This is a genomic window from Noviherbaspirillum malthae (assembly GCF_015352985.1).
GTDB lineage: Bacteria > Pseudomonadota > Gammaproteobacteria > Burkholderiales > Burkholderiaceae_D > Noviherbaspirillum > Noviherbaspirillum malthae.
In genome coordinates this window covers 1-56,846 of record NZ_JACYXF010000028.1, presented here as the reverse complement: position 1 = coordinate 56,846, position 56,846 = coordinate 1, and the positions used below count along the sequence as shown (strand labels likewise).

Here is a 56,846-nt window from a genome sequence, read left to right as displayed (position 1 = left end):
CGCCGGCACCATCCGCATGAGCGAACGGTGCCGGACTGGCGCATTGCCGCAATACAGGGCTACAAGAGGCTTAGCTCTTGGTTGGCGTGGTCTTCTTGCCGAAGTAGTGGTTGAAGGCCATGCGGCGCGGATTGTTGGTATCCATGTCCCATTTCACCGCGCGCTCGGCGAAGGTGCGCATCGATTTCTCGACTTCCTGGAACAGCGGATTGCCTTCGCGCTTCTTGGCAATGACTTCATCCCATACCTTCAGCTGCTCCTGCAGGAAGGCGTCGGGCGTCTTGTAGAACTTGACGTTGTCCTTGGTCTGCAGTGCGATGTAGTCCTGGGAATAGCGGTCTACCGCCTTCCACGACATGTCCGAGGAAGCGGCTTCGACCGCATTGTCGATGATCGCCTTGAGCTTGGCCGGCAGGGCGTTGTACTTGGTCTTGTTGAAGGTGATCTCGAACTGCTCGGAGCTTTGATGGAAGCTTTGCAGCATGCAGACCTTGGAGACATCCGGGAAGCCCAGCACCCGGTCCGACGAGGCGTTGTTGAACTCCGCGCCGTCGAGCAGGCCGCGGTCGAGCGCGGGCACGATCTCGCCGCCCGGCAGGGCATTGACCGCCGCGCCCATCGACGTGAAGAGGTCGATCGCCAGTCCGTTGGTGCGGTATTTCAATCCCTTGAAGTCTTCGCGCTTGGTCACCGGTTTCTTGAACCATCCCAGTGGCTGGGTCGGCATCGGGCCGGTCAGGAAGGACACGACGTTGGCGCCGATCGAGTCGTAGAGCTTGGCGAGCAGTTCCTTGCCACCGCCGTATTTGTGCCATGCCAGCACCATGTTGGCATCCATGCCGTAGGCCGGGCCCGAGGTCCACAATGCGATCGCCGCCTGCTTGCCGTAGTTGTAGCCCATCACGCCATGGCCGCCGTCGAGCGTCCCCTTGGACACGGCATCGAGCAGGCCGAAGGCCGGCACGACAGCGCCTGCAGGGAGTACCTCGATCTTGAGTTCGCCACCCGTCATGTCGTTGACCTTCTTGGCGAAGTCATTGGCATATTCGTGGAAGATATCCTTGCTTGGCCATGTGCTCTGGAAGCGGAACTGGGTGGGCGTCTGCGCGGTGGCGATCATGGGCATGGCTACCGCGGTCGTGCCCGCTGCAGCCTTGCCGAAAAAACGCCGACGTGAATTTGCCTGTGCTGCTTTTTCTGTCTTTTTACCGTTCTTCATGTTGTCTCCTCATTATTGGCGTGTCGAAACTTGTCTGTGGCGGTGTGTTTAGTACTTGTAGTAATGCACATGGACAAGCACGCCAAGATTGCGCCGCCTGCATGAATAGTCAAGCCGCATTGCAACATGAAAAAACGGATAGAATTTCCGGCTTCGCGCTTTTTCCTGGCTTGCACCTGCTCATTTGCCCTTGAGTGCCTCCATTTGTGCATCCGTTTCGTACTTTTTCACAATGCGGCTGGGCGAAACTTTCGTTCTGCCTTAGATCAACATCCCTGCGCAGCATCCATCCCAGAATGTTTCCAGGCAGAGCCCGCCGTGGCGCATATCGGTTTGTGCGACGCAGCATCCCTGCCAGCGCTGGATGATGCAGCTGCATGCAAGCAGCCACGCCGTCAATCTCATGAATACCCTTTCGGGAAGTGGACATGGCTTACCGCACCGGCATAGGCGCCGTCACCTACACGTTTGCCGATCTCGCCACGCTGCTGGCCAAGGCGAGTCCGGCGCGTTCCGGCGACCATCTTGCCGCACTGGCCGCGCAGTCTGACGAAGAAAGAATGGCGGCAAGGATGGCCCTGTCCGAGCTGCCGCTGCGGGCATTTCTTCAGGAAGCCCTGGTTCCCTATGAAAGCGATGAGGTGACGCGCCTGATCATCGACAGCCATGACAGCGCGGCATTTGCACCCGTCGCTCACCTGACGGTCGGCGAGTTCCGCGACTGGCTGCTGCATGAGACCACCGATGCCGGCACGCTGGCTGCCTGCGCGCCGGGCATCACGCCGGAGATGGCGGCTGCCGTCAGCAAGCTCATGCGCAATCAGGATCTGATCCTGGCGGCGCGCAAGTGTCATGTCGTGATCCGCTTTCGCACCACCATCGGCCTGCCCGGCCACCTCGCCGTGCGGCTGCAGCCCAACCATCCGACCGATGACCTGCAGGGCATCGGCGCCAGCATCCTGGATGGATTGATGTACGGAGCCGGCGATGCCGTGGTCGGCATCAATCCGGCAAGCGATGCGCTGGCGACGATGATGAATCTCTGGCGCATGATGGACGAGCTTCGCAGCCGCTTCCATATCCCGATGCAAAGCTGCGTGCTCACCCATGTCACCACCCAGATCAAGGCCATCGAGCAGGGCGCGCCGCTCGATCTGGTATTCCAGTCGGTGGCCGGCACCGAGAAGGCCAATGCCGGCTTCGGCATATCGCTGGCGCTGCTGCGCGAAGCGCGCGAGGCCGCATTGTCATTGAAGCGCGGTACGCTGGGCGACAACGTAATGTATCTGGAAACCGGCCAGGGCAGCGCCTTGTCCGCCGGCGCCCACCATGGCGTCGACCAGCAGACCTGCGAAGCGCGCGCCTATGCGGTGGCGCGCGAACTCAAGCCGCTGCTCACCAATAGCGTGGTCGGCTTCATCGGCCCCGAATACCTGTACGACGGCAAGCAGATCATCCGCGCCGGGCTGGAGGATCATTTCTGCGGCAAGCTGCTGGGGGTGCCGATGGGCTGCGACATCTGCTATACCAATCATGCCGAAGCGGACCAGGACGACATGGATACGCTGCTCACGCTGCTTGGCGCCGCCGGCGTGAACTTCATCATGGGCGTGCCGGGCGCGGACGACATCATGCTCAACTACCAGAGCACATCGTTTCACGACGCGCTGTATCTGCGGGAGGTGCTCGGGCTCAAGCGCGCGCCGGAATTCGAGGCCTGGCTGCAAGGTATCGGCATCACCGATGCGGCGGGCCGGCTGCGCGCGGTGGACGCACGGCATCCGCTGCTGCAGGGGAGCCTGGCATGACCAAGCCATCCGACCCGCTGATCCGCCGCGATCCCTGGCAGGCTTTGCGTTCCAGGACGCCGGCGCGCATTGCGCTTGGCCGCGCCGGCGGCAGCCTGCCCAGCGCAGAAGTGCTGCGGTTCGGACTGGCCCATGCGCAGGCGCGCGACGCGGTGCACTGCGCGCTCGACGAGGACGCGTTGGCGTGCGAACTGGGCGCGGCGGGCTTCCTGCATTACCGCGCGCGCAGCATGGCTTCCGACCGCGGCACCTATCTGAAGCGTCCGGACCTGGGGCGGCGCCTCAATGAGGACGACCGGCTTGCGCTGGAAAGTGCGCCGCCGGCGGCGGAACTTGCGATCGTCATTGCCGACGGCTTGTCGGCCATTGCGGTTCAGCGCCATGCCTTGCCGCTGCTGCAGGCGCTGCGCAGGCGCTTCGCCGCCGACTGGGCGCAGACACCCGTGGTCATCGCAAGGCAGGGGCGGGTTGCGCTCGGCGACGACATCGGCGAGGCGTTCCGCGCAACACTGGTCGCGGTGCTGATCGGCGAGCGTCCCGGCTTAAGCTCCCCCGACAGCCTCGGCGTCTATCTCACCTACGCACCCCGCCGCGGACGGATGGACAGCGAGCGCAATTGCCTTTCCAACATCCGTCCCGAGGGTCTCGGGTACGACGCCGCCGCCCACAAGCTGGCTTTTCTTCTGCAGGCAGCGCTGCGCCTGCGTCTCACCGGGATAAGCTTGAAGGAGGATGCGGCAACCGCTGTATTGCCAGAAGCACACCAGCTGGATGGCCGTGACGAGTAGAGATAGCCAGGTCTACCAGTCTTCCGAATGCCGCCGGGGCGTCATTGCTATACTTTGGCGGTTTCATGCACCTGCTCTGCACTGGTGCAATCAATCAAACCGGCATGGATCTTATGGCGCAATCGCAAGAAGAAACCGTGGGCGAGTCACCGGAAAAGGCATTCGGTCCCGAATACCGGTTCCAGGCGCTGTTCGATCAGACGCCCACCAGCATACAACTGCTGGACGCCAGCGGCAGGACGATCCAGGTAAACAAGGCCTGGGAGGCGCTCTGGGAAATACCGAACCGGCCGGGCTTGAAGGAGTTCGTGCTGGGCACGGAATACAACGTGCTGACCGACCCGCAGCTTCGTGCAAACGGCATCACCCCCTGCCTCGAGCGCGCATTTGCCGGCGAATCGGTGAAGCTCCCGGCGATTTATTACAACCCGGTCGAAATGGGAGAATTCGGCCGCCCGCGATGGGTCACCGCCGTGGCGCATCCATTGAAGGATTCGCGGGGACGCGTTCAGGAAGTCATCCTGATGCACGAGGACATCACCGAGCAGGTCGAGTCGCAGCGCATGCTGCGCGCGAGCGAGGAAAGATTCCGCTCGCTGGTGATGGCCACCAGCATCATGGTCTGGACGACGACCGCAGAAGGCCTGGCGATCGAAGACTCGCCGTCCTGGCGCGCCTTTACCGGCCAGAGCGCCGAACAGTGGCTCAACAGCGGCTGGCTTGATGCCGTGCATCCGGACGACCGCGCGCATGCGGCGAAGGTGTTCCGGGAAAGCATAGGCAACAGGACCGTGTACGAAACCGAATACCGTCTGCGCCGCGCCGACGGCCGTTATTGCTGGACTTCGGCAAAGGCGGTGCCGGTGCTCAACGCCGATGGTTCGGTCAAGGAATGGATAGGCGCCAATACCGACATCTCGCCGCGCAAGCAGCAGGAAGAAGCGCTGCGCGAGAGTGAAGCGCGGTTCCGCACGATCACCGATGCCATGCCGCAGATGGTCTGGTCCACGCGGGGCGATGGCTACCACGAGTACTACAACCAGCGATGGTACGACTTCACCGGCGTGCCGGTCGGCTCCACCGACGGCGAGGACTGGGAAAACGTTGTGCACCCCGAAGACCAGGACGCCACCTGGCAGGTATGGGAGCACAGCCTCAAGACCGGCGAACCCTACGAAGTGCGATACCGCCTGCGCCATCGCTCCGGGCAGTACCGCTGGGCGCTGGGGCGCGCCTTGCCGGTACGGGACGAGGCCGGAAAAATCATTCGCTGGATGGGAACCTGCACCGACATTCACGACCAGAAGCTGGCCGAGGATGCACTGCGCGAAGCAGACCGCCTCAAGGACGAGTTTCTTGCCATGCTCGCCCATGAGCTGCGCAATCCCCTGGCGCCGATCAGCGCCGCCGCCGAACTGATGGAAATGGCGCAGCTCGATCCCGCGCACATCCGGCGCACCAGCCAAGTGATCAACCGCCAGGTGCGGCACATGACGAGCCTGGTGGACGATCTGCTCGACGTATCGCGCGTTACGCGCGGTCTGGTCAACATCGAGAGAAAGCCGCTGGACCTCAAGCTCGTCGTTTCCGGCGCGACCGAACAGGTGATGCCGCTCGTGACCGCGAAGGGGCATCAGCTGTCCGTCGACCTGCCTGACAAGCCGGTCCACGTACTGGGAGACCAGAAGCGGCTGGTGCAGGTGCTGACCAACCTGCTCAACAATGCGGCGAAATACACGCCCGCAAACGGCATGCTCCATCTCGGCATGACCTTGAGCGAGGGACGGATTTCCCTGCACGTCAGGGATAACGGCATCGGCATCACGCCGGATCTGCAGTCGCGGATTTTCGAACTGTTCACGCAGGCCCAGCGCAGTCCCGACCGTGCCCAGGGCGGGCTGGGAATCGGCCTGGCGCTGGTGAAGAGCCTGGTGGAACTGCATGGCGGAGACGTCCGCTGCAGCAGCGCCGGCCTGGGCAAGGGCAGCGAATTCATCGTGACGCTGCCGAGCGCCGCAAGCGAGTGGGAGGCAGCGGAGGAGCATCGCGATTTCCCACCGGATCTTTCCGCGAGGCGGCTCAGGATACTGATCGTCGACGACAACGCCGATGCCGCGGCGATGCTGTCCATGTACCTGAAGGCTTCCGGCCACGAAGTGCAGGTGGAACATGTCTCCGGCAAGGCGCTGGAGCGCGCCCGCAGCGAGCATTTCGACGTCTGCGTTCTGGACATCGGCCTGCCGGAGATCGACGGCTATGCACTGGCGCAGCTCCTGAAGGCGGAGGAGGGCACTTCCGGCGCCAGGCTGATCGCCATTACCGGCTACGGGCAGGAGCAGGACAGGCAGAAAGCCCTGCTGGCCGGCTTCGATCATCATCTGGTCAAGCCGGTGGATACCGCAACGCTGGCCCGGGTGCTGGCAGGGTTTGCGTAAGCTCCGCCTGCCGAACGCCTTCAGGCGAGCATCACCAATACCTTGCCGAAAGCCGTACCGGACGCCATGCGTTCATAGGCGGCGCGGGCATCGTGCAATGCGAAGCGGCTGTCGATGACCGGTACCGCGCCGCTGGCTTCGAAGGCGCGGTTCATCGCTTCGAACTGGCTGCCCGAGCCGACGGTATGGCCGAGCAGCTGAGCGCGCTTGCCGATGAAGACTTCTCGCAGGTCGATATCGAAGCGCGCTCCGGTCACATAGCCGACCACGGCGATGCGGCCGCCGGTGCGCAGGCTGCGCACCGACTGCGGCAAGGTTTTTTCGCCGCCGGTTTCCACCACTACGTCCGCACCTCGGCCCCTGGTGATTTCCATGACCTGTTCGCTCCAGCAGGGATGCTCCCGGTAGTTGATGCCATGCGCCGCGCCGTGCAGGCGCGCCTGCTCCAGCCGGCTGTCGCTTGACGATACAACGATGGTTTCGGCGCCGAACATGCGCGCGATCTGCAGCGCAGCGAGCGACACGCCGCCGGTACCGATCAGCAGCACCGTCTGGCCCGGCAGCACTCGCGCTTCGGTCAGTGCCGACCAGGCGGTGAGCGCGGCAACGGGCAGCGCCGCGGCTTCTGCCGCGAGATGTCGGGGTGCATGAACAGCGGAAAGTGCGGGGATGATCATGAATTCCTGCAGCACGCCGTCGATGGTGCCGCCGAGCTGGCGGCTGAAGTAGCCGGCCTCAAACGGTCCGCTCCGCCAGTCGGGAAAGAACTGGGGATTGACGCGGTCGCCGGCCCGAAAGCCGTTCACTCCCTTGCCGGTCTCGCGAACGATCCCCACCGCATCGGACATCGGTACCAGCGGCAGGCTGACAGGCATGCCGTATCTTCCCTGGGCAATTTCGATATCGCGGTAGTTCAGCGCTGCCGCTTCGATCTGCACCAGCAGTTCGCCCTCGCCGGGCGCCGGCGGCATGTTGCGGTCGACGTGATGCAGACCGTCGCGGGAAAAGGAAACGAGTTCAATGGCTTTCATGGCAGCTCCGGAGCAAATGGGATGGTGAAGTACGAGTACGGATGGCGCTCATTATTGGCTTCGCTGCATCGGGATACAATCCATGGAATGCGCTACACATTGTTTCCTGAGGTTGACAATCATGACTGACCGCCTGCCCGAGCAAATGGCCTGCATCGCAGTATTCGCGCGCGTAGCCGAGCTGAGAAGTTTTTCCGCTGCCGCACGTGCGCTGGGCACGACGAAGTCTGCCGTCAGCAAGCAGGTTGCCCGCCTCGAGCAGCTGATGAACGCACAGCTGCTGCGCCGCACGACCCGCAGCGTAAGCCTGACGGACGCAGGCGAGCTGGTCTATGAACGCGCACTGCATGCGATTGCCCTGTGCCGCGATGCCGAGGCAAGGGTCGGCGAACTCGGTGCGCAGGCGGTCGGCCTGCTCCGGGTCAGCGCGCCGCTGACCTTCGGCCAGCGATGCATCGGGCCGCTGGTGCAGGAATATCTGAAGCTGCAGCCGGGCGTGCAGGTGCAGCTGGTGCTGCTCGACCGTGAGGTCGATCTTGCCGAAGAAGGCTTCGATGTTGCAATACGCCTGAACCGGGTGCTCCCCAACGACGTCATCGCAAGAGAACTGGTCCCCATCCGCTACCTGCTATGCGCTGCAGCCGGGAGCATTGCCCCGCGCAGCCTGCCCAAGCTGCCGAAAGACCTGACCGGTTTCAATTGCCTGCGCTATGGGGAAGGGGAAACAAGCCGGCGCTGGCGTTTTCGCCGCGGTGCCGAAACACAGAGCGTCGAGGTATCGGGCAACATGCTGGTGAATAACAGCGAGGCATTGCGACGCGCAATGCTCGATGGCGCAGGCATCGCACTATTGCCGGATTTCGTGGTGGAGGACGACTTGAAAAGCCGGCGCGCAGTGGAGCTGCTGCCGAAGTGGAAACCGGAGCCGCTCTTCGGCGACAAGGCGTATGCGATCTGGCTGCCGGACCGCCGCATGCTGCCGAAGACGAGAACCTTTCTGGATTTCCTGTCCTCAAGCTTGCCGGCACAAGTCAAGTCGCGTTAGAGTCCGTCACGGCACGCGCCCGTCATCAGCCAGGACTTCGATGGTTCCGACAAGCTCTCCAATCGTCGCTTTATCCGCAGAGACATCGGTACGCTGCGCGTTGCCGGCCGCGCCGCTGCGCACCTGGATCGACCATTACTGGCTGAGTCTCGACAACGACTCTCCCGCCCATGCGATCTTGCCCGATGGCGCGATCGACCTTGTGGTCCGGCAAGGACCTGAGAGCGATTCGGACTGGACAGTCCGGGTCTACGGCACGACGACATCGTCCCTGAGCATCGCTCTCGAGCAGGGCGCGCATTATGCCGGCGTCCGATTCAAGCCGGGACAGGGCCGCCATTTTCTGAAGGCGGCGGCAAGGGAACTGACCGACCGCTGCGAATCGGCCACCGGCCTGCTTCCTTTCTGTCTTGACCGCGTCGCCTGGCATGTCGGCAGCGCGGATATCTTTGCCAGTTTCGACGCCGTTCTGCTGGCGCATGCGGCCTCGGTACAGCCTTTGCCGGCAAGAATCGATTCCGCTGTTGCCCTGATTGCGGCATCGCGCGGCATGTTGAGTATCGAGGACGCGGCCGATGCCTTCGGCACCGGGCGGCGCCAGTTCGAACGCGTGTTCCTCGACACCGTCGGCATCGCACCCAAGCTGTTTTCCTCGATCGTCAGGTTCCATTGCGCCGGACGCCTGATCCGGCAAGCGCCAGCGGCGCGCATGACGCTGGCCGACATCGCCCACGCCTGCGGCTATGCCGACCAGAGCCACATGAACCGCGACTTCCGCCGTCTGGCCGGCATGGCGCCGTCGGCATTCGTGCGCGGGAATGTCGCATTTGTTCAAGACGCCGCTGCACCGCCTCCCGACAATACGCCTGCATGTTCAACTCATCCGGGAGAATGGAAATGAAATTGTGGTGCGGCGTGGTGACGGAAAAGGTCGCGGAATCGAAAGACTTCTATGTGCGCCTGTTCGGCTGCGAAGTGATCTACGAGGGCGAGGGCGGTTGGGTTGCACTGCTGCAGGTCGGCCACAGCGAAATCGGCTTCATGAAGCCGGGGCTGGAATCGCAGGCCAGGGTATTCCGCCCGGCGTTCCAGGGGCAGGGCATGTGGATCGCGGTCGACGTCGCGGATGCGCAGGCCGAGTATGAGCGCATCAGGAAAATGGGCGTGCCGATCGAAGTCGAGCTGCGCGACGAGCCATGGGGCGACCGTCATTTCGTGGTGGTCGATCCCAACGGCATCGGCGTCGACGTGGTGCAGCGGCTGCTGCAGACGTGATCTGCAGCCGCTGCTGACATCAGCCGAGGAAATTCAACCAGCGCCGGATACGGTCGATGAAGTCATCGATGCCCTGGCGCCATGCATGATAAGTCCGTTCAACTTCACGCATGCGGTCGATCGTCCGCTGCAGCGCATCCAGCGGCGAGCCGGAATCGCCCTTGCCGGCAGGCGGCGCCGGGTCGTCATCCGGGCCGGACAGGTTCTTCAGGAAGTCCCAGACGCGCTCGAGCACCGATTCGCTCGGACGCGGGAACTGCGCGGCCGGACTGACCACCCGGCTGCCGAGCGCCTGCTGATAGAAATCGCCGACCACCGGCAGCGCATTGTGCGCTCCCTGGCCCCAGTGGTTGCTGCGCATGGCGACCCGCGCATCGTTGAAGCCGACCCAGGCGCCTGCGACCAGGCGCGGGTGCATCAGGATGAACCAGCCGTCGGTATTGTCCTGGGTGGTGCCCGTCTTGCCGGCGACGTCGGCGCGGATGCCGAAGCGCGTGCGGATATTCTGCCCCGTGCCCTGGTTGATCGCGCCGCGCAGCATGTCGATCAATTGCTCCGAGGTGTCGGTCGAGACGGCGCGCCTCGAATCGGTGTCGAAGCTGGCCAGCACGTTGCCGGCCTTGTCGGTGATGCGGGTGACCATCAGCGGCTGGCGGTATTCGCCGCCGGCGGCAATCGTGGTATAGGAAGTCACCATCTCGAACAGGCTGACCGGGCTGGTGCCGAGCGCAAGCGCGGGCACCGGGTCGAGCGGGCTTTGCGCCACGCCCATCTTGCGTGCCAGCGCGGCGGTCTGCCTCGGCCCCGCTTCCAGCATGACGCGCGCGGTGATGGTGTTCTTCGAATAAATCAGGCCTTCTCGCGCCGTCATCGGCTTGCGGGTGGGCGGCGTGACGTCGGCGGGACGCCAGATTTCACCGCCGGGCAGACGCATCTCGATCGGCGCATCCATGAACTTCCGGTTGGGCGACATGCCTTCCTCCAATGCGGCGCCATAGACGAAAGGCTTGAAGGTGGAGCCCGGCTGCCTGCGCGCTGCGCCCACATGGTCGAACTGGTCGGTCGCAAAGTCGCGGCTGCCGACCCAGGCCTTGACCTGCGCGGTGACCGGGTCGATGGCCATGAAGCCGGCTTCCAGCCGCGTCTTGCGCGCCTTCAGCTGGGCAATGAATTCTGCATTGCCGCGCAGCTGGGCCAGCGCTTCGTCTGCTGGCGTGCCGGCATTGATCAGGCGGGCATAGTTGGGCGACTCGCGAATGAAGGTATTGAGCAGTTCCGCGCGGCTGCTCCAGAACCAGGCGAAAGGCTGGGTGCGCTGGCGGCGGCTGACATAGGCATCGGCGCTGGTCGAGAGCAGGCGGTCGGACGACGATGCCCATTCCACATCCGCCACTGCCTGCAGCTGTTCCAGCTGGCGCGCGACGGCGCGGCTGGCCATCGCCTGCAGCCGCGTGTCGATGGTGGTGTGCACCACCAGCCCGTCCTGGTAGATGTTGTAGTCGTTGCGGTCGGCCCATTCGATGAGCCACTTGCGCAGGTGCAGGGCGAAATGCGGCGCCGGTCCGAGCGCTTCCTGCTGGCGCTCGAAGTCCAGCACCACGGGGCGCGTCTTCAGGGAGTCGAAACTGGCTTGCGTGATCACGTTGCGCTTGACCATCTGCGACAGCACCACATTCCTGCGCTTGAGTGCCCTCTGCGGATTCAGTACCGGGTTGTAGTAGCTGGTGCCCTTGAGCATGCCGACCAGGGTGGCGCTTTCCAGCAGGCCGAGCTTGCTGGCCGGCTTGTCGAAATAGGTGCGCGCCGCCATCTCGATGCCGAAGGCGTTGTACAGGAAGGGCACCGTGTTGAGATAGGTTTCCAGGATCTCCTTCTTGGAATACGCATGCTCGATCTTCAGCGCGGTGATGACTTCCATGATCTTGCGGTTGAGCAGCGGCTGGCGCCCGATCTCCTTCGGGTACATGTTGCGCGCCAGCTGCTGCGTGATGGTCGAGCCGCCTTCCGGGTCGCCGATCAGCGCCCGCAATGCGCCAATCACCATGCGCTGCGGTTCGATGCCGAAGTGCTGGTAGAAGCGATGGTCCTCGGTGGCCACCAGCGCGCTGACGACATGGGGCGACACCCGGTTCAGCGGCACCCATTCCCGGTTGATGCGGTTGAATACCGTGATGCGCTTGCCGTCGGCAGACATCAGCACGCTGGGCTGCTCATGCCTTGCCTTGCGCAGGTCGGCGATGCTGGGCGTGAAGGGAATCAGCAGCAGCGCATAGGCCAGCAGCAGAACGAAGGCTGCGCCGCCCAGCAGAAAGAGCGCCTTGACGGCGGCGAGCATGCGCGTGCGCGGCGGCAATGCGGAATCGATCGTCCGCCGCAGCAGCGACATGAAGTAGGCCCGCAGGCGGGAGAGTCTGGATGGCTTGGCCGTGTTTGTTTGCAAATGTTCTTCCGATTCGTTGGTTGGGAACTCAGGTGCAATCTGGGCAATTCGGGCAATTCGGGCAATTCGGGCAATACAACCGATACCTGCAACGCGCCGGCAGAGTGCATCGCTTCCGCATCGTTCCACCGGGAGCGCCGGCGCATGACAGGCCCTGGCTCCTGTTCCCGTTCGTGCGAAGTTGCCGCACGGACGGTCATCGTCGCCAGAAGCGATCCATCAGCGGCTTGACGCTGATGCCGTGCACATAGATCGACAGCATGACGACGGTCAGCGTGATCTGGGTCAGCTCGCGCGCCAGTTCTTCCGGCAGGCCGTGCTGTATCGCATACATCAGATAATAAATGGAGCCGATGCCCCTGACGCCGAACCAGCCGGAAATCTGACGCAGGCGGTGCGAGGTGCTCGAACCCAGCATGCCGATCCAGACGCTGACCGGCCGCGCGATGCAGAAAACGAACAGCGCCACGCCGGCGGCGCGCCAGCTCCACGCGCCGAGCACGATCATGCCGCCGAGCAGCAGCACCAGCATCAGTTCGGACAGGCGTTCCAGATGCTCCTTGAAGACCAGCGCCTCGGCGCTGACGATGAGCGGCGGTTCCTTGCGCGGGTTGGCGTTCGCTGCTTCGGTGCGCTTCGTGTCCGGCTCCAGCAGGCCGTGCTTGTCACGCGGCGCGCCGGCCAGCACCAGCTCGGTATGGCGCAGCGCCACCCCGGCGAAGAACACCGCGAGAAAGCCCCAGGCCTTGAGCCACACGCTCAGGCCGTACACCACCGCGATCAGGCCGAGCCCCACCAGGTCGTCGAGGACCTCGTGCTTCGGATCGCCGCCGCGCAGCTTCCAGCCCAGCCGCGCCAGCAGGGAGCCGCCGCCGGCGCCGATCAGGATGGCGCCGGCGGTCGCCCACAGCACGTCGCGCAGGACCCATTCCATGCCGAATTCGCCGATCTCGTGCAGCCCGAGCAGGCCGAGGCCGAGCATGACGAAGGGAAAGGCGCTGCCGTCGTTCATGCCGGCTTCGCAGGTGAGCACGAAGCGCAGCTGGTCCTTGTCTCCGGGATGCCGCACCTGCACATCGGTCGCCAGCACCGGATCGGTCGGCGCAAGGATGGCGCCCAACAGGATGCCGGCGCCCAGCGGCAGTTCGAGGATGAAATAGCAGAAGGCGGCAATCAGCCCGACCGTGATCGTCATGGAAATCCATGCCATCCGGATCGGCGCGGCCCAGCGTTTCAGCGTCAGCGGCACCGGCATCTTGACGCCTGCGGAAAAGAGCGAGATCAGCACCGCGATTTCGGTGACCACTTCCAGCACACCCGCCTGTTCGATGGGATTGAACTGGAACAGATTCAGGAAAGTCGGACCAAGCAGCAGGCCCACGCTCAGGTAGAAAATGGCCGAGGTGATCGGCAGCCGCATGATGGTGGTCGCGGCAAGTCCTCGCGCAAGCATCAGCAAGCCGATCAGCAGGAACCATTGAGCATTGGTCATGGGCATCCATCATGAAGCGAAACCAGCTTGTATGACCGCAACCCCGGTGTTTTATTCAATTCCCAAGATGGATAGCTGTGGAGCTTTATGACAAGGATCACGCTGCCGACCCGCAGCACGATTGCGCAGTTCGTAAAAGACAGTGTGCATTCCATGAGGCAACACAAAGAAGCGCTTGAAAGCTGTTGTCCGGCGGGAACCTGAACAAGGCAAGGCCGTCCTACAGAAAAACTGACAATTCCATGGACTACTTCCCTTCTTTCTCCCCGGACCGTTATTCAAGATATGCGCAATTGCTCTGCCTGAGCGTGCTGGGAATCTGCGCATTGGGTTTTGCCGGCTGGTTATGGTATGGACCGATACTCACCTTGCCGGGCGCCGGCTTTTATCAGATGAAGGTCAATACCGTCATCGGCCTGGCGTGCGGCGCCGTGTCGCTCTGGTTATTCATCGGAAAGCATCGCCGGCCTGCCGCGAGGCGGACATCGCAGGCCCTGGCGGCAGCCATGGTGGCGCTCGGTGCGATTAACCTGGCGCAATACCTGTTCGGCATCGATATCGGCATCGACGAACTGCTGTTGCCTGATCCTTTCGCTCACGGCCCTCAGCTTCCCGGACGTCCGTCGGTGCCGACGTCCTGCGGCTTCATTGCGGCAGGAGCCGCGCTGCTGATGCTGCAGCAAAAGCGATGGAATGCGCGGGCTGCCAAGCTGGCTGCCGTGTCGGTCTGTGCATGGCTGGGGCTGGCGATAGCCTATCTTTACGGCCTGGCATCCATTTACCGGTTCAACGCCTACGGCGGCGTGGCCATTCCCACCATTACCTGCTTCATCCTGCTCAATGCCGGCATCCTGCTCGCGCAGGCGCAGCAAGGTTTCATGTTCTATTTCACCAACCGCAGCTATGCGGGCCTTGCGGCGCGTCGGCTCCTGCCCACGGCTGTCCTGGCGCCGGTGCTGCTGAACTGGCTGGTGCTGCTCGGCCATGAAGTGGAAATGTTCGATATCCGTACCGCACTCGCCATCGAAACCATCATCATCGCACTGGTGCTGACTCTGGTGATCGGCTGGTGCGCGCGTTCTCTACTGGCGTTCGAACGCCTGGTGTCGATCAAGCAATCCGAAAAGGTACAGGCGCTGGAAAAGGCTGCGCGCCTTGCGCATTACGATGCGCTCACCGGCCTGCCGAACCGCGTGCTGCTCAATGAAAGGCTGGGCGAGGCCATTAAGGCTACCGGCCGCAAGGCAGGCAGCGTGTCGCTGCTGTTCATCGACCTCGACCGCTTCAAGCCTATCAACGATACGCACGGGCACCAGGCGGGCGACAGCGTGCTGATCCAGATCGGCCAGCGGCTCAGGGAAGTGGTGCGGGAAACCGATACCGTTGCCCGTCTGGGCGGCGACGAATTCGTGGTGCTGCTGGCCGAGACCCGCGCCGCCGACGATGCCGGCCTCATCGCCGGCAAGCTCATTACGGCCATCGAGCAGCCCTACAAGGTGGGTGAGGAAGAAATGTACCTGTCCGCCAGCATCGGCATCAGCGTGTTCCCGAAGGACGGCATGGAACCGCAGACCTTGATGGAGCATGCGGATGCGGCCATGTATTACGCCAAGTCGCTGGGCAAGCGCAATTACCAGTTCTATGCGCCGCACATGACGCATGAGGCCGTGCGCCGCGCCAGCATCGAACGGCAGATCCGCATGGCGCTCGACGACAGCGCCTTCGTGGTCGAATACCAGCCCAAGGTATCGGTCAGCAACGGCCGCCTGATCGGCGTCGAGGCACTGGTCCGCTTCAAGCCGGTCGACGGCCGGCCGCCGGTGTCGCCGGTGGAATTCATTCCGATCGCCGAGGAAAGCGGCCTGATCGTTCCGCTCGGCCGTTGGGTGCTGATGGAAGCCTGCCGTCAGAACAAGGCATGGCAGGATGCCGGCTACCTGCCGCTGCCGGTGTCGGTCAACGTCTCCGCCGCCCAGTTCCGCAGCGGCAATTTCGCCGACATCGTGCACACTGCCCTGAAGTCTACGGGATTGAGCCCGGCCTATCTCGACCTGGAGATCACCGAAACCACGGTGATGCAGAACTTCGATTATGCGATCGGACTGATGCGCCAGCTTCAGGGCCTCGGCGTGAGCGTGTCCATCGACGATTTCGGCACGGGCTCGTCGAGCCTCAGCAAGCTCAAGCTGTTCTCGGCCGATACGCTCAAGATCGACCGTTCATTCATCCGCGACCTGCCGCATGACCGCGACGATGCCGCCATCACCTGCGCCATCATCGACCTGGCGAGGAATCTGAACCAGCGGGTCATCGCCGAAGGGGTGGAGACACAGGAGCAGTTCGCCTTCCTGCAGGAGCATGGCTGTGATGAGGTGCAGGGCTTCTATTTCAGCGCGCCGCTGCCGGCTGAGAAATTCGAGAGCATGTATGCGCGGCAGTGGTAGCGGTGCGCACCGACTGTTGATGAATCCTTAGTTGCTGTCTTTGGCCGGCTGCTTGCGCCGCGCAAAGGCGGCGCCCCAGGCAAGCACCGCGGCCAGCGTCCAGAACACCGGTATGGTGCCCACCACCGCCCCAAGTGCGCCGAACGCGGTCGGCAGTATCGTCTGGCTGGTATTGATCAGCGTCGAGCGTACGCCCACTGCTTCTCCGGTCCTGCCGGCGGGCGCGGTGTCATGGATCAGGCTCATGATGGTCGGCAGCGCGGAGCCCAAGCCGAGGCCGAGTATGAAGGCGAGCAGCATCAGGACCGGCACCGAGGTAAACAGCGGAAAGAGCAGATAGATGGTGCTGGTGAGACCGAGCGCGCCCACCAGCACGCCCCAGCGGGATACCATTTGCATCAGCCTCGGAATCGCAAGCCGGACCACGAAGGTGCCGACGCCGAAGGTGCCCATGATCAGCCCGATGGTGGAGGCGGAGAGGCCGATGCGCGCACCCTGAATCGGCACCATGAAGGTAAAGAGATCCCATGCCATCGACAGCAGGCCGCTGGCGACGAAGACTGCGCGCAGCGGCGCATGGCCGAGCAGGTCCATGACGCGCGGCTTGCTGCGCCCCGCTTCGGGCTGCGCTGCGGGTTCTTCATGACGGCCGCTGCGGTACAGCACCAGCAAACCGACGACGGGAAACACTGCAAGCAGCAGGAAGGCCATGCGGTGGCCGACCGCATCGATCAGCAATCCGGAAATGACGGGGCCCAGCACGGTGGACACCGAAAAGCCCAGCGCCAGCATCGAGAAGGCGTGCGTGCGGGTCTGCGGCGTGCTGCTGCGGCCGACCGCATTGTTGATGGCGAGATGCGCAATCATGAAACCCGATCCCAGCAGCACGCTCGCGCCGCACAGCATCGCCAGCGAAGGCAGGAGGGCTGCCATTACCGAACCCGCGCACAGCATCAGCATGGCGATCAGCGTGGGGCGCGCTGCGCCGGCCCTGTCGGTCCAGCGTCCTGCATGCACGGAGAACAGCATCGGTATGACCGCGAGCAGGCTGATGATGAGTCCGACCTGGAAGGGCGTGGCTTGCAGGTCGATGGCGAGGAGGGTAAGTGCGACGCGTCCGCCGGTGAAGGCGATGTGCGCGAGCACCATCATCAGGATCAGTGCGATCAGATTCAAGGCAGCGATGCGGAAGGCATGTCGTTGGAGGTCGGTCCAGTATACGGCATGCGGCGACAACGGGTTTGACGCTGTCCGAAGAAGCAGTCAGCAGGCCGCATTCATTCGCCGGGATGCTGCTCCGTTTCCTTGAGCCGGGCGGGATCATCGAACATCGTCTGCATCATACGCACCAGCGTATCGGCATTGCACGGCTTGCCGACCACCTTGAGGTATGGGCCGATGGCGCCGACGTCATGCGGCGTGGATGAAACGATGATGCCGGGCAGGGCCGGCCGTTTTTCCTGAAGCCTGTTCAACAGCTGCAGCCCGTTCATGCCCGGCATGACAAAGTCGGTGATGACTCCATCGACGGGGTCGAGACGATTCACTTCCAATGCAACCGCGCCGCAACTGGCTTCGGTGATACGGTAGCCATGCAGGCGAAAGATCCGCGCAAACAGGCAGGTAATACCGGGTTCGTCATCTACGATGAGAATGTGCTGCATATGTCCTTCAGGTTGAAAACGCCAATGCTTCTCGAGCATCTCCGGAATGACGCGCACATTTATGAAAATCTTGCTGGCCGGGGCGCAGAGCATTGCCTTTGCGTGATGGGCATTCCGGCGGTTTCATCGTTGCGCCCTTGCTCTTGCGAAGGGCGATGCGCTTGATGAAGGCTACGCCATGGAAAGACTAATATCTGTACGGTACCTGTCACATGGATGAAAAAAGCCCGCCGCAGGAACACTGCGGCGGGCTTTTTTCGGTATCGGGATGCAGGGAACCGGATTTACATGGACCTGCTTTCCCAGTTTTTAATGGTTTGCCATGCGTTTGCGCCTACTTCTTCTTGGACTTGTCCTTGGCCAAGACCTTCTTGACCGCCGCATTCCAGGCAGCAGAACTGGATTCGGGCGAAGGCATTGCTCCTTTTACCTGTACCTTCGGTTTCTTGGCGGCTGCCGGGGACGGAGCCGGCGCAGGAGTCGCTGCCGCGGCGGCGTCGCGTTTCGCCTTTTTCTTGAATGCGTCCCAGGCCATGTCCAGATCGCGCGCTTCGTAGACCAGGCAGCTTCCGATGGCAATGCCCTTGCCTTCCAGTTCGGGTTCGATATATGTCTCGAAAGCGCTGAGGTCGATGCCGAAATATTGAATCGCTTCCTTCTTGTTGTAGCAGCGTTTTCCTGTCATTGGACCGTTTCCTTTGAAGTGTGCGGCGCCTCCGCGCCCTCAGATGTTTTCCTCAAGATTCGCAATTCTGTTGATGCCGGCCCTCGAGACACCGCAGATTTGCGGCAGCGCGGAAACTTGCATTCGGTCGCGCCCGGTTTTATGGGAGGTATCTCTTGCAGACAGGGCGAGCGGCATCAAAAAGAGTACCTTATACCAATCCCAAATCATTCCATGCCATGAGTTCGCGTCTTTTTCCACCTGGCCGCGTTGCGCTCGTCATCCATAGCCCCGCTATGGACTCCTCCCGCGCCTTGCCAGTTGAAAAAATCCATCGATCTCATTCGGCATGTCATGACTTGGGATTGGTATTAAATGTACCCGAATATTCATGGATGCAAATAAACGGCAAGGGACGCTGCCAAGACAAAGGCCCGCACATTCACCTGGAACGTGCGGGCCTTCAAGTACTGTCGGATGTCTCCGGAAATTCGGATGGTGCCAGCTGAAGGACTCGAACCCCCTCCCTGCTCATTACATTTGAGCTGCTCTACCCGGTGAGCTAAGCCGGCACACAAGAAGGATATCAAGCCGGCTCCCCGCTGATTTGAGATGACACAAACGGGTCGCCTTTGTACGAAAGCTTACCGAGCCAGATCTCTTTTCAAGCAATATGACAATGCCTTACCGTGCCGCGGGCTGCATGACTGCAGCGCGGCAATGAGGATGAACAACTTTATCGTTCTTGCATTGTCCACTGATGACAGTCACCCGTGAACCGCTCCATGCCCACGCATGCCCACCGCATCATCGAAAGATTGAAGTCAGCGCGCGGCGCCTATGGCCACCTGTGGCCGCTGCTGCTCTGGCTGGCGGTCGGAGGCTCGGCTATCTATCTCCTGTGGATGTTTACCCTGTCATTGATCCTGATGGAAAAAAGCAATGCGGAAGCCGCGGCATTGCGCCTGTCCGCGAGCCTGTCGCGTGCGTACGCCTCGCAGCTTGAAAGAACCATTCAGGAAATCGATCAGCTTACCTTGCTGCTGCGCTATTCCTGGGAAGAGCCGGGTCGGGGCATCGATCTTGAACGCCAGCGAGACCGCGGCCTGTTTCCTGCGAGTGCGCAGTTGTACGCAACGGTGCTCGACAGCGATGGCAAGATCGTCAGCACCACGATGGAATCGCGCGAGATGCCCAGCTTCGCCGACATGTCCTTTTTCCAGTGGCATCGCGACAACCCTGACGGCAGCCTGCAGATCAGCCAGGTCAGTACCGGCAAGCGGCTCAACCGCGACGTCGTCCGCTTCACGCGGCGCCTGGGCGGGAACGACGGCTCCTTCGGCGGCGTGGCCCTCGTCAGCGTGGAGCCGCCTTACCTGACTGCCTTCCATGATGCGCGTATGCTCGGCAGCGGCGATTTCATCTCGGTCAGGTTCCTCAACGGTTCCCTGATCGCCACCAAGACCGGCACCTATCCCAGCGAAACGTATTACCGCAAGGATCCTGTCTTTCTTTCCGATACGGGAACGGAAATCGAGCCGAAAGAAAGATTCATCGACGGACAGGCACGCTTCCTGTCCTGGACCAGGCTCAACCGGTATCCGGTCGTGGCGCTCGCCGCCATTGCGGAAGGGAATGCCCTGGCCGCCTATGAAAAAACCGCTTTTACCTATCGCCGTTTTGCCTATGCCATCAGCGCGCTGATGGCCGCCTTTACCCTTGCCGGCATGTTCTTCACCTCGCGCCTGGCATGGCGCAAGCGCCGCGAGGAAGCCATCCAGGCCACCATGCGGCTTGCCACCGATGCGGCGAATGAAGGCTTCTATACGCTTCGGCCGATGCGAGACCACGACGCTTTCGTCACCGATTTCCTTTTCGAGGACTGCAATGAACGCGGCGCCGAACTGCTCGGCCTGGCGAAAGCCTCGGTCAAGGGACACCTGTTTTCGGAGTTCGTGAACAAGGAATATCGCGAGGAGCTATTTGCGCTGTTTCGGCGCGCGCTTGCCAGCGGCTTTCATGAAGACGAGTTCCGGGTGCCCAAGAACAGCCGCTTGCGGGCCGCCTGGGTGTACCGGCGCATGGTGCGTTCCGGAGATGGCCTTGCGCTGACGATGCGCGACATCTCGCAAGCCAAGGAAAACGAATTCGCGCTGTCGCGCCTGGCCAATACCGATGCGTTGACGATGCTGCCGAACCGGCACTGGCTGTCTGCCTTCCTGCCGGAAGCGATCCGGCGCAGCGGCAGGCGCGAAAGCTCGCTGGCGCTGCTCTTCATCGACCTCGACAACTTCAAGAACATCAACGACACCCTCGGGCATGATGCCGGCGACGAACTGCTGCGCGCCGCCGCCGCCCGCCTCAAGAGCGTGCTGCGCGCCAGCGATCACGTCGTGCGGCTGGGAGGCGACGAATTCATCGTAGTGCTGGACAACGTCGAGCTCGTCGACGATGTATCTCGGGTGGCATCGCATGTCGTCAAGGTCATCGGCGAACCGTTTACGCTGGGCGCCTCTGCCGGCCATCTGGTGAACGCCTCCATCGGCATCAGCCTGTTTCCTCAGGACGGCGACGACAGCGACACCCTGCTCAAGCATGCCGATATCGCCATGTATGCCGCCAAGGCGGCGGGCAAGGGGCGTTACCACTTCTATCATTCCCACCTGTCGGATACGCTGCTGCTGAAGCTGGACAAGGAAAAGGCGCTGCGCGATGCAGTCGCTTCCGACCAGTTCGTGATGCATTATCAGCCCCGGGTCAAAGCCGCCAGCGGCAGGCTGAGCAGCATGGAAGCGCTGGTGCGCTGGATGCACCCGGAGCGGGGACTGATCTATCCGAACGAATTCATCGGCCTGGCGGAAGATACCGGATTGATTTCGTCGCTGGGCGAGCTGGTGATCGAGAAGGTATGCGCCCAGCTGGCCGATTGGAAGGCCGGCGGCATGGCCATCGTTCCTGTATCGCTCAACGTTTCGGCGCACCAGTTGCGCAATGAAAGGCTGGCGGGGTTCATCAGAGATTGCCTGCGCCGCCATCGCATCGAGCCGTCGCTGATTGAAGTGGAGCTCACCGAATCGGCCATGCTCGACAACAGCGTGACGGCCCGGCGCCAGCTGGGGGAATTGCGCGACGTCGGCGTCAAGCTCCTGATCGACGATTTCGGCACCGGCTATTCATCGCTCGCCCAGCTTCACCAGCTCGATGTGGATGTGCTCAAGGTCGACCGGGCTTTCACTACCGCCCTCGCGGACGGCAATGGCGAAGTCATGTTCCGCGCCGTGACCTCCATGGCCGAGGCACTGGACATTCGCGTGGTTGCGGAAGGTGTGGAAACTGCCGAGCAGTTGCGCAGCCTGCAGCGGCTGCATTGCGATGAAGTGCAGGGTTACCTGATCGCCAGGGCCTTGCCGGCGGCGGAAATTCCTTCGCTGATTGCGCAGCGCTTTCTGTTTGCCGCAGCATGACCACGGTAACCGGCGTGGAAGTTTGTTGCATGCCGGAATTGCGAAAATGGGCAGGCAGGCAGGAGAAAAAGAAGGGAATTACTGGTCACGGGGCAGCGACCACAGCATCGCGCCGACGGCGCAAGCAATGTAGAAGAGGATGACCCATTGCTCGTAGACGTTTAGCAGAAGAGTTGACATGTTGCCTCCGTGGTGAAGACACAGCATGCCGGATTGCTACAACAGGATATTGAGCACCCGCAAAGTTTCCGTATGGATCTACAAGGGCGGAGTACGGATGGAAGAGCGGAAAAGGAACAAGAAATCAAGCCGGAGGGCGGTCCTGGAAGGCGCGCCTCCGGCGGTGCCGTCAGGTCTTAGCTGCCGAGGTAGCTTGCAAAGAGAACGGCGAGAGCAGTTACTGAAACGGCAGCAATGGTAGTACGAACAAGAATAGAGGTCAGATCACGAATCAGCATGGCGGTGCGGGCAAAAACAGAAAGGGTTGGAATTGCCCAGCAACAATATCACCGCGATGTAGCCCGGTAAATGGAGGAAGATAAATTGTCTGTGCTCTGCAACATAAAATTTTCCACTGCCTGCCCGGAACTGTGACAAGCCTGCAAATCCATTGCATGGCAGCCAAGCTGCATTGCCTTGCAGGCATGCCGTCCTGACCAGTCTAGCTCGACGTGCCGAACACTTGGGTCCAGTAGATCTGCAAGTCGCTGCGCGGCTCGATGGCGAACCAGGCACCCATCTCCCGGAAATCCTTGTTCATGATGTTGGCGCAATGGCCAGGACTGGCAAGCCAGCCGGCGACCGCATCTTCCGGCGATCCCTGTCCGGCTGCAATGTTCTCGCCGATCTGGCGCCAGCGGTAGCCGCTTCGGCTGGCGCGCTCGCCGGCCTGGGCGCCATTCCTGTCGTTGTGCCGGAAATAGTTATGACGGGCCATGTCGGCGCTGTGCGCCTGCGCCGCATTTGCCAGCGCGGCATTCCAGGATAGCGCCGGCGCCGCCTGGAAGCGCCGGCTGCCGCAGCTGCGCGGCCGGGCACGGGCGGCATTAACCAGCGCGAGAATCCTGCGGCCGGCGGCTTCAGGATCACCGAGATCGGGTGCCAGCAGCGGCTTGGCCAGAATCACCTGCCAGACGTTTCCGCTGCGCGTCACGCCGATGCGCGTGAATTCCCGCTTCGACAAGGGTTTGCAGTACCGCTCGGCGATCAGCGCCATTGCCGCGGCATCGCTTTGCGGACCGCTGACGATGATGGCTTCGGCAAGCGCGGCCTGGTAGCCGGCGTTCTTGAAAGCCTGCTGCAGATCTGAGCCGGACGACAGGCGTATGCGGTTCAGCGCCGGGTCGGGCGACAGCGGACCTGCGGCAGTGCGCGGCTCGCCGCCGCAGCGCCCGGGCGACTGGCGGTAGGCATTGATCAGCTCCGCAAGTCGACCTGCATCGGCGGCATGCGCATCCCTGCCGGCTGCCGGCAGCATCATCGACAGCGCGAGCGCGGGCAGCACCGCCAACCGCAGGCCTTGCCATATCCGGCGTCCGAAGGCAAAGGCGCCATCCTCCGGGAGGGGCTTGATCGTGAAAAGCGTCATGGTGTTCAATGGTGGTATAAATCTGTGCAAGCCTTGTGTGCAAAACCCGTTCCAAGCCACAAGCCGTCCGCGCAAACCCATATCACGCCGCCATGCCCGCCCATACCAGCCGCAGCAGGACCACGCTTCCCTATATCGTCAAGCCGTCGAATGTGCACGGCACCGGTGTCTTTGCGCGCCGCCGCATTGCCCCCGGCGAATGCATCATTGAATACCGGGGTGAACATATTGCATGGGAAGAGGCCCAGCGCCGAGCGGAAGCCAAGGGCGGCCCGCTGAACCACACGTTTTTCTTTACCCTGTCCAGCGGACTGGTCATCGACGGCGGCAGCCAGGGCAATGACGCGCGCTTCATCAATCATTGCTGCGAGCCGAACTGCGAGGCGATGGAGCATGAAGACGGCCGCGTCTTCATCTATGCATTGCAGGAAATCGCGCGCGGCGAAGAGCTGCATTACAACTACGCCCTCATCTACGAGGGCCGCCATACCGCAGCGGTGAAGCGCGCCTTCGCCTGCCATTGCGGAGCGCCGGACTGTACCGGCGTGATGCTGGCGCCGAAGCGCCGTTCGGGGCGCGGGTAAATCTTCACGCAAGTTTTGCAGCGCGCTCCAGCAGCAGCGCGCGTTCGCGGGCATTGCGCGCCAGCGCCGCCGCCCTTTCGAATTCCGCGCGGGCTTCCCCGTTGCGCCCCAGCTTGGCCAGAAGGTCGCCGCGCACGCTCGGCAGCCACTGGTAATTCTGCAGCGAGCGCTCTTCCCGCAGCGCATCGATGAGTTCCAGGCCGGCCGCCGGACCGTATGCCATGGAGACTGCTACCGCGCGGTTCAATTCGACCACCGGCGAAGGATTGGCCTGCGCCAGCGCACCGTACAGATCGGCGATGCGGTTCCAGTCGGTGTCGGGCGCCGCATGCGCGCGGGCATGGCAGGCGGCGATGGCGGCCTGCAGCACATACGACCCTTGCGGCGCGCCGAGCGCTTCCGCCCTTTGCAGCGCCGCCAGCCCGCGGCGAATCAGCAGGCGGTCCCAGCGGGAACGGTCCTGTTCCATCAGCAGCACCGGCCGGCCGTCGGCATCGGTACGCGCCTTGGCGCGCGATGCCTGCAGTTCCATCAGCGCCACCAGGCCGTGCACTTCCGGCTCGAGCGGCGCCAGTTCGGCCAGCATGCGTCCGAGCCGAAGCGCCTCGTCGATCAGCGCCGGGCGCATCCAGTCCTCGCCGCCGGTCGCGGTATAGCCTTCGTTGAACACCAGGTAGACCACCTCCAGCACCGACGCCAGACGCTCGGCCAGCGCTTCGCCGCGCGGCACTTCGAAGGGTACGCGCGCCTCGCCCAGCGTGCGCTTGGCGCGCACGATGCGCTGGGCGATGGTCGGCTCCGATACCAGGAAGGCGCGGGCGATCTCGTGCGTCGTCAGGCCGCCCAGAAGCTTCAGCGTCAGCGCTACCCTGGCGTCGGTCGACAGCAGGGGATGGCAGGCGGTGAAGATCAGGCGCAGCAGGTCGTCGCCGATCTCGTCCTGCCGCGCTTCATCGAGCGCATCCACGAAGTCGGGCACGATCAGGGCTTCCCGGGCTTCCAGGTCACGGCCGATCTGTTCCAGCTTGCTGTTGTGCAGCTTGCCGCGCCGCAGATGGTCGAGGGCGCGGTTTTTTGCGGTGGCCATCAGCCAGGCGCCCGGGTTGTCGGGCACGCCGCCGGTCGGCCAATGCTCCAGCGCCGAGACCAGCGCATCCTGGGCCAGCTCCTCGGCTAGGCCGATGTCGCGCACCATGCGCGCGACGCCGGCGATGATCCTGGCCGACTCGATGCGCCAGACCGCATCGATGGCCTGATGCGTGGCCGAATGCATCAGCCGTTGCCCGCCGCGCCGGCGGCAGCCATGTCCATGTAGGCCAGTTCCCAGACGTGGCCGTCGGGATCCTCGAAGCCGTGCGCGTACATGAAACCGTGATCCTGAGGCGCATTCGGCACGGTGCCGCCCGCGGCCAGCGCCTTGGCTACCAGTTCGTCGACCTTGGCGCGGCTCTCGCACGACAGGCAGACCAGCACCTCGGTGGACTTGGAGGCGTCGGCCACGGGCTTCTTGGTGAAGGTCTGGAAGAAGCTTTCCACGAGCAGCATCACGAAGATATTGTCGGCTACCACCATGCAGGCGCCCTGGTCGTTGGTAAATTGCGGATTGAAGGAAAAGCCGAGGCTGGTGAAGAATTCCTTGGAGCGGTTCATGTCCCGGATCGGGAGATTGACGAAGATCTGCTGTGTCATGGCGTGTCCTTTTGAATGTTCGAGTCGCGGTCAATATGCTGCGGTGTTGTCACCGGCTGCGCGAAGGTTTCACTGCGCCGTCTCGGTGCCCTTGTCCAACGCGCGAAACTTTTCCAGCCCGTCGCTGGGCGGGAAATCTTCGAGCTCATATAACTGGCGCACCTCGATTTCGCAGTCGGCGGCTTCGCCCTGCGGTGAGGGGAAGCGGCGTGTCCATTCCAGGGCTTCCTGCCGCGACCGCACCTGGATGATGGTATAGCCCGCGACGAGCTCCTTGGTCTCGGCAAACGGACCGTCGACCACCCGGCGCTCTCCCTGCCGGTACTGGATGCGCCAGCCCCTGGAGGTCGGCTGCAGGCCGGACGCGTCCAGCAGCACGCCGGCCTTGGCCAGCTGCTCGTGGTAGTCCGCCATTGCGCCAACCAGCTGGTCGTCGGGCATGTCGCCCCGTTCGGACTCGGCCGAGGCTTTGACGATGATCATGTATCGCATGGAGTTCTCCCGGTTTCCGATCGCGGGATCCGGGAGGACATCCCCCGGAAGTCCGGCTTTCATTGACACGACGAGCGAATGCACCGGAAATCGACACGGCTTGCAAAAATATCTGGAAAATATTTCAGAATGTTCGGCGGAGATTCATTCCCCGTCCCGGATCAGGCTTCATAGCACGGCGCAAGGCTGCGGACTTCGATCGTGCACCATTCCGCTGCCGGGCAGCGCGCCGCCAGCGCGATCGCTTCCTCTTTCGTCTTGCAATTGACAAGAAAGAAACCTCCGACCATTTCCTTGGCTTCCGCGAAGGGGCCGTCCATCAATTGTGCCCGGCCGTCACGCCTGCTGACACGGGTTGCGCTTGCCTGGGAAGCCAGTGACTGCGCGCCGAGCAGCAGCCCTTCTCCCTGCAGTTCATCGGCAAACCGCAGCATGCGGTCATAGACGGCGCGGCCTTCGGCTTCGCTGCGCGTTGCGCGCTGGCCGTTCGGTTCCATGATCAAGAGCATGTAAGTCATCGGCGTACCTGTCCTTTCTGTCTTTTGGGCTTGGCGAGGGATTGATGAAATTGCAGCAGCTGATTGTACCGGCGCGGCGCAACAGGAGAGCGGCTGCAGGCTGGGGCCGGCATGCAATTTTTACGCTCCTCGGTGTTCCAAGGAATAATGACGCCAGACAGCGTTTCCATGACCGACCCCCCACCATGGCCGTATCCGATTCTGCACTGCACAACATCAAAAGCCAGGCAAGCCTGCGCACTAACCACACCGCGCGCAAGCTGTTTGAAGCGCTGCACCAGCCGCCCGAATGGAACCTCGAGCGGGAAGGCGACGGCTACTGGAGCGTTCCGGTCAATGTGCGCTGGAATGCCTTTCTCCTCGGCTGGTACGCGAGCCAGGAAACCGGAAGCTGGTGAAGGGCCCCGGAGCGCGATCAGGCTTGCGCCGCCGAAGGTCTTGCGCAGGCTCATCACGCAAGCCGGTGTCTCAACGACAATAAGACCATGTCTTTCGCCGTCATCCTGACATTGACTGCCGTTCTGGTGACGGCAACTCTCCTGCCCCTGTCGCGCTCCACCCACTGGTGGGTCCGCGACCTGGATTTCCCTCGCCTGCAGATCGCGGCGGCCGGCCTGGCGCTGCTGGCGGCCGAACTGTTTCTGCTGGACCTGGCGGAATTTGCCGATGAAGCCGTCATCGCGGCAACGCTGGGCTGCATTGCCTATCAGGGATGGTGGATCTTTCCTTACACCCGGCCCTATCCGAACGAAGTCAAGCTGTGCGCAAGGGATGCGCCGTCCGACGACCGGATTCGCATTCTTGCCTCGAACGTCCTTGCGACCAACCGCAATGCCGCCGGACTCCTGGCGCTGGTCCGCCAGCACCAGCCGGATATCCTCATTACGCTGGAATCCAATGCATGGTGGCAGAGCCAGCTCGACGTGCTGGAGGCAGAGTACCCCTACACCATCAAATGCCCTCTGGAAAATCTGTACGGCATGCACGTCTACTCGCGGCTTGCGCTCGAGGACAGCGAAACGCGCTTTCTGGTGGAAGACGACATTCCGTCCATGCATACCACCGTCGTATTAGGCTCGGGCCAGCGGGTGCAGGTGCATTTCCTTCATCCCACGCCGCCCAGCCCGACGGAAAACGCAGAGTCGGCCGCACGCGACGTGGAACTGCTGGTAGTGGCCAAGCATGTCTCGGAGCTCAACTGCCCCGTCATCGTTGCCGGCGACCTGAACGATGTCGCCTGGTCGAGCACTACCCGCCTGTTCCGCAAGATCAGCGGCCTGCTGGATCCACGCGTGGGCCGGGGCATGTTCAACACCTTCCATGCGGACCACTGGTTCATGCGCTGGCCTCTGGATCACCTCTTCCACAGTCGCCACTTCACCTTGTCGTTCATCAAGCGCCTGCCTTCCTACGGTTCGGATCATTTTCCGGTCCTGGTCGAACTGGTCTATGACGCACCCGCCGGCGCTACGCAGGAAGGTTTGACCGCCGATGCCGCGGATGAAAAACTGAGCGAGGAAAGAATCGCCGAGGAGTCGGCGAAGGTATTGAAGGTGCAGCGGTCCAGTTCCTGATACATAGGCTGCCGGTGCCGGCGAAGCGCACGGACATCCCATGGTAACGGGCAGGCCGGGATCAGAAGCGGGAGCAGAAGCAGAGAAGCAGAGCAGGCCGCAAATATCTTCCGCAAATGCAAATGGGCCCGGATGCTGCTGCATCCGGGCCCATTCAAGACTGCAAGAGATCAGTGGATGCTTTGCTGACCCGACAGGCCGCCGTAGGTGCTCGTACCTGTACCGCCAGTCGTACCCGAGGAAGAACCCTGCTGGTCCTTGCCCTGCATGACCGAGCTCGACACGTCGTCCTTGACGCGGGCCGCTTCTTCCTTGGCCACTTCGGTCACGCGCTGCACAGACTGCATGGCGGTCTGCTTCACCGCCTCGGCCTGTTCCAGCGCGGTTTCCTTGACCTTGCCGAGCAGGTTGTCGCGGGCTTCGCCCATCAGCTCGTTCTCGCGGCGGGTGGACGGCAGCGTTGCACCCAGCGCGGCGCCGAGCGCAATGCCGAGCGCGCCGACGATCAGCGGCTGCTCGTCGATCATCTGGCTCACGCTTTCCTTGGTACGGTAATACTGAGCCTTCGACATTTCACCCATCTCGCTCATGCGCACCTGCGAGCTTTGCGCAGTGTCATGCAGGCGGGAACGGGCGCTCTGGCCGGCGTTCTGCACGCGTCCGCCCATATCCGAAGCCGTGCTGCTCAAGCGCTGGCTGACATCGCCGGCCCGACTCTTCAAGCCCTGGGCGGTGTCGCTGGCACGGCTCTTGAGTTCCTGGGCCGTCTCGCTCGCCTTGCTCTTCAGGCCCTGCGCGGTTTCGCTGACCTTCGACAGCGCGCGGCTCAGCATGCCTTCGCTGGTGCCGCGGCCGGTGGAATAACTGGTGCGGCCGACACGGTCGGTGCGCACGCCGCGGCTGGTCGTGTCGAAGGTGCTGTCATAGGTAGAGGTTTCCATGTCCGGATAGGACGTGCCGCGGCGTCCGGCCCGGCGGCGGGTGCCGGCGACATAGGTGGTCGGCTGGCGCGAGGCCGCGAGCAGCCAGGCGAAGCCGATGCCGATCATGGCCACCGGGATCGGATTTTCACGGACCATGTTGACCAGTCCCACGCTGACCGCGCCGGGCGTGGTCGACAGTGCATAGTCGACCGCCTGGTTCTTCAATTCGCTGGGCGTCAGCTTTTGCTGGATCGCGTCGATCGTCGAACTGAAATCGGCGCGGGTGCGCTCGATGTCGCTTTCAATTTCTTCCGGACTGCGATTGTCGATATTTTCTCTCATTGCATTTTCTCCTCGACTAGATTTTTATCCCGCTTGAGCGAGTCCATGGTCTTGTGGGGCAGCAGGTTTTCCGCAGTCAGCTTCGAGGCGCCGCCCTTGAGAAGCACGAAACCGATCGCGCAGATGACCAGGCCGACGATCAGGGGCGCCAGCCACGGCGCCACCGAAGGCGGAAGAATCATCTCGATGCCCTTCACCAGCGCCTGCAGGAGGATGAACAGACCCGCCAGCAGGATCGCCGCGCCGATGGCCACCGAAGTCAGGGCCGCCTGGGCATGCGTGATCTTGGTCGACAGCTCCGAACGGGCCAGGGCAATCTCCTGACGGACCAGATCGACGACATCCCGGGTCAGATCCGAGAACAGCGCCGGCAGGGATTTGTCGCTCTTGTCGATCATCATAGCGAGCTACCTCCGCTCCGGGTCCCGGTGCCGTTCAGGGAGCTGGTCGAGCTGCCGACACCGGTTCCCGTGGTGCCGAGGCCCGTGCCCGGCGTGCCATCGGCGCCGATGCCCGATGCTCCGACTGCGTCGCTGGAAGTCATGTCGGCTTCCACCGGCCGGGTCGAGGATGAGGTGCGCCAGTTGCTTTCGGAGAGGTCGAGCTGCTGCTGGTAGTGGCGTTCGGAGGAGCTCTTGATGAAGCGTGCCAGCAGGAAGCCGGTCGCGACGGCGCCGATGAAGAAGGTGCCGGGCGCGCGGCGCGCAATGCTTTGCACGTCATCGATGAGGGTATCCAGATCCTTCTCGCGCAGCCGGTTGCTCAGCGTTTCCAGCTGGTCCGCCAGCATGTCGACATACTGGGCCACCTGGTCCTGCCCCTGTCCGTGCAGCTGGGATGCGGTGCTGCGGATCGCATTGGTGACATTGTCGACCTGGCCGACCGCGGTTTCCTTGCGCTGGTCGAACATGGAGCGGCTGGATTCCTTGACCTTGCTTGCCATGTCGCCGGCATACTGCCGTGCCTGCTCGGCAATGCGTGCGCTGCTTTCCTTGACCTTGTCAGTCGCGGCGGACATGGTGCCCGAAGCGCCAGTGCCAGTGCCGATACCGGTCGTGCCGCCGCTGGTCAGCACGTCGGCTTCGACGCCGCCGCTGCTGCCTGCCGCGCTTGTCGTGCCGGATGTGCCGGTCGATCCATAGACGCCTGACGATCCCGTCGACCCGGTTGATCCTGCACTCCGGGTGCCGGTTGTGCCTGATGTACCGCTTGCGCTCGATGCGCCCGGCGTATTGGTGGACCCGGACGCTCCGGTCAGGCCGCTTGCACCTGTCGTGCCCGTCGTACCGCTTGTACCGGTCGTGCCGCCGCTGCCCGCGGCGCCCAGCGTGCTGGAGGTGCCGGTCGAGCCTGAAGTGCCCGATGTCAGCGATGCTGCGTCCTGCAGCCTTTCACCCGGTCCCGGCTGAACGCCGCTAGAGATGGGTGCCTTTCCATCCTTGTTCTGATCTGCCATTGCTATCACTCCTGTTTATTGGTTGATTACGGCTGTTTGGAGACCTTCGATCCGGCATACCTGTGCCGCCGAACATCTTTTGGCGGAGACAAATTTGTCCGTCCATAACATGTTAGAAATGCAAGCGATCGTTTAGTTCTAAGGGATGAGCGCAATCGAATGAGGGACAGCAAGGATTACGCTCGAATCTCGAACACTTGAACCAAGTTTGGGGGATCGAATATTCCTTGCGACAACAGTGAGCCGCCTGAGCCGTAGCCCATCCGATTCATGATAGATGCGGCGCCAGCACGCTATATAGATATTTGTCGACGTCCATCGACATCACGGTAAATAAAAAAGCCGGCCAACCGGCCGGCTTTTTATCACTGCCTGGTGTCTGCGCTACTCCGCTCCGATGAAGGCATAGCGGAACACGAAGATCACCGCAATGGCCCACACCATGACCGGCGCCTGCTTCGGGCGGCCGGTGAACATCTTGAGCACTGCATAGGAAATGAAGCCGAATGCGACGCCGTTGGCGATGGAGTAGGTGAAGGGCATCAGCAGCGCGGTAATGACCGCAGGAATGCTTTCGGTGGTATCGGCCCAGTTCAATTCCACCAGTTCGCGCGTCATCAGGCAGGCGACATAGAATAGCGCGGGTGCCGTGGCATACATGGGCACCGTTCCGGCAAGCGGCGCGATAAACAGGCAGCCGAGGAACAGCGCAGCGACCGCGACCGCGGTGAGGCCCGTGCGCCCGCCTGCCTGCACGCCGGCGGCGCTCTCGATATAGGCAGCCGTACTTGAGGTGCCGAGCACCGAACCCGCGAGGATGGCGCCGCTGTCGGCGAGCAGGGCCTTGTTGAGGCGCTCCATCTTGCCTTCCTTGAGCAGGCCGGCGCGGCTGGCCACGCCCATCAGCGTGCCGGTGGCGTCGAACAGTTCGACCAGGAAGAACACCAGCACCACGTTCAGGATGCCGACCGACAGCGCACCCGAGATGTCGAGCTTGAACAGTGTCGCGTCGATGGACGGCGGGGCCGAGAAGACGCCCGCAAAATGGTTGCCGCCGAACACGAAGCTGAGGAGGGTCACCGTCATGATGCCGATCAGGATCGCGCCCTTGATCCGCAGATGATCCAGCGCGACGATCAGGAAGAAGCCGAAGATCGCGAGCAGGGCCTGCGGCTTGTGCAGGTCTCCCAGGGTAACAAAGGTCGCCGGATTGGCTGCGATGATGCCGGCGCTCTTGAGCGACACGATGCCCAGAAAGAGGCCTATGCCCGCGGTGATGGCGATCCTGATCGATGGCGGTATGCCCCTGACGATCAGCTCTCGCACGCGCAGGACGCTGATGACGACGAAGATGCTGCCGGAAATAAACACCGCGCCCAGCGCCGCCTCCCAGGTATAGCCCATGCCCTTGACCACCCCATAGGCGAAATAGGCGTTCAAGCCCATGCTCGGCGCCAGCGCGATCGGGTAGTTCGCGTACAGGCCCATGATCAGCGAGCCGATGGCGGCCGCGATGCAGGTTGCGACGAATACCGAATCCTTGGGCATGCCGGCATCGCCCAGGATCGAAGGATTGACGAAAATGATGTAGGCCATCGTCAGGAAAGTGGTAAAGCCCGCCATCAGTTCCGTGCGGACATCCGTTCCCTGCTCCTTCAGCTTGAAAAGCCGTTCCAGCAGCGCCATTGCATGCTCCTTCTATCGTTATAAGAGATCCGACATAGACCTCGTCTCCATGCAAGATCATGTGCCAGGGCCGCCATGCTTGGGATAGCGGCCTTCGTATATCCGTCATAGGAATACGGCGATAGCGGTCGGCGCAGCCTGCAAGGCGTTTCAGCTGGATACCAGTTCCGCCGTGGTCGCGGAGATCAGGTCGCGCAGCCATTTGTGTTCCGGCGCGTGATGCACACGGTCGTGCCAGAGCTGGTAGAAGCGCATGGTCGGGAACTTGATGGGCACGGTAAAGCGCTTGAGCGGCAGGTTGCGTTCGAAGAAGCGGGTGAATTGCCTTCCCGTCGTCAGCACCAGGTCGCTGCGCATCAGCAGGTAGGGGATCATGCCGAAGTAAGCCGATTCCACCACCACGTTGCGATGCATGTCGTGCCGCGACAGGAAGGACTCGATCACGCCGAAATAGCCCGCCAGCATTTGCGACGGCGCGACATGGGGCAGCGAGAGATAATCTTCCACCGTCATCGCATCGGGTTCGGTGCGCAGCGCATAGGCGCAGTCGGCCCGCATCACGCAGGCAATCTCGTCGTCGAACAGCTTCGACATGTGCAGATGCTGCGGCGGCTCTTCCCAGTTGGCGATCACCACGTCCAGCGTACCGTCGGAGAGCAGCTTCAGGTAATCGATCTCGCGCGCGACGCTGTGCACCACTACCGAGCTCTTCGGCGATTCGCGCCGCACGTTGGCCACGATATTGGGCAGCAGCTGGCTGTCCAGGTAGTCGGGTGCGGCGATATGGAAGGTGCGCGCCTCCTGCTGGGGGACGAAGGTTCCCTTCCCGGCGAACAGCCTTTCGGCCTGGTCGAGGATCTGCTTGGCCGGCATCAGCAGGCTTTCGCCATACTGGGTGGGAATCATGCCGTGTGCGCCTCGCACCAGCAGAGGGTCGCCGGTCAGCTCGCGCAGCCTGCGCAGCGATGCCGAGATTGACGGCTGCGGCTGGTTAAGTTTCAGTGCGACGCGCGATACGTTCCTTTCGGTGAGGACGAGATGCAGGATGCGTATCAGGTGGATATCTAAATGATTTGGTAAGCCCGGCATGAAAATCCCTGTGCATGAATGGCGTTGCAACGCCGTCCATGGAAAGAGATGACAAGGCCGGCCGATTGCTTTTGGAAAAGATATCGGCTCGCGGCGATGTTGGATACCGAATATAGGGAATACTGCTTATATAGCGGAATCAATATAGTAGGGCAGCAAAAGTTGTTTGCCCCCTCCATGTCTTTTCCCCCTTCTCCCGCAGGCGGGAGAAGGGCCGGGGATGAGGGGCGTTGTCAAGGCCGCTCTTCTCGACAATCGCCCTCGCCCCAACTCCACTCCAGTCCACGAATCGGCCTGCAAGCCGGTTCGGCTACGGCAGCGCAAACCAGTGGTTCGCGACACTCCGCCTGCGTCCCGGCCGCGCAAGAGAGAGCGAAATACCAATGCATCGGGGTTTTATTAAAAATTTCCGCGGGCTTCTTTAGATTTCTTCGCGTTCCGGTCTTCAAGTTCCGACCATGCGGCCACCTTGCAATCCCGATGACTCGTACAGCGTGTCGGATGTTTCCATGGCGTATTCATCCGCCGCCTGATCGGCATGCACGTGAACTCGCCATGAACCAAGCGGTCGCTCTGATGTGAGCATCACTTACCCTTGTGCGGCAGTAACGCACTCCATTTGCAAGCTTCATTTCCGCAGGAGAAGTCCATGTCAAATCTTTCCCCCGAGGTCGCAGGCGACGAGCCGCTGGGCACGCTCGAGCCCGTTGCCTTCTTCGACGGTGCCATGCCCACCGGCGTCACGGTATCGAAGCAGGGACGCATCTTCGTCAACTTTCCCAAATGGGGGGACGACGTGCAATTCACCGTCGCCGAACTGCGCGACGGCAAGCCGGTTGCCTATCCCGATCTTGCTTTCAATACCACCGATCCGCAGGACCCGGCTGCGGCGCTGGTGTCGGTGCAGAGCGTCGTGGTCGATCCGGCCGACAGGCTGTGGATACTCGATACGGGCAGCCCGCTGTTCAAGCCCACCCAGTACGGCGGGCCAAAGCTGGTATGTGTGGACCTTGTCACCGATACCGTGGTCGGCAAGATCCTGTTTCCGCAGGAAGTGGCGCTGCCGACGACCTATCTGAATGACGTGCGCTTCAACCTGCGGCTGGGACAGGAAGGCATGGCCTTCATCACCGATTCCTCGGGCAAGGGCCCCAACGGCATCATCGTCGTTGACCTCGCCAGCGGAAAAAGCTGGCGCCGGCTGCATGACCATCCCTCGACGAAGGCCCAGGATATCCGCAATTTCATGCCGGTGGTGGAAGGCCGGCCTTTCGTCCAGCGCGGAAAGGACGGCACGCTCAAGCCCTCGCCGTCGATGGGCGCGGACGGCATTGCGATCAGTGCCGACGGCAAGCGGCTGTACTACTGCCCCTTGGGCAGCCGGCGCCTCTACAGCGTGTCGGCCGAAGCGCTCGCCGATGCGTCGCTGAGCGATGCCGACGTGATCGCAACCGTGGTCGACGAAGGCGACAAGGGCTGCGGTTCGGACGGCCTGGAATCGGATGCCGAAGGGCGTATTTATGCCACCGACTATGAGCACAATGCCGTGCTGCGTCGCAAGCCCGACGGCGAATGGGAACCGCTGGTGCACGACCCCCGGCTGCTCTGGCCCGACACCATGTCGCTCGCCGCCGACGGCTATTTGTATGTCACCGCAAATCAGCTGCACCGGCAGGCCAGCTATCACGGCGGACAGGATTTGCGGCGCAAGCCTTATGTGCTGTTCCGCATGAAGGTCGACGCCAGGCCCGTCGACTTGCGCTGAAACCGCTCGGCCCTGAGCCTCGAAGCGGAAGTTTCATGGAACGGAAAAGATTCTACGGAGAGCTCGTGATTGTTACCTGAGCGGACTCCGGCATCGGACAGGCCACGGCGATCGCATTCGCGGAAGAAGGCGCCGAGCATACCGCCTGCCGCGTCGAGTCGACGGGCGGCAAAGCTGCGGTGGCCAGCTGGACCAAAGGAATTCGGCATCGGTCGCCCGGGTGTTCCAAAGCGTCGGGGGAGGGCTTGGGAACGCCGACCATCCTCGTCAATAACAGCGGAACCGGCGGCCCCGGCAAGTCGGTCAGCGCGACCTCGGATGAGGAATGGAACAACGTACTGCGAACCAACCTCTACGGCCCGTTCTGCTGCTGCCGCGAATTCATCCGCGGCATTGAAGGCAGCAGCCGGCACGGCACCATCATCAACATTTGAACTATGTTGAAAACACTTTTCAAACAATAACTTGGCTGCGACATGATCTGGTGCTTGTTAGCCTGTGCCGTGCGTAGCAGCAGTACATGCCATATAAATTACAGTTATATCGGATGAGCATGCGAAAAACTGTTTCTCAAGTTGGAATCAGTGTGCTTCTCGCGCTAGCCCTTTTGCACGGACCTTCGTCGTACGCGACGGATGGAAAGGTAAGCAAGGACGTCCCATATATTGAAATAGGTAATAAATCTGTAGCTTCCCCAAGGGAACTTCGCGTTGTGGTTCGAGGCTCAAAAGGGCTAGAACGGATATGGACCCACGACTTACAAAGCGAGATTCAATGGGCACCAGTAATCAATTTCTCTGAACATATGATGCTCGCCATCTTTCATGGCACCAAATCTATTGGTACTAGCTCGAATGTAACGCTTCTTTCCATAAGGCGAGAATTTGATCCTGAACGGATAGACGTAATCTACAAGATTTCAAAGCGAAGCCCCTCTGATCGGTTATCAATGCTTCCTTCAGAAGTAAGTAATCATAGACTGTGGCTCATTCCGCGTTCCGATTTGCCTGTGAACTTTATAGAAGTGAAGGACGAGTAACCTGAACGTATATCACTTATACATCAACACTGACCCATTGACATGCGCCGGTTATTGCGAACGTTGAATGTCCGCTTCGGGGCGAGGCGACAAGCCGGTTAGAGTCGAGATGAGCGGTTGACCTTTCAGATTGCGTTGTTCGCGTCTTCGCGTACCCAGGACGTTCCCGTCCGGCATGTGATCATTTACATGACTTCGGACACCTGTCGCAGCGCAAAAACATTTCGAGTTAACTGACATACTCGCCAGTCGCACTTAAGTCGTAGCATCCGTCCCAGATCGAAAATCAACCGGGATGGGTGTTTTGGTGCGCGGGATTGTTCGCCGTGCGCCATAAGACAAGGCGGACCAGGATTAGAGTAGGAATAAGCCGGACCAGGAAGTGGGTCTTTTCGGCCCTTCGCTCATGGCTTGCTGTCCCTTGATTCGATATCCGCCAGCGATTCGCGTCCGCGTGCCGTCAGTTCGAAACCTTCGCCCGCTGTATGTGGTGCGATCAACCCCTTCCTGCTGAGGAAGGCGGCTACATCGCCCTCCAGCTTCGCGGGAGCAGCGGTAGCAACGGCACTGGCCGCCATCGTGCGCAAGCCGTCGATGCAACGCTTGACGAACAAAGTCTGCTGTCCCTTCTCAGTTAGCATGAATGCGCCATCCTTCCCGCGGGTGACGTATTTCAGGCCGATCAGTGCCTTCGCATTTCGCGCAACGCATGCGCTTGGTCGTTCCCCCTTGCGCGCCATCCTGATCTGCGCAAGCGCTTCGTATTCGTCGTTCGTCAAACTGTCGTCCATGGGGTTTTCTGCTGCCTACTTGGATTTGCGATTAATCTTTGCGGGTGTTAGCCCGGGCTTGTTTCGGCTGACGGGGTTGTTGAGATGGCTTCGGCCGCTTCAGCGCCGCTGCCTGCGCATGAATCACCTGCTTTATCGCAGCCTTCTCGCTCACGTCGTACATCTCGGTAATGAGTGTGGTCACTTCATCGAGGCAAGCTTCGTAGGTCATTGCCAGGGAAGCCTACCCGAGCGACTTCAAAGAAATCCTCTATACCTGGTTTCCTTCAAGGGAATCATGTCCCGCGTTCATCATCCGCCAGAAACCATTCTTCACTTCAGCGACCCAGCCCTTGTCCGGCAACCGGTGCGGGTGGTTGCGGAAAGCCGTGTGCTCCGTGTTCAGACGCTGAGCGATGCCGGGTACGTTGAGTAGCGGTGCTGGCGCGTCCAGAAGCTTCCCAAGAATTGCTTCCATGAGCATGAGTTTTCGTTTCATGGTGTTGGGAAGGTCAAAAATGAGCATTTTAGCGGAATTATCAGTATGCGCGGTTGCCGGTCGAGACGCCTGTCCTCCTCGGGGTGACATCACTTTGCGCCCTACTGTCTGCGGCGGCTATGCCGCACCCAACAGGCGCTTGCCGTAACGAGCATTCTCCCTCTGCAGGCCAAGAGCAGACATCCGCGAGGTGCTGCAAGTAATGGAGAAACGATCATCCACATGCAACAGGGAAGGACTGTCCGAAGAACCTGGGGCCGCAGTGGAATCCACGGACATCCGCGCCTCCATGAGTCGTGCGTCCCTGTGAGACTCCGCACAAACCATTTTGGGAGAAATATAATTTCGAACGCGTGTCGATTTTGTGCGCCGCCATCCGTCGCAGGGATGAAGCACCGGTTGTCCATTCCATCTTTACCAGGGAAACGCAATGAACAAACAGATCATCCTCAATCTGCCAGTCAAAGACCTGAACAAGTCCAAGGCCTTCTTTTCCGCGCTTGGCTTTACGTTCAATGACCGAATCAGCGGCGAGAACGCAGTACTCATGAATATCGTCGGTGAGACCATTCAGGCCATGCTGACGACCGAGCCTTTCTTCAGGTCCCTGATCGGCAAGCCCGTCGCGCAGGCAAAGGAAGCCAACGAAGTCGTCATCTGCCTGAGCTGCGAAAGTCGGGAAGAAGTCGACATCCTCATCGCCAAGGCGGTTGCTGCCGGCGGCCGCACGCCGCACCCGCCGGAGGACCATGGCTTCATGTATGACCAGGGTTTCGAGGACATTGATGGTCACCTGTGGAATCTGGTCTGGACGGCGCCAGAGGCCTGAGCTTCCTGCCTGTTTCCTGAGCGCCAGGTTAACAAGGTATCGCAGCCCACGCCACGAGCAGATACCAATGACCGACCTTCTTCAACCCGAAGGTTCGCTTCACCTTGCGTCTCTTCGCGCGACTCCAGCCTGTGAGGACGGCGTGCGGAATCGGGCGCAGAGACGCTGCCGGTTCTGCCCGCGCATAGGACGCCTGTGGGCCATTTGCAGTCATTAAAGGCGAGATTTCGAATTCCTTGAAAAATGCTTATGATAGGTAACGTTAGTCGGCTGTAGGGTTCCCTCTCCCACCTGGGCAAATTTTCTAGGTTAAGCTACAGCAATCAAAAAACATTTGCGCCGCCCAGCGAAAGGGTCACGGGATGAACGTCACAAAAAACGCATGGATCGCCGCCTTGGCCATCACGGCAAGCTGCCTGCACCCGGCACACGCGGAGGAGGTAAAAGTGCTGACTGCCGGCGCTTTCAAGCCAGTGGTTGCCTTGCTGGCGCCCGAGTTCGAAAAAGAGAGCGGCCATACCCTGCGGGTGGAAAATGATACCGCCGGCGCACTGGTTCGCCGCATCAAGGATGGCGAAGCCTTTGATGTGGCCGTTCTGACGCCGGAGGCATTGATCCAGTTGACGCAAGCCGGCAAGATAACGGCGGACAGCATTGTGAAGCTGGCCCGCGTATCTATCGGTGTAGCCATCAGGCTGGGACAGCCCGCCCCTGACATCAGCACGGTCGACGCCTTTCGCAAGTCATTGCTCGACGCGCCCAAAGTTGCCTACATTGACCCCGCAGCCGGCGGTTCAAGCGGCATCTATCTCGCGAAACTATTCGACAGACTGGGCATCGCCGCGCAGGTTCGTGACAAGGCGGTACTGGTGCCGGGCGGACTGGTCGCGCAGCGCGTGGTCAGCGGCGAGGCCGACATCGGCATTCACCAGATCAGTGAAATTCTGGCGGTGCCAGGCGCCGTACTCGTCGGTCCGCTGCCTGCGGACATCCAGAATGAAACCGTCTATGCCGGGGGCATCGGCGCCGCATCCGGCAAGCAGTCTGCGGCAAAGGCCTTTCTCACGCTGCTGGGCAGTGGCAGCGCAAAATCAGCGCTTAAATCCAAAGGCATGGATGCGCCTTGAAGTACCTGCCTGACCATAGCGGCCGCCAATAAAGGCGGTGCTGCATCACAGCACGGCTTTACCCGGGAGTTGAGTGTCCGTTTTCTGTAAAGTCGACAGGCAGACAAGGGCTGCATCCTGAAATTATCAGACAGTGCGCCCATGTCTGGACTTAAGTAAGAAAGCAGCCATTTGTGAAAATGCAGACGGGTCAAGCCATTCATGAACCAGAATTCAGGCATTGTGGCAACTTCAGACTTGTTGAATAGGCCGGTTGGAAAGCCGCTCATCGCGGAACAACATGCTGCTTCACAGGCGGCAGCTTTGTTGGTTTGCTGATGCCAATCTTCTGTTGCGCATGTCTGCTGGCGTCGGTGAAGAGCTGTCTTAACCACTCGTGCGCCCTCGAGCGGTGTGTACCTTCATGCCAGAGTTGATAGAACCGCATCTTCGGGAAGGGGACAGGCGGTTCGACGATGGCCAAAGGCAGAAATTTCGCATGGTACTCGGCAAAATGCCGGCTTGTGGTAAACACCAGATCCGTTTGTGACAGGAGATAGGGCGCCATTCCGAAAAACGGCAGCGTTATGACCGCATTGCGAGACAAACGCATGCTTGACAAGTGCGTCTCGACCACGCCGCGATGGGCATTTGAATAGGAGAGCGGAACGATATGCGCTGCGGCCAGGTAGTCGCTCTGCGTCATTTCCCGGACCAGCCTGTTATCCCTTCCCATCAGACAGACAACGTCGTCCTCCAGGAGCACGCCAAGATGCAGCTGAGGCGGCGGATTGGGCCAATTACCGATCACCAGATCCAGGTCCCCGTTCGCAAGCGCGGCTTCGTAATCAAGGTCTCCCCGCAATGGGATGACCGTCAGTCGAGTTAATGGCGCCTCTGAACGGAGACGCTTGACGACCTCATTCAGAAACGTGGCAATCATGAAGTCGGCGGCGCCGATACGAAATTCCCGTTGCGAAGTCGCGGCAACGTAATTCGACGGCTCGGCGAGCATGCGTGCCGTTTCATTCAAGATGACGCGTGCCGATGTCACCAACTCCAGTGCCCGTTCGGTGGGAATCATCTGACCCCGTTCGCGTACCAGCAGAGGGTCGTTGAACATCTCGCGCAAACGCTTCAATACCGCGCTGATGGCAGGCTGCGACTGATTGAGCCGGATGGCCGCCTTGGAGACACTGCGTTCGTTGATGAGCGTCTCCAGCACACGCAGCAGGAATGTATCCAAGGGATCAGCAGAACGCGACATGTCAGCAGGGGCGAAAGTAGACCAGCGGAAACCACAACAATATTGCATTCCGGCGTTGTTATCCGGACTATAACAGAATCAAGATTGTATGCAAAACGAGCCCCAACTATAGTCCATCCAACCGTCCGGCTGCGGTTTCAATTCAATCATGGACGAGCCGGCATCGTGCAAATCAAGGCTTCAAAGAAGGAGACAAAGTGGATTTGAATGCAATCAACCGCATGGGCAGCGCAGTTTTCATTGATACTTTCGGCAACGTGTTCGAGCATTCCCCCTGGGTTGCCCAGTCGGCATGGAAAGCCCAGCCTTTCGCGACTTACGACACCTTGTATCAGGCGATGTTTGACGCGGTGCGCCATGCTCCGACGACACAAATTCTCGATTTGCTTCGGGCGCATCCTGACCTCGCCGGAAAAGAGGCCCAGGAGGGCACCATGACGACGAATTCAGTCAGCGAGCAGGCAAGTGCAGGACTCGACGCCTTGTCGAAGGACGAGATGAAATCCATGCAGCGGCTTAACGCCGCTTACCGCGCCAAACACGGCTTTCCTTTCATTATCGCGGTGCGCAACTATTCGAAATCCGAGATTTTCAAGGAATTCGAGCGCCGCCTGCAGCATGATACGGAGATCGAATTCCACAACAATCTCGAGCAGATATTCGATATCGTCGGCATGCGCCTTGATCGATTGCTGTCCAGATATTCGGCACAAGAGAATTCGGAAAGGAAAGTGGCATGACGATAACGAGGCTCAATCGCCGGCACTTCCTTGCGGCCGGACTGGCTGCGGGCACATCCGCATTGGCGGGCTGCGCGAGCGTACCGGAAGCTGCCCCGCCTGCCGCATCCGTCAAAACGAACGGCCCAGGTCGGCTCACGATGCATGCAATCGATATCTGGACCGGTTTGCCGGCATCGGGAATGCGCGTCAGTCTTTCCATGCTTGACGGAAGTGCATACCGGCCCATGCGCACCTTCAATACAAATCAGGGCGGGCGCACTGACGCTCCGCTCTTCGAGGGCGAGACGTTTCTACGCGGAAGCTATGAGTTGCTATTGGATGTCGAACCGCATTATGCAAAGCTCAACACAGCCTTGCCCCGACCGTCCTTCCTGACCGAAGTACCGATCCGTTTCTCGATCGACGACCCACGCCAGCGATATCACATTGCGATTCTGCTGACCCCGTGGAGCTACTCTTATTACCGCGGCAGCTGAACACGCACTGAACACGCAAGAAGGAGACACTAATGGCCGGGATTACAACACATGTTCTCAACACTGCCACTGGCGCGCCGGGCGCAGGCATGCGCATCGATTTTTCAGTCTGGGACCAGGACCGCTATCGGTTGGTGAAGACGGTCTACACGAATCAGGATGGACGTACGGACCAGATGATTCTCAAACCGGAGGAGACCAGGATCGGCAAATACGAACTGGTATTCCATGTGCGCGAGTATTTCGCAAGAATGAAGACGCCAATGCCCGAACTCGCGTTCATCGATTCGGTACCGGTACGGTTTTCGGTGTTCGATACGAAACAGCATTATCACGTGCCGATGCTGGCCACACCGTGGTCTTGCACGACATACCGCGGAAGCTGAGGCATTCCTCATCCGCTTGTTTGCAACCACCTTTCAACCGACAACAATAAGTGCGCCGACAGCGCACAGGAGACATGACATGACATCGTCCAAAACGCACGGCGTGCGCGCTGTTCCGGCCGGAAGCGAGGCTGATCGCATCTATCGGAAAGTCACCTGGCACCTGATTCCATTTCTGGCCGCACTGTGGGTGCTTGCATGGCTTGACCGGGTCAATATCGGTTTTGCCAAGCTGCAGATGCTGAGTGACCTGAAATTTTCAGAGACCGTTTACGGCCTTGGCGCAGGCATTTTCTTTATCGGCTATTTTCTGTTCGAAGTGCCCAGCAACATGCTGCTGGAGCGCATCGGCGCAAAAAAGACCATTGCCCGCATCACCATCGGATGGGGGATCGTCAGCATACTGATGCTGTTCACCACGACGCCAACGCAGTTCTATATCTTGCGGTTTCTGTTAGGTGTCTTCGAGGCCGGATTCTATCCAGGCATCATCCTTTACCTGACTTACTGGTATCCGAGTGAGCGACGGTCGAAAGCATTTGGCCTTTTCATGTCAGCATCCGCGGTCGCCGGGATTATCGGCGGGCCACTGGCAGGCGTGATCATGACTTCGCTGAACAATTACCACGGCATGCATGGATGGCAATGGCTGTTCCTGATCGAAGGCATTCCATCCGTGATCGCCGGCTTCGTCACACTCGCGTATCTGACCGACAAGCCGATGCAGGCGGCCTGGCTGACCGAAAGCGAACGCGAGTTCCTGCGGCGCGACCTTGAGCGGGATGCAGCTGCGATCGGCCCGCGCGAACACAACTTCCTGGCTAGCCTGCGCAACATGAAGCTATGGTCGCTGGTCGCCATTTTCTTCTGCATCATCGCCGCCAATTCCACGCTGACGTTCTGGGCGCCGACAATTGTTAGAGACATGGGTGTCTCCGACTCCCTGCACGTAGGACTGCTGATCGGCGTCGTTTACCTCTTTGGTGCATGCGGAATGATCGCCAATGGCCATTTCGCGGACAAGACACGCCGGACCACGCTGCATGTCTCCGGTGCCGCCCTGCTGGGCGCAACTGCAATGGCGGCAATCGCCATATTTGCGCAGAATCCGGTGTTCGCCTTTATCGCTCTGACGGTGGCCGTGGTGGGAACGATGAGCGCGATTCCGGTGTTCTGGCAACTGCCGAGCCTGTATGTCTCCGGCACCGCTGCTGCGGCTGGCGTCGCCATGATCAACTCGATTGCAAATCTTGCCGGCTTCGGTGCACCTTATGCCATGGGTGTCATCAAGGATACGGGTGGCTCGCTGTCTGCCGGATTGCTGGGAGTCGCCGTGATCGAAGCAGTCGGTGCTTTACTCATTCTGCTGCTGATCAGGCCGCCCAAGCCGGTAGAGAAAGAGAAGAATCAGCTCAATACAGCCACACATTGATCGGGCACTTCCCTTAAGGCGCATAGAACCCGTCTTCAGCAATGCGCCAGGTTTATTTATGCTGCGATGACGTCAGGCCGGAGATGGCGCGGCATCATGCGCAGCCATCTTCATCACCACCCTATGTCCAGCTTTTGCAGGAGAGAATACGTGTCACGTCAGGAACAATACATGATGGAAGCCCTGCAGCTTGCGATGGACAATGTTCGAGACCGGCATACCTGGCCGTTTGGTGCAGTACTGGTGAAGGATGGGGAGGTTGTAGCACGTGCCGTCAATGAGGTCGATGCCAATTGTGATCCGACCGCGCATGCCGAAATGCAGGCGCTGCGAACAGCCGCCAGAGCCCTTAGCTCCACCGACCTGAGCGGCGCGGAGGTATATGCAAGCGGTTATCCCTGCCCCATGTGCCTTACCGCCATGTATCTTTCCGGCGTAACCAGGGTCTATTACGCCTACTCCAATGAAGATGGCGCGCCTTTTGATCTATCCGCCGAAAACGGCTATCTCGAAATTGCTCGCCCAATCGATGCGCGGCATATGAAGCTTCGATCACTCCCGGTGAGACTGGAAGGGCAGGACATATATGAAGCCTGGCACAACCATGTCACTGCGATGAATATAAAGCGAGAAGATGCCTCATAAGGAAAGAGTAACAGCTGACTGCGGGCTGTACCTCGAGCTCTGCCGCGAAATCGTTGGATACCGCAAGAGCGAGCGCATGACGCAGTGGTTGGCCGTACGAGTGCCATGGCATGCGGTGCGCATGCGCTACCGTCAGGCGCTGCGCCAGTTCAACATGCGCGCCGATGTCATGCAAAGGAAAGTGCCATGACAACGCCTCCATGGAGGCGTTCAGGGTAGTCTGCGGAATGAATTGACGCATCATCAGCGCTATCCGTCACGCCTCCCTGCCGAAGCGGCGCTTCGTGCGTACATCGAGATCTTCTGCAATTGTCTGCAGAACCATTCTTGTCCTGGCTGCGTAACATCTGCAGCATTCATATATGCCTTCAGGTACATGGCGAAGTTGGACGCTATCCGTAGACCGCATTCCGCTTCAGCCTGATCGAAACCGCACGTCGGGAAAGCCCCGGGAAGGATGCACTCGACAAGACTTCAGCACAGGCATGCGCCGGCCACAAGCGGTCGCCAGGATACGGCGCCGAGAATTGCAACAATTTATAATTGCTCCTTCGCCGCTCTAGCCAAAACTTGAGGAAGCACACATTGCTTACACCGTCAAAGCTGCTTTTCCTGCCAGGTGCATCCGGTAACAAGGATTTTTGGAAACCGCTAGCTAATCAACTAAACAGCCGCGCAGCCAAGTCAATCATCGGGTATCCAGGTTTTGGTCAGGAGCCGGCAATCCCAGCCGTCAATAGCTTTTCCGATCTCGTTGGAATGGTCGTCTCTCATATCGACCAGCCGACCGCCTTGATTGGTCAGTCGATGGGCGTGTTAGCCACATACGCCGCACTTCGAAGACCTGACTTGGTGACCCATCTGGTTCTGGCCGTCACTTCCGGCGGGATGGATATGACATCCCTAGGTGCTCAAGATTGGCGTGAGGGATTTGCAAGCGCATATCCCTCACTTCCCGACTGGTTTTTATCATTCAAATCGGATATATCGCCTGAACTCGGAAAAATTTCCCAGCCGGTTCTTCTGCTATGGGGTGATGTTGATCCACTTAGTCCGGTCGCGGTTGGACACAGGCTACTTGAATTGCTTCCAAACGCGCGGATGCACGTGGTCTCTGGCGGCGATCACGATTTGGCCCACGTTCATGCGAAAGAAATCGCGCCGTTTGTCGACGCCCATCTGATGCAGATCTCATCCGAGCGGTGATGGCCGTCTGCTTTCTGCAAGTCGCAGTGACAGGAAGCAGTCGCAATCGGATTTCAGGATATTGCCGTGACGGCATCTACCGTGAGACCATCAAGCCTTTGCCATTTCGAGCAATATATGAAAGTTCGACTGACTGAAGCAAAGGACTGGATGTTGTTGAAGCAAGTCCGTCTGGCAGCGCTCTCCGATACGCCGACAGCATTTGGTGTGAGCTACGAAACGGCCGCCAAATACACTGACGAGCAATGGCAGGAGCGAGCTTCGGCTACGGCTGGACCAGAATTCTGGTTGGCTTTTGTCCATGGCGCGCCGGTCGGAATGATAGGCGCTGGCCTCAGTCGAGAAAATCGCTACAGCTTGATCGGGATGTGGATCGGCCCGCGCGTGCGTGGCTCGGGCATTGCGTCAACTCTGGTTGAAGCAGTTAAATTTCGAGCCCGGCAGAAAGGGCATGAGCGAATTTTTCTGGATGTTTCCCCAGACAATGGAAGGGCAGCAAACTTCTATTTGAAGCAGGGCTTCGTTTTCATTGATGAGTACGAACCCTTGGCAAGCTACCCGCATATCACGGTACAAACAATGGTATGGTTGGCAAATGGTGCTGTCGACCAGGCCGGGGGATCAGCCTCTTGACTTCCTCCTGGAGACGCGTCCCATCCATCGGTGCTAGGCACCTCGCGACCATGAGCGGCCACTCGCCACACGGTTTCAATGCTTGAACGCGGAGGAAGATCAGCCAGCAGCTTGTAAAGCGGCATGGCATTGGTACTGACGGGGGTATGGACTTGCTCTTTCATCAGCGCAGCGCAGGATTTTCATTCGTCTCTCTGCGAGCGAGGGCGTAGGCGGCCTCCTCACTCAGTGTCGCGGCCAGTAACCTGACCGGCATCGGCAGTGCGCGCGCATCCCGCACTGCCAGAAGCAGCCGCCGTTCCGCCCAGCGCTCATGCAGGCGCAGAATCACCAAACCCGAGCGCTTTACCTGCGGCGCCGGCAGCGGCAATACGCCAATCCCCATGCCGGCTTCCACCATCCTGCACACCACATCGAAGCTCCTGACCTGGGTGCGCAATTTCAGCGTTTTCTGAAGCCGGCTGCCTTCGGCGTACAAGCGCTCGGTCAGCGATGTCGCTTCCGACAGGCTCACGAAATCATAGTCGAGCGCATCCGAAAACGTAACTGTCTTGCTGCGCGCCAGCGGATGTCCCTTGGGAACGACCAGTCCCAGATGCTGGTCCCGATAGGAAAAGACTTCCAGCCCCTCGGCAGGCGTCGGTTCCGCGAAGATGCCGATGTCGGTCCGGTTTTCTCGTACGCCGGCGACAACGTCCCCGCTATTGCGTTCTTCGATATCGATCTGGATTCCTGAATGCGAGTTAACGAAGGCATGCAAGTCGTCGGGAAGAAATTGGGTAAGGGCCGATGTGTTGGCCCAGATTCGCACCTGTCCCCGCACCCCGGCTGCGTAATCCGAAAGTACGCCCGACATCCGCGCTATTCCCTGGAGGATGCCGAGCGAATGCTGAAAGCAGGCGTTACCCGCCTCGGTCAAGGTGACGCCGTTGGCATGGCGAAACAGCAAGGGCGTTCCGAGATGCGCCTCGAGATCGGAAATGCGCCGGCTTGCCGCGGCCAAAGCCAGGCTCGACTGCTGGGCGCCGCGGGTAATGCTGCCGGTCCTGGCAATAGCGACGAACAGGCTGAGTGTGACGAGATCGAAGCGGGCGATGTTCATGAATATCCTTTGACCTGCCGGGCGCCATGCGGGCAACTGCCGTGGCACGACAGTAATACCCGCACTATAACAAGCCTTCGCAATCCGCGAAGGCTATGAATCGCAAATGACGAAATCTCAATTCCCGGAGAATCGGATACAGTTCGATACTGAAAAAAGTGACTGCAAGAGCACTTCCCCTTGATTGACATAATGGAGACAGACTATGTTGCGCAAGCTTGCCTGTACTGCCGCCGTACTCTTATGGTCCGCAGCCACAACCGCCCAGGACCTTCCGTCTAAGCCTATCTCGCTGATCGTGCCGAACCCGCCGGGCGGCCTGGTAGACGCATCGGCACGCCTTGTCAGCGAACCGCTGGCGCGCGCGCTCAACCATTCCGTCCTGGTTGACAACCGCCCTGGCGGCAGCGGCAACATCGCCTACCAGGCGGTGGCCCGTTCCGCCGCGGACGGGTCGACGCTTCTGGTTTCCTACTCCGCGTATCACACCGGCAATCCGGCGCTGATGCGCAAACTGCCCTGGGACCCTGTCAAGGATTTCACGCCGGTGGCGCTTGTAACAGTAGCCACCAACGTCGTTGCCGTCCATCCCTCGCTGCCGGTGAACAACCTGAAGGAGCTGGTCGCTTACCTTAAAAAGCATCCTGGCACGGTGAATTATGCTTCCCAGGGCAACGGGTCCTTGTCCCACATTGGAACGGAGCTGTTCAAGCAGCAGACCGGCACGGATATCGTTCACGTGCCGTACAAGGGATCGGGCCAGGCGATACAGGACGTCCTGGCAGGCCAGGTGCAATTGTTCATTACGACACCGCCCTCGGTAATGCAGCACGTGCAGAGCGGCAAGCTCAAGGCGCTGGCCATTGCCGGCAAGACGCGGCATCCCATGATGCCCAATGTGCCGACAACGGCGGAAGCCGGGATTCCCGGCTTCGAGCTGGAAGCCTGGGTTGCACTGTTCGCGCCGGCCGGCACGCCGCCTGCGGTCGTCAACAAGATCAGTCAGGGCGTCAAGCAGTCTCTGGAACAGCCGGACACGAAGCAGCGTGCGGCGCAGCAGGGTGTCGAACTCCGCTATCAGTCGCCGCAAGCTCTGGGTAGCTTCCTGCGCAAGGAGATCGACTACTGGGGCCAGGTCATCAAGACCGCCAACATTACTCTCGACTAAACACAATCGAAAGAATTCAAATTACGCCATGAGAAGCTATCGCATCGGACAGATCGTCCCCAGCAGCAACACCACGATGGAAACCGAGATTCCGGCCATGCTGCGCGGGCGTGAATCCATCGAGCCGGAACGCTTCACCTTTCACTCCAGCAGAATGCGCATGAAGCGGGTGACGAAGGAAGAACTTGCGGCGATGGACGCTGACTCCGACCGCTGCGCGCTGGAACTGTCGGACGCGCGGGTCGATGTGCTGGGCTATGCCTGCCTCGTCGCCATCATGAGCATGGGCCGCGGTTATCACAGGGTTTCCGAAGAGCGCCTGCATGCGCGGACAGTGGAAAACAATGGCCCGGCACCGGTCGTCACCAGCGCCGGCGCCCTGGTACACGGGCTCGGCAAGCTGCAGGCCAAGAAGATTGCCGTCATTGCGCCTTATATGAAACCGCTGACCGAACTGGTCGTCGATTACATCCAGCATGAAGGCATCGAAGTGCTTGACTGCATTTCGCTGGAAATTGCCGACAACCTTGCGGTAGGCGCCCGGGATCCGAATGCCTTGATCGAAATCTCCCGAAAACTGAACACAGCCAACTGCGATGCCGTGGTGCTATCGGCCTGCGTGCAGATGCCGTCGCTGGCTTCGATCCAGCCGGTACAGGACCGCATCGGCCTGCCTGTTGTGTCGGCCGCGGCTTGCACAACTTATCAGATGCTTGAAAAGCTGGATCTCAAGCGCATCGCGCCGAATGCCGGTGCTTTGCTGTCGGGTGAGTACTAGAGCGCTTTCGCCCTGCGCTGCTTGCCCAGGCATTCGATATCTGGTCGCATGCAGCGCTATTCCAACGATGGCCGATTACGGATTTTCCGCTTGCGGCGACTCATTCCATCCGCATTGAGAACTGCTCCGTCATGATCCGCTTGGAGCTTTCAACGAATGCCGTGAGCAGTGAAGAAGGATTGGCATGCGTCCATGCGAGGAATACCTCACTTTGCAACTGCTTTTCTCGCAGCGGCTTGTACACCAGATTTTCAAAACGCAATCGCTGTACTGAAGAAGGCACGAACGCGACGCCCACGCCAGAGCTGACCAGGCCAAGAGCGGTATATACCTGACCGACTTCGAGAGATGCCTTCGGGACGAAGCCGGCTCTGGCGCAGGCGAGATTGATCCCGGCGTGATAGTCGGGCGCCAGGCTTTGAGTGTAGTTGATGATGCGCTCCTCGGCGCACTCGCTGACGGAAATGACATCTCGCCCGGCAAAGGCATGAGTGCTCGGCACGGCAAGCACGAAATTTTCCTTGAGCAGCATCTCCTTCGAGACTCCGTCAAGGTCGACCACAGGGCGGACAAATGCAATATCGATCTCTCCTCGCATGAGTGCCTGGACCTGGTCGACAACCGGATACCAGCGTAGCTGAACCTCGACGTCTGGAAAACCTTCCTGAAAGGCACGCAGGACAGGCGGAAGCAGCGTGTATGCGGTCTGCTCGAAAAAGCCTACTGCGAGCCGGCCGATTTCGCCGCGCTGCGCGCGCTGGGTTTCGACTATCGCTGAGTCGGCGGCGAGCAGGATCTGCCTTGCCTTGTCCAGGAAAACCCGGCCCGCATTGGACAATTCGATATGCCGTCGCGTCCGAATCAGCAAGGTAACGCCGAGTTCCTGTTCAAGTTCCAGGATTTGCCGGCTGAGCGGCGGCTGCGATATATGCAGCCGCGCTGCGGCCTTGGTGAAATGCAACTCTTCCGCAACGGCAACGAAATACCGTAGATGGCGCAGGTCCACGTTGATACCTCACAGGCATGAACAACCAACCAATTATATATTTTACGAATGGATGCGTAGAACCTATGATTGGCTTAACAGGAGTACCGATAGAACCCTAGTGGAATTGCTCTTGAAAGGACGGAGACATGCAACTCTCAAAACAACAGCTGGACACCTACGAACGCGATGGTTTCCTGGTCATGCCGGGCCTGTTTTCGGCGGATGAAATCCGAGCTATGAAGGCTGACCTGGAGCGTATCCAGAAAGTCGATACCGATCATCTCGTGCGCGAACGCACCGGTGGCATTGCCAAGACCATCTATCGCGTCCACGAAGCCGACGGGCCGACGGCATCCGCGGTGTTCCATGCGGCGGCACGCTCGCCGCGCTTGCTGAAGCCTGCGCAGGCACTGCTCGGCGACGAGGCGCTGTATGTGTACCATACCAAGTGCAATCTCAAAACCGCGATTGATGGATCGGTGTGGCAGTGGCATCAGGACTATGGCACCTGGAAAAAGGACGGCGTGTCGGAGCCGTCGCTGACGACCGCGCTCATCATGCTCGACGAGCCCACGCAATTCAACGGCTGTCTCTACTTCATTCCGGGTAGCCATAAGGTAGGCAATCTCGATCCCCAGTTCGATGAGTCGACGGCCTATAAATTCTGGGTCGTGCCGAAAGAGCGGCTGCTTGAGATCATGGAGCGCAGTCCCGAGCCTGTGCCAATCACCGGCGAACCGGGCACGGTGGTATTTTTCCACCCCAATATCCTGCATGCCTCCGGGCATAACCTGTCACGCCACGACCGCTGGGCTATCTATATCGTCTACAACCCGGTTGTAAACCGGCCCAACGATGTCCCTAATCCACGGCCTGACTATGTGCGTTCCACCAACTTTACACCGCTAATTGCCGGCACCGACGACATTCTGGCTGCGGACTCTGCGGCGGAGGTGACGGCATGAGCGCAATACCAGCAATGAAAGAGGCATGGTCCGGGACACGCGCTCATGAACGGATCCTGACCAATGATCAGGTCGAGGAGTATCGAGGTGCCGGCTTTCTGACAATTCGTAACGCTTTTGATTCGACGCTGCTACAGCGATTGACCGCGACGATAGACCGTTTGTGGAATGAAGGAAGCGCGCTGGAAAATAAAACCAGACATTTCGACCTCGATCCTGCACACCGTCCTGGCAATCCTCGCATCCGCCGCATTTCCAGTCCCACCGAACTCGACGATGTGTTCGTCGAGGTGGCATTCGATTCCGTTCTGGGCGATATTGCCGCCGACCTGATTGGCGGGCCGGTGAAGTTCTATCACTCCAAGGTGAATTTCAAATTGCCGGACGGCGGCGCCGAGATCGGCTGGCACCAGGACTGGCCAGTCTTTCCGCATACGAACACGAACATCGTCGCGCTGAGCATACCGATCAATCCATCACGCAGCGGAAATGGCTGTCTGCAGACCGTTCCCGGGAGCCATAAGCAGGGACCGCGCAGCCATTGGGTGAACGGCCAATACGCATTGAACTGCAATGCCAGCATGAGTCAAGACGACTTCGCGCGCGTGGTAGACAATGAACTCGATCCGGGCGATGTCGTTGCCCATCATGGCCTGGCGGTGCACGGCTCGAGCGCAAACTTGTCCGACATGATCCGCACGACCTACATCATTCAGTATGTCGCCGCTGACGCCTTCGCCTATACGGCGCCGGTCATCGACAGTCGCCACCGCAATCGGATGGTGCGCGGCGAGCCGGCACGATATGCGCGCGTCGAGCAGGGGTTGATCGAGCTGCCTCCCGACTTTAGTGCCGGCTACTCGTCCATCTACTCCCTCCAGGAAAGCAACAAGCGTTGATCTTTGGCGCGCGTAGGGCTGGCGCCTGACTCAACCGGTAGTCCGGGCTGCCAGCATGTCTTCGAAGTCGTGCGGCAGCAGCGGCTTCGAAAACCAGTGACCTTGGCCGTAATCGCAACCAGCCGCTTGCAAAATTCTCACTTGCCCGTCGGTCTCGATACCTTCGGCAATCACCTTCAGTCCCAGCTTGTGTGCCATCACGATAATCGATTCAGCAATGGTCCTGCTTCCTGCATTGACTTCCATGTCGCGCACGAAGGACTGGTCAATTTTGAGGTAGTCGATATCGAACTTCTTCAGGTATGCCATGGACGAATAGCCGGTACCAAAATCGTCCAAAGCTACCTGGATGCCCGCATCCCGATATTGCAGCAATGTGTCGGCGACCGCAGGCGACGCGTTCAGCAATACGCCTTCCGTGATTTCGACAGAGATGCTGTTTCCCGGCAGGCCATGTTCCTCGAGAAAGAGCGGCCAGCTGGTGCTATTTGACTTGGACAGGAACTGGACCGGCGAACGGTTGACGCTGATCTGGAACGGTTGGCCGGCTTTTTTTCTCCAGCGCTGGGACCAGGAAGCGGCTTCCCTGAACACCCAGTCACCGATGTCATGGATGAGCCCCGACTCCTCTGCAATAGGAATGAAGAGCGATGGCGGCACCAGGCCAAGTTTGGGGTGGTGCCAGCGCAACAGGGCCTCGGCCTTGAAAATGTGGCGCGACGACAACTCCACGACCGGCTGATAGTGAACCTGCAGCTGGCCGCCTGCTCGCGCTTTGCGCAAGTCACGCCTCAATCGCAAGCGCATAAGTGCCTCTTGCTGCATGGACCGGGTGAAATAGCGAAATTGGTTGCGGCCAGCGGCTTTGGCCGAATACATCGCCTGGTCGGCATTGCGTATCAAGTCTTCCGGCTCACTGGCATCATCGGGATACAAGGTAATGCCAACGCTGGCCGAAATGTGGGCGACGTCCTCCTTGATGCGAAATGGTCTTGCCAGGGCAGCGATGATTTTTTGGGTAATGCTTTCCAGATGTGCCTGATCATTGAGATCAGTCAGGATGACAGTAAATTCGTCGCCTCCAAGCCGGGCGACGGTCTCGGACTCGCGCACGCAGGCCAGCAGACGGTCGCTTGCCTGCTTGAGCAACAGGTCGCCGGCGTCGTGGCCAAACAAATCGTTGACTTCCTTAAACCCGTCGAGGTCGATAAAGAGGAGTGCCAGCTCAGAGCACGTGCGATGCGCCTTTCTGACTTCCTGTTCCAGACGGTCGCGAAACAGGCGCCGGTTCGGCAGCCCGGTCAGCGTATCGAAACTGGCGTGGCGCCAAATCAACTCGTCTGACTCCTTCTTCTGTGAAATATCCGACAGGGTGCCGGTCATGCGGCTTGGCCTGCCCGCTTTGTCCCGGCCCGCCACCACAGCGCGCGCCAATACCCATTTCCAGCTTCCGTCCTTGCAACGCAGCCGATGTTCACTCTCATACGGGAGTCCGTCGATGCATGCATATAGTTCGCTTAAGGCGGCCTCACGGTCCTCGGGATGGAGGCGCTTTTCCCATTCAACGAACGTGTTTCCTATTTCATCCTCGGCGTACCCAAGTATTTCTTTCCAGCGGCTGGAATACGTGACTTCGCTGGTTGGGATGTTCCAGTCCCAGACCCCGTCCCGCGCCCCTTCGATAGCCAGCTTCCAGCGTTCATTGCTGCTTGCGAGCGCGTCTTTCGCCCGCTTCTGCTCGGTGACGTCATGACCCTGGACGAAAACGCCGGATATGGCGCCATCCGGGGCAAACAGTGGCTGGAACACAATGTCGACGTAGCGCTCGCTCATGGGGGCGCCCGGCGTGCGCTGAAACTGCACCGGTTTCTCACGACCGACAAAGGGCTGGCCGCTGGCCATCACCTGGTCGAGCAATTCGAAATATCCCTGCTCCTTCAGTTCGGGAAGCGCCTCGCGCACCGGCTTGCCAATCAGTTCGCGGTGCCCAACCAGCTGGTAATAGGCGTTATTGACAATCTCGTAGATGAATTCGGCGCCATGCAGAATGGCGACAAAGCCGGGCGCCTGCTCGAAGACGCGACGCAGCCGCGCTCGTTCCTCGATCAGCTTGCGATTGCTTTCTTCCAGAAGCTGCCCGTGACTGAGGAGAGAGCCTTCGGTCAGAAAGCTGAAATCATAGTCATCATCGGCTGTCCCGAGAGCTTTCTTCAGCGTATAGAGCTCGGTGACTTCAATCGGGTTCTGGATGATGAACTTGACTTTGCCTTGAGGGGCCAATACCGGAGTATGGACAATGCTCCAGTATCGCTCGTCGAACACGGGGCCGTCCGGCGTATGACGGGCTACGGAATACCGGACCATCATGATGGTATCGGGCCTGCCGGTGTGAATGGCGCGCTCGATGGAAGCCTGAATCGTGCGCTGATTGCCGTTATCCTGCTCGCCGGGACTGGTCGGAAAGGCGTCGAACAAATATCGGCCGACGATTTGCTCGCGGGGTCTGCCGGCAGCACGCAAATAGGCGGCATTTGCGTCGATGACGGTCAAGTCGGTGGAAAGCAGCAGGAAAGGGTAGGGGGCGGCTTCCAAGGCTGCGGCGCCGTCCTCGGTCGCGGGGAGGAAAGCACAGCTCATAAATAGTCCTATGCTGACAAGCTCATGCAATCTCTAATTATTCGACGAGCCGAACTTATGCGCCATTCCGTCGATATGCAACAATATTCAATTACCACTTATTTGGTGTTTTCCCCATAGCCGAACCTTGGTGCGGGCTCCATAGATGGGCATAGCTCGCACCAGGACCTATCGCTTTGCGTCCTTGCAAGGTGGCGGACAGGAAACGCTCGGCCAACATTTCGTTGCACTCGATCCGGAGCGGACACTGATCAGCATTTGTCCGGTAGTTAAGGCCTGTAATGCAAGCCCAGCAAGTCTTCGAGCTGGGCTTCCAGGCACCATCTACCTCAAGACAAGGCGCACTCCTTTCATTTTCCAGGCTTCAGGATGCATTTCGTCCAGCCGTGGTCGCGCGCGTCGAAATGCTGGTAGGCCTCCGACGCCTTGCTCAGTTCGAGCTCATGCGAAACGATGAACGAGGGCTTCGCCCGGCCGGCATGGATCAGGTCGCGCAGCTGGCGGTTGTAGGCTTTGACATTGCACTGTCCGGTGGCGATATGCTGGCCCTTGAACCAGGACAAGCCCCAGTCGAACACGATCTCGCCCTTCTTGGCCAGGTCGTCAGTTGCGCCGGGATCCTGTGGCACGAACACCCCGACCACACCGATGCCGCCGGTGAACTTCACCGACTTGACGAGGTTGTTCATGGTCAGATTGGGAATCTCGTGTCCGGCGGGATCATGGCATTGGTAGCCGACACACTCGCAGCCGACATCGGCGCCCAGGCCATGGGTAAGCTCCATGATGCGATCGACCGGATTGACCTTCGAGTCGTCGATGGCGATTGCGCCTATCGATTCCGCCAGCCGAAGCCGGTCGGGGTGGCGATCGACCACCATCACATTGCATGCGCCCTTGATCATCGCTGAATGCGCGGCCATCAGCCCGACCGGACCCGAGCCGTAGATGACGACGGCATCGCCCGGCCGCATGCCGGCCAGTTCGGTGACATGCCAGCCGGTCGGGAAGATATCGGCCACCATCACATAGTCGTTCTGCTTTTGCTCGGCGTCGGGCGGCAGTTTCAGGCAGTTGAAATCGGCCCATGGAACGCGCAGGTATTCCGCCTGTCCGCCCTGATACGGCCCCATGTCAGCGAAACCGTAGGCGGCGCCTGCCATGCCCGGCTGGGGATTGGCAGTCAGGCAGAATGCGGTCAATCCCTTTTCGCAATTGCGGCAATGGCCGCAGCTGACATTGAATGGCATGCAGACCCAGTCCCCGACTTGAAGGCGCTCGACCGCTGGCCCCACTTCCATGACCTTGCCCAGATTCTCATGCCCGAAAATCCTTCCCTTTTCGAAGTCGGTCCTGCCTTCGAACATATGCAGATCCGAACCGCAGATATTGGTGCTTGTGATCTGCACGATCGCATCAGTCGGCTTCTCGATTTTCGGATCGGGCACGTTTTGCACGCTGACATCGCGTGGCCCTCTATAAACCACTGCTTTCATCATTGTTCTCCAGTTCTTGCGCGTGCCCGCCTGACGCGGATCCCTGAAGTGACGGGCTCCGTGAGCCGGACCGGACAGCGTTGACACACAACCCGCGCCGACTGCACGCGGGGCCTCGACTCCCGGATATCAAGCGATATCCAGTACGGATCCGCGGCCTGCACCGCGGCAGTCTACGGCCTAGAGGCTGTTATGAACTAATGAAATAGCAACAAGTCCATGGCGACATGGCTTCCAGAAAACCCTATCCAAGCGACGTGCAAGACGAAGAATGGGACTTCGTTGCACCTTACCTATCGTTACTGCC

General features: G+C 60.4%; 51 protein-coding genes and 1 tRNA gene. 26 read left to right on the top strand and 26 right to left on the bottom strand.

What is annotated here, in order from left to right:
• Nucleotides 1-70 precede the first annotated feature (70 nt).
• A complete protein-coding gene (locus IGW03_RS23215) occupies nt 71-1,219 on the bottom strand; it encodes a TRAP transporter substrate-binding protein (RefSeq protein WP_194724909.1) in 1,149 nt (382 codons plus the stop codon).
• A gap of 428 nt (nt 1,220-1,647) precedes the next feature.
• Here IGW03_RS23215 and IGW03_RS23210 point away from each other — a divergent pair, with 428 nt between their 5' ends.
• The 3 genes from IGW03_RS23210 to IGW03_RS23200 all read left to right on the top strand — a co-directional run bounded on the left by IGW03_RS23210 (nt 1,648) and on the right by IGW03_RS23200 (nt 6,250).
• On the top strand, nt 1,648-3,027 hold the full coding sequence (locus tag IGW03_RS23210; protein WP_194724908.1) for an ethanolamine ammonia-lyase subunit EutB: 1,380 nt from the start codon (nt 1,648-1,650) through the stop codon (nt 3,025-3,027).
• Nucleotides 3,024-3,815: an ethanolamine ammonia-lyase subunit EutC gene (eutC, locus tag IGW03_RS23205; protein ID WP_194724907.1), complete on the top strand. Its 792-nt coding sequence runs from the start codon at nt 3,024-3,026 to the stop codon at nt 3,813-3,815. Before IGW03_RS23210 ends, eutC begins: the two co-directional genes overlap by 4 nt.
• Nucleotides 3,816-3,928: 113 nt before the next feature.
• Nucleotides 3,929-6,250 (top strand): hybrid sensor histidine kinase/response regulator, encoded by a 2,322-nt coding sequence (locus IGW03_RS23200; protein ID WP_194724906.1) that lies wholly within the window; start codon nt 3,929-3,931, stop codon nt 6,248-6,250.
• Between the two features lie 20 nt (nt 6,251-6,270).
• Here IGW03_RS23200 and IGW03_RS23195 read toward each other — a convergent pair whose 3' ends face one another.
• Complete coding sequence (locus tag IGW03_RS23195) at nt 6,271-7,281, bottom strand: zinc-dependent alcohol dehydrogenase family protein (RefSeq protein ID WP_194724905.1); 1,011 nt, start codon at nt 7,279-7,281, stop codon at nt 6,271-6,273.
• A 121-nt stretch (nt 7,282-7,402) separates the two neighbouring features.
• Between IGW03_RS23195 and IGW03_RS23190 the strand changes: the two genes are divergently transcribed.
• The 3 genes from IGW03_RS23190 to IGW03_RS23180 are packed head-to-tail and all read left to right on the top strand — an operon-like array spanning nt 7,403 to nt 9,601.
• Nucleotides 7,403-8,326: a LysR family transcriptional regulator gene (locus tag IGW03_RS23190; protein ID WP_194724904.1), complete on the top strand. Its 924-nt coding sequence runs from the start codon at nt 7,403-7,405 to the stop codon at nt 8,324-8,326.
• A gap of 40 nt (nt 8,327-8,366) precedes the next feature.
• Nucleotides 8,367-9,227: a helix-turn-helix domain-containing protein gene (locus tag IGW03_RS23185; RefSeq protein ID WP_194724903.1), complete on the top strand. Its 861-nt coding sequence runs from the start codon at nt 8,367-8,369 to the stop codon at nt 9,225-9,227.
• On the top strand, nt 9,224-9,601 hold the full coding sequence (locus tag IGW03_RS23180) for a VOC family protein (RefSeq protein ID WP_194724902.1): 378 nt from the start codon (nt 9,224-9,226) through the stop codon (nt 9,599-9,601). The genes IGW03_RS23185 and IGW03_RS23180 overlap by 4 nt, the downstream gene beginning before the upstream one ends.
• Before the next feature lie 19 nt (nt 9,602-9,620).
• Here the strand turns inward: IGW03_RS23180 and IGW03_RS23175 are convergent, their stop codons facing one another.
• A complete protein-coding gene (locus tag IGW03_RS23175) occupies nt 9,621-12,041 on the bottom strand; it encodes a penicillin-binding protein 1A (protein ID WP_438943672.1) in 2,421 nt (806 codons plus the stop codon).
• 196 nt (nt 12,042-12,237) lie between these two features.
• A complete protein-coding gene (locus IGW03_RS23170) occupies nt 12,238-13,533 on the bottom strand; it encodes a cation:proton antiporter (RefSeq protein ID WP_194724901.1) in 1,296 nt (431 codons plus the stop codon).
• 242 nt (nt 13,534-13,775) lie between these two features.
• Between IGW03_RS23170 and IGW03_RS23165 the strand changes: the two genes are divergently transcribed.
• The gene (locus IGW03_RS23165) at nt 13,776-15,977 is read left to right on the top strand and encodes a putative bifunctional diguanylate cyclase/phosphodiesterase (protein ID WP_194724900.1); all 2,202 of its coding nucleotides are present in this window, start codon (nt 13,776-13,778) and stop codon (nt 15,975-15,977) included.
• A 27-nt stretch (nt 15,978-16,004) separates the two neighbouring features.
• On the opposite strand, the gene IGW03_RS23160 is transcribed toward IGW03_RS23165, so the two are convergent.
• The 4 genes from IGW03_RS23160 to IGW03_RS23145 form a co-directional block, all read right to left on the bottom strand.
• The gene (locus IGW03_RS23160) at nt 16,005-17,153 is read right to left on the bottom strand and encodes an MFS transporter (protein WP_194724899.1); all 1,149 of its coding nucleotides are present in this window, start codon (nt 17,151-17,153) and stop codon (nt 16,005-16,007) included.
• Nucleotides 17,154-17,254: 101 nt separating this feature from the next.
• Complete coding sequence (locus IGW03_RS23155) at nt 17,255-17,641, bottom strand: response regulator (protein WP_194724898.1); 387 nt, start codon at nt 17,639-17,641, stop codon at nt 17,255-17,257.
• A gap of 334 nt (nt 17,642-17,975) precedes the next feature.
• Nucleotides 17,976-18,326: a hypothetical protein gene (locus IGW03_RS23150; RefSeq protein WP_194724897.1), complete on the bottom strand. Its 351-nt coding sequence runs from the start codon at nt 18,324-18,326 to the stop codon at nt 17,976-17,978.
• A 475-nt stretch (nt 18,327-18,801) separates the two neighbouring features.
• Nucleotides 18,802-18,877, bottom strand: a tRNA-Thr gene (locus tag IGW03_RS23145).
• Nucleotides 18,878-19,078: 201 nt separating this feature from the next.
• Here IGW03_RS23145 and IGW03_RS38945 point away from each other — a divergent pair.
• A complete protein-coding gene (locus IGW03_RS38945; protein WP_194724896.1) occupies nt 19,079-21,769 on the top strand; it encodes a bifunctional diguanylate cyclase/phosphodiesterase in 2,691 nt (896 codons plus the stop codon).
• Between the two features lie 661 nt (nt 21,770-22,430).
• Here IGW03_RS38945 and IGW03_RS23135 read toward each other — a convergent pair.
• Entirely contained in the window at nt 22,431-23,357 is a 927-nt protein-coding gene (locus IGW03_RS23135; RefSeq protein ID WP_194724895.1) for a CAP domain-containing protein, read from the bottom strand.
• A 92-nt stretch (nt 23,358-23,449) separates the two neighbouring features.
• Here IGW03_RS23135 and IGW03_RS23130 point away from each other — a divergent pair, with 92 nt between their 5' ends.
• A complete protein-coding gene (locus IGW03_RS23130) occupies nt 23,450-23,941 on the top strand; it encodes an SET domain-containing protein (protein ID WP_194724894.1) in 492 nt (163 codons plus the stop codon).
• A 4-nt stretch (nt 23,942-23,945) separates the two neighbouring features.
• On the opposite strand, the gene IGW03_RS23125 is transcribed toward IGW03_RS23130, so the two are convergent.
• The 4 genes from IGW03_RS23125 to IGW03_RS23110 form a co-directional block, all read right to left on the bottom strand.
• Nucleotides 23,946-25,214 carry an RNA polymerase sigma factor gene (locus tag IGW03_RS23125; RefSeq protein ID WP_194724893.1) on the bottom strand — a complete coding sequence of 423 codons (1,269 nt, stop codon included), beginning with the start codon at nt 25,212-25,214 and terminating at the stop codon, nt 23,946-23,948.
• Nucleotides 25,214-25,630, bottom strand: a complete 417-nt coding sequence (locus IGW03_RS23120) for a VOC family protein (RefSeq protein WP_194724892.1) — start codon at nt 25,628-25,630, stop codon at nt 25,214-25,216. The genes IGW03_RS23125 and IGW03_RS23120 overlap by 1 nt, the downstream gene beginning before the upstream one ends.
• Nucleotides 25,631-25,699: 69 nt before the next feature.
• The gene (locus IGW03_RS23115) at nt 25,700-26,122 is read right to left on the bottom strand and encodes a YciI family protein (protein WP_194724891.1); all 423 of its coding nucleotides are present in this window, start codon (nt 26,120-26,122) and stop codon (nt 25,700-25,702) included.
• A 161-nt stretch (nt 26,123-26,283) separates the two neighbouring features.
• Entirely contained in the window at nt 26,284-26,640 is a 357-nt protein-coding gene (locus IGW03_RS23110) for a YciI family protein (RefSeq protein WP_194724890.1), read from the bottom strand.
• A 185-nt stretch (nt 26,641-26,825) separates the two neighbouring features.
• Between IGW03_RS23110 and IGW03_RS23105 the strand changes: the two genes are divergently transcribed.
• Together IGW03_RS23105 and IGW03_RS23100 are read left to right on the top strand one after the other, a co-directional pair.
• Nucleotides 26,826-27,038 carry a hypothetical protein gene (locus tag IGW03_RS23105; protein ID WP_194724889.1) on the top strand — a complete coding sequence of 71 codons (213 nt, stop codon included), beginning with the start codon at nt 26,826-26,828 and terminating at the stop codon, nt 27,036-27,038.
• Between the two features lie 87 nt (nt 27,039-27,125).
• On the top strand, nt 27,126-28,214 hold the full coding sequence (locus tag IGW03_RS23100; protein WP_194724888.1) for an endonuclease/exonuclease/phosphatase family protein: 1,089 nt from the start codon (nt 27,126-27,128) through the stop codon (nt 28,212-28,214).
• Between the two features lie 170 nt (nt 28,215-28,384).
• Here the strand turns inward: IGW03_RS23100 and IGW03_RS23095 are convergent, their stop codons facing one another.
• The 5 genes from IGW03_RS23095 to IGW03_RS23075 all read right to left on the bottom strand — a co-directional run bounded on the left by IGW03_RS23095 (nt 28,385) and on the right by IGW03_RS23075 (nt 33,710).
• The gene (locus tag IGW03_RS23095; RefSeq protein ID WP_194724887.1) at nt 28,385-29,479 is read right to left on the bottom strand and encodes a DUF3618 domain-containing protein; all 1,095 of its coding nucleotides are present in this window, start codon (nt 29,477-29,479) and stop codon (nt 28,385-28,387) included.
• Nucleotides 29,476-29,880: a phage holin family protein gene (locus IGW03_RS23090; RefSeq protein WP_194724886.1), complete on the bottom strand. Its 405-nt coding sequence runs from the start codon at nt 29,878-29,880 to the stop codon at nt 29,476-29,478. Before IGW03_RS23090 ends, IGW03_RS23095 begins: the two co-directional genes overlap by 4 nt.
• Nucleotides 29,877-30,935 carry a hypothetical protein gene (locus tag IGW03_RS23085; RefSeq protein WP_194724885.1) on the bottom strand — a complete coding sequence of 353 codons (1,059 nt, stop codon included), beginning with the start codon at nt 30,933-30,935 and terminating at the stop codon, nt 29,877-29,879. The genes IGW03_RS23090 and IGW03_RS23085 overlap by 4 nt, the downstream gene beginning before the upstream one ends.
• A gap of 384 nt (nt 30,936-31,319) precedes the next feature.
• The gene (locus IGW03_RS23080; protein ID WP_194724884.1) at nt 31,320-32,621 is read right to left on the bottom strand and encodes an NCS2 family permease; all 1,302 of its coding nucleotides are present in this window, start codon (nt 32,619-32,621) and stop codon (nt 31,320-31,322) included.
• 150 nt (nt 32,622-32,771) lie between these two features.
• Nucleotides 32,772-33,710, bottom strand: coding sequence for a LysR family transcriptional regulator (locus tag IGW03_RS23075; protein WP_194724883.1), 939 nt, complete (start codon nt 33,708-33,710; stop codon nt 32,772-32,774).
• Nucleotides 33,711-34,359: 649 nt separating this feature from the next.
• Between IGW03_RS23075 and IGW03_RS23070 the strand changes: the two genes are divergently transcribed.
• On the top strand, nt 34,360-35,475 hold the full coding sequence (locus tag IGW03_RS23070; protein WP_194724882.1) for an L-dopachrome tautomerase-related protein: 1,116 nt from the start codon (nt 34,360-34,362) through the stop codon (nt 35,473-35,475).
• Nucleotides 35,476-35,567: 92 nt separating this feature from the next.
• Nucleotides 35,568-35,909 carry an SDR family NAD(P)-dependent oxidoreductase gene (locus tag IGW03_RS23065; protein ID WP_194724921.1) on the top strand — a complete coding sequence of 114 codons (342 nt, stop codon included), beginning with the start codon at nt 35,568-35,570 and terminating at the stop codon, nt 35,907-35,909.
• A 1,009-nt stretch (nt 35,910-36,918) separates the two neighbouring features.
• On the opposite strand, the gene IGW03_RS23060 is transcribed toward IGW03_RS23065, so the two are convergent.
• Genes IGW03_RS23060 through IGW03_RS23050 form a run of 3 tightly spaced genes read right to left on the bottom strand, consistent with a single transcriptional unit; the run spans nt 36,919 to nt 37,810 of the window.
• Nucleotides 36,919-37,305 carry a hypothetical protein gene (locus tag IGW03_RS23060; RefSeq protein WP_194724881.1) on the bottom strand — a complete coding sequence of 129 codons (387 nt, stop codon included), beginning with the start codon at nt 37,303-37,305 and terminating at the stop codon, nt 36,919-36,921.
• Between the two features lie 31 nt (nt 37,306-37,336).
• Entirely contained in the window at nt 37,337-37,516 is a 180-nt protein-coding gene (locus tag IGW03_RS23055; RefSeq protein ID WP_194724924.1) for a hypothetical protein, read from the bottom strand.
• 39 nt (nt 37,517-37,555) lie between these two features.
• Complete coding sequence (locus IGW03_RS23050) at nt 37,556-37,810, bottom strand: hypothetical protein (RefSeq protein ID WP_228535969.1); 255 nt, start codon at nt 37,808-37,810, stop codon at nt 37,556-37,558.
• 403 nt (nt 37,811-38,213) lie between these two features.
• Here IGW03_RS23050 and IGW03_RS23045 point away from each other — a divergent pair, with 403 nt between their 5' ends.
• Together IGW03_RS23045 and IGW03_RS23040 are read left to right on the top strand one after the other, a co-directional pair.
• Nucleotides 38,214-38,612, top strand: a complete 399-nt coding sequence (locus IGW03_RS23045) for a VOC family protein (protein ID WP_194724879.1) — start codon at nt 38,214-38,216, stop codon at nt 38,610-38,612.
• 362 nt (nt 38,613-38,974) lie between these two features.
• Nucleotides 38,975-39,739 carry a molybdate ABC transporter substrate-binding protein gene (locus IGW03_RS23040; RefSeq protein WP_194724878.1) on the top strand — a complete coding sequence of 255 codons (765 nt, stop codon included), beginning with the start codon at nt 38,975-38,977 and terminating at the stop codon, nt 39,737-39,739.
• Between the two features lie 265 nt (nt 39,740-40,004).
• On the opposite strand, the gene IGW03_RS23035 is transcribed toward IGW03_RS23040, so the two are convergent.
• Nucleotides 40,005-40,964: a LysR family transcriptional regulator gene (locus IGW03_RS23035; RefSeq protein ID WP_323745017.1), complete on the bottom strand. Its 960-nt coding sequence runs from the start codon at nt 40,962-40,964 to the stop codon at nt 40,005-40,007.
• A 218-nt stretch (nt 40,965-41,182) separates the two neighbouring features.
• Here IGW03_RS23035 and uraD point away from each other — a divergent pair, with 218 nt between their 5' ends.
• The 7 genes from uraD to IGW03_RS23000 all read left to right on the top strand — a co-directional run bounded on the left by uraD (nt 41,183) and on the right by IGW03_RS23000 (nt 46,506).
• Entirely contained in the window at nt 41,183-41,725 is a 543-nt protein-coding gene (gene uraD / locus IGW03_RS23030; RefSeq protein WP_323745016.1) for a 2-oxo-4-hydroxy-4-carboxy-5-ureidoimidazoline decarboxylase, read from the top strand.
• Nucleotides 41,726-41,865: 140 nt separating this feature from the next.
• Nucleotides 41,866-42,204 (top strand): hydroxyisourate hydrolase, encoded by a 339-nt coding sequence (uraH, locus tag IGW03_RS23025; protein WP_194724876.1) that lies wholly within the window; start codon nt 41,866-41,868, stop codon nt 42,202-42,204.
• 32 nt (nt 42,205-42,236) lie between these two features.
• Entirely contained in the window at nt 42,237-42,590 is a 354-nt protein-coding gene (gene uraH / locus IGW03_RS23020; RefSeq protein ID WP_194724875.1) for a hydroxyisourate hydrolase, read from the top strand.
• 79 nt (nt 42,591-42,669) lie between these two features.
• Nucleotides 42,670-44,022 (top strand): MFS transporter, encoded by a 1,353-nt coding sequence (locus IGW03_RS23015; protein ID WP_194724874.1) that lies wholly within the window; start codon nt 42,670-42,672, stop codon nt 44,020-44,022.
• A 171-nt stretch (nt 44,023-44,193) separates the two neighbouring features.
• The gene (locus IGW03_RS23010; protein WP_267253582.1) at nt 44,194-44,667 is read left to right on the top strand and encodes a nucleoside deaminase; all 474 of its coding nucleotides are present in this window, start codon (nt 44,194-44,196) and stop codon (nt 44,665-44,667) included.
• Nucleotides 44,668-45,252: 585 nt separating this feature from the next.
• Nucleotides 45,253-45,873 carry an alpha/beta fold hydrolase gene (locus IGW03_RS23005; RefSeq protein WP_194724872.1) on the top strand — a complete coding sequence of 207 codons (621 nt, stop codon included), beginning with the start codon at nt 45,253-45,255 and terminating at the stop codon, nt 45,871-45,873.
• Between the two features lie 66 nt (nt 45,874-45,939).
• Nucleotides 45,940-46,506, top strand: coding sequence for a GNAT family N-acetyltransferase (locus tag IGW03_RS23000; RefSeq protein ID WP_323745015.1), 567 nt, complete (start codon nt 45,940-45,942; stop codon nt 46,504-46,506).
• A 163-nt stretch (nt 46,507-46,669) separates the two neighbouring features.
• Here IGW03_RS23000 and IGW03_RS22995 read toward each other — a convergent pair whose 3' ends face one another.
• Complete coding sequence (locus tag IGW03_RS22995; RefSeq protein ID WP_194724871.1) at nt 46,670-47,608, bottom strand: LysR family transcriptional regulator; 939 nt, start codon at nt 47,606-47,608, stop codon at nt 46,670-46,672.
• Between the two features lie 205 nt (nt 47,609-47,813).
• On the opposite strand from IGW03_RS22995, the gene IGW03_RS22990 reads away from it, so the two are divergent.
• On the top strand, nt 47,814-48,776 hold the full coding sequence (locus IGW03_RS22990) for a Bug family tripartite tricarboxylate transporter substrate binding protein (RefSeq protein WP_194724870.1): 963 nt from the start codon (nt 47,814-47,816) through the stop codon (nt 48,774-48,776).
• Nucleotides 48,777-48,804: 28 nt separating this feature from the next.
• Nucleotides 48,805-49,554 carry a maleate cis-trans isomerase family protein gene (locus tag IGW03_RS22985; protein WP_323745014.1) on the top strand — a complete coding sequence of 250 codons (750 nt, stop codon included), beginning with the start codon at nt 48,805-48,807 and terminating at the stop codon, nt 49,552-49,554.
• Nucleotides 49,555-49,654: 100 nt separating this feature from the next.
• On the opposite strand, the gene IGW03_RS22980 is transcribed toward IGW03_RS22985, so the two are convergent.
• A complete protein-coding gene (locus IGW03_RS22980) occupies nt 49,655-50,560 on the bottom strand; it encodes a LysR family transcriptional regulator (RefSeq protein ID WP_194724869.1) in 906 nt (301 codons plus the stop codon).
• Nucleotides 50,561-50,688: 128 nt separating this feature from the next.
• On the opposite strand from IGW03_RS22980, the gene IGW03_RS22975 reads away from it, so the two are divergent.
• Nucleotides 50,689-51,507, top strand: a complete 819-nt coding sequence (locus IGW03_RS22975) for a phytanoyl-CoA dioxygenase family protein (protein WP_194724868.1) — start codon at nt 50,689-50,691, stop codon at nt 51,505-51,507.
• Nucleotides 51,504-52,406 carry a phytanoyl-CoA dioxygenase family protein gene (locus tag IGW03_RS22970; protein ID WP_194724867.1) on the top strand — a complete coding sequence of 301 codons (903 nt, stop codon included), beginning with the start codon at nt 51,504-51,506 and terminating at the stop codon, nt 52,404-52,406. Before IGW03_RS22975 ends, IGW03_RS22970 begins: the two co-directional genes overlap by 4 nt.
• A 30-nt stretch (nt 52,407-52,436) precedes the next feature.
• Here the strand turns inward: IGW03_RS22970 and IGW03_RS22965 are convergent, their stop codons facing one another.
• The gene (locus IGW03_RS22965) at nt 52,437-55,043 is read right to left on the bottom strand and encodes a sensor domain-containing protein (RefSeq protein WP_194724866.1); all 2,607 of its coding nucleotides are present in this window, start codon (nt 55,041-55,043) and stop codon (nt 52,437-52,439) included.
• A 350-nt stretch (nt 55,044-55,393) separates the two neighbouring features.
• Complete coding sequence (locus IGW03_RS22960) at nt 55,394-56,539, bottom strand: glutathione-independent formaldehyde dehydrogenase (RefSeq protein ID WP_194724917.1); 1,146 nt, start codon at nt 56,537-56,539, stop codon at nt 55,394-55,396.
• Nucleotides 56,540-56,846: the final 307 nt, after the last annotated feature.

What these genes read in the sequence shown, in the direction of transcription:
- IGW03_RS23120 (WP_194724892.1), bottom strand. Translation starts at nt 25,630, where the DNA reads ATGACACAGCAGATCTTCGTCAATCTCCCGATCCGGGACATGAACCGC.
- IGW03_RS23215 (WP_194724909.1), bottom strand. Translation starts at nt 1,219, where the DNA reads ATGAAGAACGGTAAAAAGACAGAAAAAGCAGCACAGGCAAATTCACGT.
- uraH (WP_194724876.1), top strand. Translation starts at nt 41,866, where the DNA reads ATGCATGCAATCGATATCTGGACCGGTTTGCCGGCATCGGGAATGCGC.
- IGW03_RS23085 (WP_194724885.1), bottom strand. Translation starts at nt 30,935, where the DNA reads ATGGCAGATCAGAACAAGGATGGAAAGGCACCCATCTCTAGCGGCGTT.
- IGW03_RS23070 (WP_194724882.1), top strand. Translation starts at nt 34,360, where the DNA reads ATGTCAAATCTTTCCCCCGAGGTCGCAGGCGACGAGCCGCTGGGCACG.
- IGW03_RS23095 (WP_194724887.1), bottom strand. Translation starts at nt 29,479, where the DNA reads ATGAGAGAAAATATCGACAATCGCAGTCCGGAAGAAATTGAAAGCGAC.
- IGW03_RS22970 (WP_194724867.1), top strand. Translation starts at nt 51,504, where the DNA reads ATGAGCGCAATACCAGCAATGAAAGAGGCATGGTCCGGGACACGCGCT.
- IGW03_RS23105 (WP_194724889.1), top strand. Translation starts at nt 26,826, where the DNA reads ATGGCCGTATCCGATTCTGCACTGCACAACATCAAAAGCCAGGCAAGC.
- eutC (WP_194724907.1), top strand. Translation starts at nt 3,024, where the DNA reads ATGACCAAGCCATCCGACCCGCTGATCCGCCGCGATCCCTGGCAGGCT.
- IGW03_RS23050 (WP_228535969.1), bottom strand. Translation starts at nt 37,810, where the DNA reads ATGCTCATTTTTGACCTTCCCAACACCATGAAACGAAAACTCATGCTC.
- uraH (WP_194724875.1), top strand. Translation starts at nt 42,237, where the DNA reads ATGGCCGGGATTACAACACATGTTCTCAACACTGCCACTGGCGCGCCG.
- IGW03_RS23045 (WP_194724879.1), top strand. Translation starts at nt 38,214, where the DNA reads ATGAACAAACAGATCATCCTCAATCTGCCAGTCAAAGACCTGAACAAG.
- IGW03_RS23015 (WP_194724874.1), top strand. Translation starts at nt 42,670, where the DNA reads ATGACATCGTCCAAAACGCACGGCGTGCGCGCTGTTCCGGCCGGAAGC.
- IGW03_RS22965 (WP_194724866.1), bottom strand. Translation starts at nt 55,043, where the DNA reads ATGAGCTGTGCTTTCCTCCCCGCGACCGAGGACGGCGCCGCAGCCTTG.
- IGW03_RS23130 (WP_194724894.1), top strand. Translation starts at nt 23,450, where the DNA reads ATGCCCGCCCATACCAGCCGCAGCAGGACCACGCTTCCCTATATCGTC.
- IGW03_RS23125 (WP_194724893.1), bottom strand. Translation starts at nt 25,214, where the DNA reads ATGCATTCGGCCACGCATCAGGCCATCGATGCGGTCTGGCGCATCGAG.
- IGW03_RS23200 (WP_194724906.1), top strand. Translation starts at nt 3,929, where the DNA reads ATGGCGCAATCGCAAGAAGAAACCGTGGGCGAGTCACCGGAAAAGGCA.
- IGW03_RS23150 (WP_194724897.1), bottom strand. Translation starts at nt 18,326, where the DNA reads ATGACAGGAAAACGCTGCTACAACAAGAAGGAAGCGATTCAATATTTC.
- IGW03_RS22995 (WP_194724871.1), bottom strand. Translation starts at nt 47,608, where the DNA reads ATGAACATCGCCCGCTTCGATCTCGTCACACTCAGCCTGTTCGTCGCT.
- IGW03_RS23010 (WP_267253582.1), top strand. Translation starts at nt 44,194, where the DNA reads ATGATGGAAGCCCTGCAGCTTGCGATGGACAATGTTCGAGACCGGCAT.
- IGW03_RS22960 (WP_194724917.1), bottom strand. Translation starts at nt 56,539, where the DNA reads ATGAAAGCAGTGGTTTATAGAGGGCCACGCGATGTCAGCGTGCAAAAC.
- IGW03_RS23075 (WP_194724883.1), bottom strand. Translation starts at nt 33,710, where the DNA reads ATGCCGGGCTTACCAAATCATTTAGATATCCACCTGATACGCATCCTG.
- IGW03_RS23180 (WP_194724902.1), top strand. Translation starts at nt 9,224, where the DNA reads ATGAAATTGTGGTGCGGCGTGGTGACGGAAAAGGTCGCGGAATCGAAA.
- IGW03_RS23090 (WP_194724886.1), bottom strand. Translation starts at nt 29,880, where the DNA reads ATGATGATCGACAAGAGCGACAAATCCCTGCCGGCGCTGTTCTCGGAT.
- IGW03_RS23165 (WP_194724900.1), top strand. Translation starts at nt 13,776, where the DNA reads ATGGACTACTTCCCTTCTTTCTCCCCGGACCGTTATTCAAGATATGCG.
- IGW03_RS23060 (WP_194724881.1), bottom strand. Translation starts at nt 37,305, where the DNA reads ATGGACGACAGTTTGACGAACGACGAATACGAAGCGCTTGCGCAGATC.
- IGW03_RS23190 (WP_194724904.1), top strand. Translation starts at nt 7,403, where the DNA reads ATGACTGACCGCCTGCCCGAGCAAATGGCCTGCATCGCAGTATTCGCG.
- IGW03_RS23170 (WP_194724901.1), bottom strand. Translation starts at nt 13,533, where the DNA reads ATGACCAATGCTCAATGGTTCCTGCTGATCGGCTTGCTGATGCTTGCG.
- IGW03_RS23080 (WP_194724884.1), bottom strand. Translation starts at nt 32,621, where the DNA reads ATGGCGCTGCTGGAACGGCTTTTCAAGCTGAAGGAGCAGGGAACGGAT.
- IGW03_RS22975 (WP_194724868.1), top strand. Translation starts at nt 50,689, where the DNA reads ATGCAACTCTCAAAACAACAGCTGGACACCTACGAACGCGATGGTTTC.
- IGW03_RS22990 (WP_194724870.1), top strand. Translation starts at nt 47,814, where the DNA reads ATGTTGCGCAAGCTTGCCTGTACTGCCGCCGTACTCTTATGGTCCGCA.
- IGW03_RS23055 (WP_194724924.1), bottom strand. Translation starts at nt 37,516, where the DNA reads ATGACCTACGAAGCTTGCCTCGATGAAGTGACCACACTCATTACCGAG.
- IGW03_RS23115 (WP_194724891.1), bottom strand. Translation starts at nt 26,122, where the DNA reads ATGCGATACATGATCATCGTCAAAGCCTCGGCCGAGTCCGAACGGGGC.
- IGW03_RS23135 (WP_194724895.1), bottom strand. Translation starts at nt 23,357, where the DNA reads ATGACGCTTTTCACGATCAAGCCCCTCCCGGAGGATGGCGCCTTTGCC.
- IGW03_RS23100 (WP_194724888.1), top strand. Translation starts at nt 27,126, where the DNA reads ATGTCTTTCGCCGTCATCCTGACATTGACTGCCGTTCTGGTGACGGCA.
- IGW03_RS23210 (WP_194724908.1), top strand. Translation starts at nt 1,648, where the DNA reads ATGGCTTACCGCACCGGCATAGGCGCCGTCACCTACACGTTTGCCGAT.
- IGW03_RS23040 (WP_194724878.1), top strand. Translation starts at nt 38,975, where the DNA reads ATGAACGTCACAAAAAACGCATGGATCGCCGCCTTGGCCATCACGGCA.
- IGW03_RS23110 (WP_194724890.1), bottom strand. Translation starts at nt 26,640, where the DNA reads ATGACTTACATGCTCTTGATCATGGAACCGAACGGCCAGCGCGCAACG.
- IGW03_RS23195 (WP_194724905.1), bottom strand. Translation starts at nt 7,281, where the DNA reads ATGAAAGCCATTGAACTCGTTTCCTTTTCCCGCGACGGTCTGCATCAC.
- IGW03_RS22985 (WP_323745014.1), top strand. Translation starts at nt 48,805, where the DNA reads ATGAGAAGCTATCGCATCGGACAGATCGTCCCCAGCAGCAACACCACG.
- IGW03_RS23155 (WP_194724898.1), bottom strand. Translation starts at nt 17,641, where the DNA reads ATGCAGCACATTCTCATCGTAGATGACGAACCCGGTATTACCTGCCTG.
- IGW03_RS23185 (WP_194724903.1), top strand. Translation starts at nt 8,367, where the DNA reads ATGGTTCCGACAAGCTCTCCAATCGTCGCTTTATCCGCAGAGACATCG.